Here is a 56,613-nt window from a genome sequence, read left to right on the forward strand (position 1 = left end):
AATTCGCGCAAGCGAATGATCAGACGGAAAGGGCGCCCCGCGGGGCGCCCTTTTTGTTAGGATTCAAATGCCATGCTTGCCTCGATTTCGAGATAGCACGCCAATACGCCAAGCTTGCGTTGAACGGCGACCCTCGACAAAATTGCAGTCAGAAATGTCCTGTAGGGGAGGATGGTGGGATGACCAAGCATGTTGAAATCGGCCGGACTGGAGTCAGGCTGCCGCAAATAGGGTTCGGTTCAACAGGCCTGGGAAGCATACCTCAGATATATGGGTACGAGGTAGACGAAGTCCGTGCGCTGGACACAATATGGGCAATTCTCCAGCGCCCGGATGGCTTCATTGACACAGCGCGTGGGTACGCGATGGGTCGAAGTGAAGAGCGTATCGGGCAAGTCATTCGTGAACTGGGGGGGTGGCCTGAAGGCCGGGTTCTGTCCACGAAACTGGACCGGGACATGGAGAGCAACAGGTTTGATGCGACACAAGCGCGAAGGTCACTTGAAGCAAGTCTTCAGGCCCTCGGGGTGGAACAGGTGGATATTCTCCATCTACATGACCCCGAATACGCTGCAGATATTTCGGAGGTGACCGGCACCGGCGGTGCACTTGATGAGCTGTTCCGGATCAAGGAAGAAGGTCTGGCGAGGGCAGTGGGGCTTGCAGGCGGCCGGATTGACGTCCTGATGCCGATGCTGCGTGATCGTGAGTTTGACGTCCTTCTGACACACAACAGGCATACGGTGGTCAACGTGAATTCCGCTCCAATGATCGAGCTTGCGCGGTCCAAAGGTGTGGCGGTTCTGAATGCGGCGCCCTATTCCGGAGGAATTTTGGCCAAGGGAAGTTCTGCTCATCATTATTACGTCTATCAGCAGGCGACCGAAGCCGTTCTGGGCCCGGTTCGTGCAGTTGAGAGTATCTGTTCTCGTTACGATGTACCGTTGGGGGCGCTTGCGTTGCAGTTCTCAGTCAAGAACGCAGACATTGCTTCAACAATCTGCGGGGCGACATGGCCGCAACATGTGGACCAAACATTCGAATGGGCCAACTGGGCTATTCCGGATGCGGTTTGGAGCGAGTTGGCGGAACTGGGTCAATCCCAAAACGATCCTGAAACTGGGTAGGGTATATCGATTTTTTTACGTTGCGCGGTGGCTCATCACCCATTTTACAAGCTGTATTGGGGTCCTTGTCGCATTTCGCCCCCTGCCAAGTCCTGCGAACCTCACCAATACACGCGGGTTCTCAACAAGAACGTCAAGGTGGGATGTTTCCCGCCAATTGGGTTTGATGAAGGTTGGTGATGCGCGTCTGTCATCCTCTCAACCGCAAAGTCAAGGAAACGGGCAGAGCGCCTTATTTGGGCGCGTTCCGCGCGGACTGGAGTCCTTGCTTGACAAGGGCTGTGATCCATACCGGCGGCTGACAGTCTTGCTAACAGCCGCCGGTGATTGCAAATCAGGACAGCGCTGATTCAGCAGCTGCCCGGACGGCACGGATGTTGTCTCCGTAGATCTGTGGGGTTGAAACCGATCCGCCCTTGAACACCGCGGAACCGGCCACCAGCACATCCGCACCTGCCGCTGCCACAAGCGGAGCGGTTTTCGGGTCGACGCCACCATCAATCTCGATATGCACCGGACGATCACCGATCATCTGACGCAGTTTTTTGACCTTGCCGGTCATGTCGATGAATTTCTGGCCCCCAAAGCCGGGGTTCACGGTCATCACGCAAACCAGATCCGTGAGGTCCAGCAGATGCTCGACTGCTTCGGCTGGGGTGCCGGGGTTCAGGGCAACGCCGGCTTTCATTCCGGCGCCGCGAATGGCCTGCAAGGTGCGATGGGTATGAGGGCCAGCCTCGACATGTGCGGTCAGAATGTCCGCTCCGGCATCGGCATAGGCCTGGATGTAGGGATCGACCGGCGTGATCATCAGGTGAACGTCCATCACCGTTTTCACATGCGGGCGAAAGGCTTTCACGGCTGGAGGGCCAAAGGTCAGGTTTGGAACGAAATGGCCATCCATCACGTCAACATGAACCCAGTCGGCGCCCTGCGCTTCGATGGCCTGAATTTCCAGCCCGAAATTGGCGAAATCGGCGGACAGGATAGACGGCGCGATCTTGATGGTGCGGTCAAAGCTCATGGTGGCCTCGTATCAGCTGAAGAGTCGCGGATGCGTATACCCGTGAGCCGGTGGGATGGATAGCCCCCGCAAACGCCGTGTTGCCACAAAACTCTCACCGCGCGGCATCTGACCCAATGGGCTGAGACTTGGGACCGGCGGTCGGAAGCGGCTGAGAACCCTAGTTCGCTTATGCCTCGTTCAGGGTCAGCGTTACACGCTCACCCGCGAAAACCGTGCGGCCGTACTCGACTGGCCGTCCATCCGGGTCGGCATTGACGCCGACCGAGAAGAGAACAGGAGCGCCTTCTGACAATTGAAGTTGCAGCGCCTGCGTTGCGGTCGCCCCGCGCGCGGTCAGGCGAGTCGACACGCGGACGTAATCCGTGACGCCGCAGGCTTGCAGCGCCTTGGTGACGGATTGGGTTTCGGCCAATGTCTGCAAGATATCCGGAAATCGTACCGCGGGGAAAACGCTTTGAAACAGGGCTATGGGCTGCCCGTCTGCCAGGGACAATCCGTCATAGACATGCACTGGATCACCCTCGTTCAGACCCAGAGCTTCGGCTTCGGCTTCATCGGCGATGCGCGTGGTCAAAGCCAGGATTCTCTTGCCCGGTATCTTGCCGCTGGCCGAGATGTTCTTGTGATAGCGCACCCTTTTGCCGATCGGATAATCCGTTGGCCGTGCCGCAACAAAAACGCCCGCACCGCGCCGGGCGTGAACCAGACCCTGATCAGACATGACAGCCAAAGCGCGCCGTACCGTGTGGCGGTTGACGCCATAGGTGGCGGCCAGCTGGGCTTCGGTGGGCAGGCGATCTCCGGTTTGATAGCGCCCCTCGGCGATGTCCGAGGTCAGGCGCAGGGCAATACTTTTCCAGATCGGCGTTTTGCTCATTTCACCAAACCTTCAAACGGTCGCAGATTGCGTTTTGGCAACCTGTCGGTTAATATTTGTCTAGTTGTATAGTTCATGTAGACAACCTGTCCAAGAGGCTTTGATGGCAAACCAGACGGAAATCGGGATCAAGGCCCGGAAGGAATGGATGGGTCTGCTGGCGCGCGCGCCGGACGCCGCCCTGATGACGCTGTGGGACGGCATTCAGGACTGCCCGAGTTTCGAATGGCTGCGCAGGCCCGAGGTGGGTGGTGTCATGGTGCGTGGCCGCATCGGAGGAACCGGCGCTTTGTTCAACCTGGGCGAAATGACCGTTACGCGCTGCTCGGTCGTGTTGCAGGATGGTGCGGTCGGTCACGGATATGTTCAGGGCAGGTCGAAATCCAAGGCAGAAGCGGCGGCATTGATTGATGCGATGATGCAGACGGCCGCTGCGGATGATTTGCAGGAACGGCTGCTTGATCCGCTGAGGCTGCAAATGCAGTCGATCAAGACAGCGCGCACCGCAAAGGCAGCGGCCACCAAGGTCGAGTTTTTCACGCTGGCTCGGGGGGAAGACTGATGCCGGATCAAATGCGGTTCTCGGGGGGCTTTCAAGACGCACCTGTCGACGCGGCATATGCATTCCGCGCGGCCATGACCGTCATGGCGCGTCCGGGTGAAATCCGCGCCCTGACTGGCTGTGAACCACCTGCGCCCCTGTCCGTTGCGGCCGGCACGCTGCTTCTGACGCTTTGCGACGCCGAGACAAACGTTCATCTGGCGGGTGAAGCCGACACCGATTTGGTGCGCGAATGGCTGACCTTTCACACGGGTGCACCGATAGTGGCGGCGGAAGATGCTGATTTTGTCCTTGGTACGTGGGATGCACTGGCGCCGCTCAACACCTATCGTATCGGGACGCCGGAATACCCGGACCGGTCCGCCACGCTTGTTGTGGAATGCAGGCGCCTGGAGCAGAACGGCGCGGTTCTGAGCGGCCCCGGCATCCGGGACACGGCGCGGCTTTCTCTGCCGGATGTTCCGGCTCTTCAGAACAATGCGCGGCTTTACCCTTTGGGGTGTGATTTTTTCTTCACCTGCGGTGAGGCGGTCGCGGCCCTGCCGCGTAGCACGCAAATCAGGTCGAAAGGGTAAGCCATGTATGTCGCTGTCAAAGGGGGCGAAAAAGCCATCGAAAACGCCCATGCGTGGCTTGCCGAAGAACGCCGTGGTGCGACAGATGTCGCGGAACTGAGCCTCGCGCAGATCCGCGAACAGTTGAGCCTTGCGGTGAACCGGGTCATGGCCGAGGGGTCGTTATACGATCCCGACCTTGCTGCGCTGGCGATCAAACAGGCGCGCGGTGACCTGATCGAGGCGATTTTCCTCGTCCGCGCTTACCGCACGACCCTGCCTCGTTTCGGCCATTCCAACCCCGTCAAAACCGGCGATATGGCCTGTGATCGCCGGATCTCGGCCACGTTCAAAGATGCCCCCGGTGGTCAGGTTCTGGGGCCAACCTTCGACTACACCCACCGATTGCTGGATTTCAAGCTGGCGGCCGAGGGCGAAATTCCAAAGGCGCCTGAAGGCCCTGCGCAAGTGGAACCGACGCCACATATTACCGCATTCCTGAAGGACGAGGGTATCATTCAGGATGAACCGGCCCGCGATGACGTTCCGGGCGATCTGACCCGTGAACCGATGGAGTTCCCGTCCACCCGCCCGGTGCGCCTTCAGTCGCTGACCCGCGGGGATGAGGGATTTGTGCTGGGCATGGCTTATTCGACCCAGCGCGGTTACGCCCGCAACCACGCCTTTGTCGGAGAATTGCGTATCGGCAAGGTCGTGGTTGAGCTGGACATCCCCGAGCTGGGCTTTGCCATCGACATCGGCGAGGTCGAGCTGACCGAATGTGAAACGGTGAACCAGTTCACCGGTTCGAAAACGGAACCGCCGCAGTTCACGCGGGGCTATGGGCTGGTCTTTGGCCAGTCTGAACGGAAGTCCATTGCGATGGCGCTGGTCGATCGGGCCTTGCGGTGGGAAGAGTTGGGTGAAGACAACATGGGCGCGCCCGCGCAGGATGAAGAATTTGTCCTGAGCCATGCGGACAACATTCAGGCCACCGGCTTTCTCGAACATATCAAGCTGCCGCATTACGTTGATTTCCAGTCCGAGCTGGAACTGGTCCGCAAACTGCGCCGAAAGACCCAAGAGCGCATGTCAGAGGAGGCCGTGGAATGAAAGCCGTCGTTTTTGATATCGGAAACGTGTTGGTCAAATGGGATCCGCATCTGGCATGGCTGGAGGAGATGGGCAGCCGCGAGGCGGTGGCAGAGTTCCTGACGCGCATCAATTTCCCCGAACGCAACCTTAGGGCCGATGGAGGAGAGATGTTCGCCGATCTGGCCGCTGAACTGGAAAATGCGGAAGATCGGCAGCGCCTCAGTGTTTACGTTGAACGTTATGCCAGAACCGTTCCGCAAAAGATCGAGGGAAGCTGGCGCCTGCTTTACCGCCTGAAAGAGCAGGGCACTCCGGTTCACGCGATCACCAATTGGTCAGCGGAAACCTGGCCTGTCGGCGTGGGGGCACATCCCGAATTGGGCGAAGTGTTTGGTGTCACCGTCGTGTCGGGGCAGGAGAAGCTTTTGAAGCCTCAGCCAGAGATTTTCCATTTGCTGTGCAGGCGGGCCGGGCTTTCACCCGAGAACTGCATTTTCATCGATGACGGGCTGCACAATGTCGAAGGCGCGCGTGCGGTGGGCATGGATGGGATCCACTTCACCGCGCCGCAAGCGTTGGAACATGCCCTCATCGAAAGAAGCTGCCTATGAGCGCGTACAATTTCGCCTATCTGGACGAACAAACCAAGCGGATGATCCGCCGGGCGATCCTCAAAGGCCTGGCCATACCGGGGTATCAGGTGCCGTTTGCCAGCCGCGAGATGCCGATGCCCTATGGCTGGGGTACCGGCGGCGTACAGGTTTCAGCCGCGACGTTGACGCCCGAGGATACGTTCAAGGTGATCGATCAGGGCGCAGACGACACGACCAACGCCGTATCCATCCGCAAGTTCTTTGAAAACACCGCAGGGGTCGCCACCACGGAAAAGACGGAACAGGCCACGATCATTCAGACCCGCCACCGCATCCCCGAGGCGAAACTGCGCGAAGACCAGATCATCGTCTATCAGGTGCCGATTCCCGAACCTCTGCGCTTTCTGGAACCGCGCGAGACCGAGACACGCAAGATGCACAGTCTTGAGGAATACGGGCTGATGCATGTGAAACTGTACGAGGATATCAGCCAGCACGGGGCGATTTCGACCGCTTATGCCTATCCGGTGAACGTGGCTGGACGCTATGTCATGGACCCGTCCCCAATTCCGAAATTCGACAATCCAAAGCTTGAGATGGACGCGATCCAGCTGTTTGGTGCCGGGCGCGAGCAGCGGATTTACGCGGTGCCTCCGCATACCAAAGTCGTGAGCCTCGATTTCGAGGACTACCCGTTCGAGGCCAGCAAGGCCGATCATCCCTGCGACCTGTGCGGGGCCGAAGACAGCTATCTGGACGAGGTTATCACGGATGACGCGGGCAACCGGATGTTTGTCTGTTCCGACACGGATTACTGCCGGTCACGCCGCAAGGCGGGCCATGCAGGCCAACTGGCCGAAGGGAACGCGCAATGACCCCTCTGTTGCAAGTCAAAGGCATTGAAAAAAGCTATGGCCGCCGGATCGGATGCGCGGATGTGAATTTTGATCTCTTCCCCGGAGAAGTGATGGGAATCGTTGGTGAAAGTGGGTCGGGCAAGTCGACCTTGCTCAACTGTATGGCCGGCCTTCTGAAGCCGGATGCCGGGCAAGCGATCTTTGATACCCGTGCAGACGGCCCGGTCGATACGGTCACAATGTCCGAGCCAGAGCGCCGGATGCTGAGCCGCACCGACTGGGCCTTTGTCCACCAACACGCGCGCGACGGGTTGCGGATGTCTGTCAGCGCCGGTGGCAACATTGGCGAGCGGCTGATGGCTGTCGGCGGGCGCCACTATGGCAGCATTCGGGGCAAGGCCATTGACTGGCTGGCCCGGGTCGAAATTGACGAGAGCCGCGTCGATGACCGCCCCAGCGCGTTTTCGGGCGGGATGCAGCAGCGTTTGCAGATCGCGCGCAATCTGGTGACAGGTCCTCGGCTGGTGTTCATGGACGAACCGACCGGTGGTCTGGATGTGTCGGTGCAGGCGCGTTTGCTGGATTTGTTGCGCGGACTCGTGCGTGAGATGAGGTTGAGTGCGATCATCGTTACCCATGATCTTGCCGTGGTGCGTCTGCTGGCGGATCGGTTGATGGTGATGAAAAGCGGTCGCGTGGTCGAGGCCGGGTTGACGGATCAGGTGCTGGACGACCCGCAACATGCCTATACGCAGTTGCTGGTGTCCAGCGTTTTGCAGGTTTGAGGCTTTGGAGAAAGATGAAGCGATGATTGAACTTGTTGACGTCAGCAAAAGCTTCACCCTGCACAATCAGGGCGGCGCCACGATCCCGGTGGTGAAAGGCGCGTCTCTGAAAGTGGAACCGGGTGAGTGCGTCGCCCTGACCGGGCCGTCGGGTGCAGGCAAATCCACGCTGATGCGTGTGATCTACGGCAACTATCTGGCGGCCTCTGGTCAGGTGCTGGTCGCAGGGTTGGACGTGGCCCGGGCTGAACCGCGGCAGATCCTGTTGCTGCGTCGTGACACCTTGGGCTATGTCAGCCAGTTCCTGCGGGTCGTGCCTCGGGTGCCGACGCTGGACGTTGTGGCAGAGCCGCTGCTGGCCGTGGGCTGTGACAGGCAAGTGGCAATGGACAGGGCAGCCGGGTTGCTGAAACAGCTGAATATTCCCGAACGTCTGTGGACCCTCAGCCCGACGACCTTCTCGGGCGGCGAAAAGCAGAGAGTGAACATTGCGCGGGGCTTTGCGCATGAATATCCGGCAATGCTGTTGGATGAACCGACCGCAAGCCTGGATGCGCAGAACCGGGAAACCGTTTTGTCCCTGATCGAAGTGGCCAAGAACAAGGGCGTTACGATTGTCGGGATTTTTCACGATCTCGACGCACGCGAACGGGTCTGTGACCGCGAGGTCGATGTCTCGGACTTCACGCCGGGGATGGCTGCATGACGCTTGCTCCGGTCATAGCGGTCGTGGGTCCTTCGGGGGTCGGAAAGGACAGCGTAATAAACGCGCTGGTGGCCCGGGCGTCGGGTGTTCAGCGGCTGCGGCGGGTGATTACCCGCCCCGAAGGCGAAGACGGCGAAGATTTCGACCGGGTCTCGGTCGATACATTTCAGCGGATGGAACGGGATGGCGCGTTTGCGCTGAGTTGGCATGCGCATGGGCTGTATTACGGTGTGCCGAAGACGATCACGCGGCAGCGGCAGGTGGCCGAGGCCGTTCTGGTCAACCTGTCACGAACCGTGTTGCTTGAGGCGCAGGAGGTGTTTGGTGACCTGATCGTGATTTCCCTGACGGCAAAGCCCGAGGTTCTGTCCGAGCGCCTGTCCTCAAGAGGGCGGGAAAGCAAGGCGGAACAGACGCGGCGTCTGGACCGGGCCCAAACGTCTTTGCCCGATGGTTTGAACCAGGTCCTGGAAATCGACAACTCCGGTGCGATGGAAGATACGGTTGCCGAAATCCTGTCGCACCTTCAACCGGAAAGCCCGTAGCGATGGATAAGGTAGAAGCGCCCGTCCTCAGCCTCGCCCGTAAGGGCCAGATCCGTGATCTGGAAGGGCTGCGGCAGCAATGGGGCCAGATGGGTTTGCAGCGCGTTCCGAGTTGCTCTCAGGGTCGGTTTGTCCAGCTTGCCGCTCAGCGTGATGTGAAAGCGGAACGCGTCCAGTACGTAAGGATAGCCCCACTGAGCCAGGTTGGCGTCTTGCTCTGGGGTCAACCCGGCGGCGCGGCGGCGGGTCAGTTCGGCCCCAGAGGTGGGCGCACGAAAACCATCCAATTCCCGAACACAGGCCGCGGCAAGCGCATTCAGCGCCTGGGTCTCACCCAACGGACGCAGGGCCAGAAAACGCCCAAACTGCGCGATCTCGAGGCCATCCAGAGACACAGGAGGTTGGCGAGAGGCGAGCGAGCTGCAAGCCTCTTGCAGGGCTTCGAACGTTTTGCCGTCGCGCAGTCTGAACGGTGGCTTCAGTGTCGCGTGCAGCCCGTACTTGCGCGGCACCTCTGTGATGGCTGCAACGTCGATGCCTTCGACAATCGGATGGGCGACCGGCTTTCCCGCCTCCATGTCCCAACCCAGCCAGCTTGTTGCAAATTTCGCCCATTCCGCGCCCGCAGGTGGCGCAAAATAGATCGCGTATCGCGTGAATGTCATATCGGCCTCCTTTTGCGTGGCCTTCCTCGGTCTCAACATGCGTGAAGTTCAGATGACAGAAGACTTGATCCTTGCCAATGCCACGCTTGTATTGCCGAATGAAACCGTAACCGGCAGTGTCCGGATTGTGGGTGAGGCCATCGCTGAAATCGACACCGGAAACGGGGTTCCCGCGGGCGCGATCGATTGCGAAGGCGACTATGTCAGCCCCGGCCTTGTCGAGTTGCACACGGACAACCTTGAACGTCACATTCAACCGCGTCCACAGGTGAACTGGCCCCATGCCGCCGCAATTCTTGCACATGATGCGGAATTGGCCAGCGCCGGGATCACGACAGTGTTCGATGCCATGCGGATTGGATCGATCCCTTCGGGCGCGCGGCGGTATGGGAAATACGCCCGTGGCCTGTCGCAGGAGTTGTGGGATCTGCGCGAACAGGATGCGCTCAAGATCAGCCACTTTCTGCACTTGCGGGCCGAGGTGTGTTCGGAAACTCTGGTTGAAGAGCTGAGCGAATTTGGACAGGAAGACAGGGTTGGCATTGTGTCCATAATGGATCACACGCCCGGTCAGCGTCAGTTTCGCGACATGGGCAAGCTGGAGACCTTTCTGAAGGGCAAATATGCCATGGACGATGACACGTTCTTTCAGCACGTGGCGCAATTGAAAGGGCTTCGAGATCGCAATGGCGCACTGCACGAGGTCGAAGCTGTCAAAGCTGCCCGCCGTTTCGGAGCAGTATTGGCCAGCCATGACGACACGACTGAAGATCAGGTGAAAGTGTCCGCAGGTCACGGCATCCGTCTGGCCGAATTCCCCACAACCGTCGAAGCGGCACGCGCCTGCCACAAGAACGACATTCGGGTCATGATGGGCGCGCCGAACATAATCCGCGGGGGGTCGCATTCAGGCAATGTTGCTGCCTACGAGCTGGCCCAGCTTGGGTATCTGGACATCCTGTCTTCGGATTATGTGCCGTCGGCCTTGTTGCTGTCGGCGGTTAGGCTGGGCGAGATCTGGGGCGACCTGGCGCGGGGGATGAAGACAGTAACGCTGGCCCCGGCTCGGGCGGCAGGGTTGGAGGAGCGGGGCGAGTTGCGCGCCGACGCCCGCGCCGATGTCATCCGCTTCCGGATGCGCGCGGGCGTACCCGTCCCGAGTTCGGTCTGGGTGCGCGGTCGACGCGTGGCGTGATCAGGCCGTGTAGAACAGGTAACGGTCCGGGGCGATTGTCTTGGGCCCCTGGATCTGGGCAAAGCCGACTAGGGGCTGACCTGAAATCAACAACCCTCCGGGCTGCATGACTTTCGCGATCAGCGGGCTGAGACGCTCTGCTTCGGCGACGTCCTCGTGCTTGATGCCGCGTCCGAAATCGTAATGCGCCAGCGCGATCCTATGCCCGTCGGCCGCCAGTCTGAGCAGCATCGGTTCAGCCTCACCTTGCAGGAAATCCTCGGCCGGGGGGGTGCTGTCCGGATGGCATTGCAGGATCCGGTCCATCACCCAGATCCGGCGCTCTGGCAGGATTTCACGCAGGTGGTCATAGGTGCGGCCATTGCCCAGGCCCATATCCAGCACATCCCCCGGCTGGCCGCTGATCCGCTCGGCCGCCCAGTTCAATCCGTCGCGTTGGGCCGTCAGTCGGCGCAGCATGGAATCCAATCGGCTCATGGTGATGTCCTCATTCGTTCTCTGGCGCGACCCAGGCTGTGGCGGGCCCGCTCAGCAATTTGCGCAGCAGGGCCTCGGTAAAGGCCCAGATGTCCTGATCATGGACCAGATGATGGGTCAATATGCCGAAGGGCTCGGTGTTGTCTGAACGGCCTTCGCGTCGGTCTCGCAGAAGACCAGCAGTCTGTGCGATCAGGGCGTCGGCTGAGATCAAGCCACGCGACCCGCGCCAGTCGATCGGATCAAGATGGGTATTGATCTGCTCAAGCCCCGGTGCGGCCAGACGTGATTTGCGGGGCGTTGCGGTGGACAGGATGCGGTATCCCAGCTTTGGCAACTGTTTGACCATCTTGGGTGCAATGCGATTCCAGGGGGGCACGAACATCTGTCGCATATTGTCACCAAACAGGGACCGAAGACGCGCCATCCCGGCCTGCGCATCCGTCACCATCACGTCCAGCGGACGGTCGAGCCGAAACTCGGCCTTCTTTTCGCCGTGGGGCGCATGGTTTGTATGCGCCCACCCGTGTACGACCGGAACAAGAGACACGCGCGCGGCAACGTATTCCGCCAGCGCGGGCGTCGCGTCGCGTGGAATGACGGCCAGATGCACGGGCAGGCCCAGTTTGTCGGCCAGCTCGGAAAGGCGGTCCAATTGCGGTGTTGGCGCAATGGCATCATCATCGCGCCACCACACAGGCAAGGGCAAGCTTTCGGCACGCCAATGGTTCAACTCGACGTCAAGTGGGCGCCAGTCGGGGTTCATGTGCGCTGCTCCAGCAGGCGCTTGGCGATGTGGACGGATTGGATGGCCCCGTCAAAACCGAAATCCTGTTGTACACGGGGGCCGTCGGCCACGACACGCTCCACCGCCCGAGCCAATGTCGCCCCGCTCAACGCTCTGCTTTCCAGAACTTCGATTGCGGGCAGATCGGACAGGCTTTGCCCGCGCAGCCCTTGTTCCACCTCTTTGCCGTCGTCGAAAGGCACAAACACGGCGGGGGTGCCACTTTGAAGGATATCCATGGCAGTGTTGTAGCCGCACATGCTTACCGATGCCGCTGCCAGGGGCAGCATCTGGCGGAAATCCGGCCGCACCGGTTCCAGAACAACCGAAGCACCTTCGGCCATCCGGGACAATTCCGCGATCCGTGCCTTTGCATCCGTTCCACCGATCAGCAGGCGCCAGCGCCTGTTGGGCATCTTTCTGGCGGCCTCGATGGCCGCGCGAAAGATCGGTTGCCCGACGGATCCGCCGCCAGCGCTGACCAGGATTTCATCCTGGCCCGCCGCGTCGGGGTGAGGTTGGGGCAATGCAGGCGCCACAAAGCCGGTGTAGTAAAGTCGCTTGGCCAATCGGTCCGACACCGGCCAGCTGACCGACAGGGGCGTAACGCTTTCGGTCGAATGAACCAGAATGCCGTCATAATACCGAGACACGATTTCATCCGCGCGCTCGGCCTTGGCGGGTTTGGAGGGCGGAGCCAGAATGTCGCGGACCGATCCGAGAATGACGGGACGCTCAGGCAACGCGCTTGCCGCATTCAGGGCCGCATCGAACTCGGCCGACAGTGTTCGGCGACCAAAGGGGTAAAGCTCGGTGATCAGGATCTGCGGCTGGAAGCTGTTAACCGCCTGCACCAGGGCGGCCTCGCGCTTGGCGTGATAGGCCGCGTCAGCCTCGTCGCCGGCTTCGGTCAGCAAACGGGTGAAGTTGGTTCCGTCTGACCTGAGTGGCGGCAAGCCGAACAGGGTCATGCCCGTGCTGTCCAATTGCGGCGCGGGCATGCCACCCGTCACGACCATGACGTCGTGGCCATCATCCCGAAAGGCCCGCCCCAATGTCAGCGCCCGGCTGAGATGCCCGGTGCCCAACAGGTGCGTGACGATGATCATCACCTTCATTGCGGGGCCTCGTATTTGATCAGGCGAACGGGGTCGGCGTCGGCGGTCATGGTCTTCATGTCGACGATATACAGCCGATTGCGTTTGATCTTAAAGGGGGCGGGTCCTTCGAAATTCCAACCCCATGCCCAAGCCAGAATGACCCGCATGATACCGATATGACAGACCGCGACCGTATCCTGCCGCAGTGCGGACAGCCAGGGGCGAAGCCTGTCCCGAACCTCGGCCGGGCTTTCCCCGTTTGGTGGGCGGAAATCCCAGCCCCAATGCTCGATATGACGATATCCGCTGGATGCGTCCGCGATCAGGTCGACACCGCGCTGACCTTCCCAATCGCCCCAGTTCATCTCGGTCAACGCGTCCGAGGTGTTCGGGTTGCGACCGGTCACGATTTGCGCCGTCTCACTGGCGCGGTGCAGGGGGCTGGACCAGATGTCAGCCTCGGCCCAGTCCTGTGGCAATCCATAGCCCGCCAATTCGGCTCGGGCGTCATCGTCCAGTGGTATGTCGCTGCGCCCCTGGATCCGTCCGGCGCGGTTCCAATGGGTGTGCCCGTGGCGGAGAAGTGCAAGCCGGGTCATGATACGTCCTTCAGCAGGGGGCGGAGGTTTGCCCACAAGCGCTCGGTCGCCTGTGGCATCAGGTGGCGCTCTGCCACGTAGTTGCGTGCCGCAGCGCCCAGAGTGTGGCGCAGCGTGGAATCCGACAAAAGGGCCTGCATGCCATCCGCAAATCCCCTGGCGCCACTTTCGACGGATGGATAGGCCGCCGGGGACAGAACATCGCGTACGCCGGGCCGATCCTGAGCAACCACAGGCAATCCGGCGGCCTGCGCCTCGAGGTAAATCATGCCGTAAGCCTCGTTCACTCCGGGCCATGCAAGCAGCGATGATTGTTGATAGACGCGTTGCAGTTCTTCCCGGTCAAGCTGACCCAGAAAACGCACCCGCTGTCCGAACGGCGCCATCAGCGCCTCAACCTGCCTGCGCGCCGGGCCGTCTCCTGCGATGTTCAGGTGCCAGTCCCCGGTCAAATGCGCCAGGGCCTCGGACAATATCTGATAGGACGCCAGCTTGTCCCCATGCCGCATCATGCCGACGGTCAACATGGGTGCACCACCTGTGGCGGCCGGAGGCAGTTCCGAGATGGGCAGGAACGGAGGCAATTCGACCAAAGCCTGATCGCCAAAGCGATCCCGTTGCAAAGTGATCAGGTCGTTGGCCGTATGATAAAAGATCACATCCGCTGCATCGCAGGCCTGATGCGCCGCCTTGGCGAACTCAGCCCACGGTCCGTTTAACCGACTGGATGCGCGGGTGCTTTCCAGTTGCACATAGGGAATGCCACGCGCCTTGCAAACCCGAGGGCCCAGCAGGTCAGGTGCCTTGTAATAATTGTGGTAGGTCACCCACAGATCGGTATCTGAAGGCATGTCAGAGACAAGTCGTTTCGCTTCATCTTCTGCCGCGCACCTCAGGGCATGTTGCAGGTCTTCGTCGCCGCTTTTGTCATAAATGCGCAAGTCGGTCGCCAGATCGACCGTATCACCCTCAGCCGTCAGCGCCTGCATCAGATTCCGGGCCATTTCACGGTCGCCCGAAGGTTTCGGGCTGTCAGGAGACTTCATCGGGGCATAAAACGCGACCCGCGCCATTAAGCGTTTTCCATGCACATGGAATTGAGGCGTTCCGACAGCCGTGCGATGCCGGGGGCCATCCGGAACTCAGCGATCAGGCGGTCATAGGCCGCATGCGCCATCTGTGACGCTTGCTGCGGATTGGCTGACAAACGTTCCACGGCTTCTGCAAGTGCAGAGGGGGCGTCACCGGACAAAACCCCATGTGTTCCGGTTTCGATAAACTCGGGGATCGCCGAGACCGGTGTCGACAGGATTGGCAACAACTGAGACGCGGCCTCCATCAACACATTCGGCAACCCGTCGCGGTCTCCGTCCTTCGCGATGCGGCTGGGCAGCACGAACAGGTCGGCATCCCGCATTGCTGCGATGACCTCGGGCTGGTCGCAAGCCCCTTTCCAGGTGATCCGGTTCGCAATGCCGGCTGCGTTCACCTGTGCCCGCAAAACGTCACCCAATGCGCCGCCGCCGATATGGGTCCAGTGCCAGTTCAGGTCTTCGGGCAGCAATGCAAAAGCCGCGATCAGACGGTCGAAGCCTTTCTTCTCGACCAGCCGCCCGACGGAAATCATGTGAAAAGGATCATCCACAGCACGCAGCTTTCGCGTCGGAGGCTTGGGAAAGCGAGACAGGTCCAAACCGTGATAGATCAGGTCCACGCGCTTGGGGTCATCGGCCAGGCTGCGCAGATGCTCGGCTCCGATGGCTGTGCAGGTGGCGCCAAACGTCGCCCCGTAGGATGCGGCTTGCAGCTTTTCACGTTTTTCCCAATCCGGCGACGTCCAGATATCCTTGGCATGAGCCGAAAAGCTCCACGGCAATCCGCGCATGATGGCGGCGTAACGGGCAACGGATGACGGCGTGTGCATGAAATGAGCGTACAACCCTTGCGTCCGGGCAGGCAATTCCGCGGCCAGAACGCAGGCTTGCCCAAACCGTCTGATGCGATTGGGTGTCGGGTCGCGCTTCAAGTCCTGACGCCAGATCCGATAGGCCCTGTCGTAACCGGGAAGCGTTTGGGCAAGGGCCCGTGCCGCCCAGACCCGTTTGGGTTCGTCATGAAGATACTCGGGCAGGTATCGGACCCGTCCTGTGAACCGGTCGTGCAAGGGATGGCGTTTCGTATCGGTCGGGTGCCGCAAAGACCAGATGTCAAAGCGATGCCCGGCCTCCTGCAAGGCGACAAGTTCCTGCGCAATGAACGTTTCGGACAGTCGTGGCCAGCCTTTGACCACAACCGCCAATCGAGGAGAATCTGAGGTCATCCGGTGGCTCGTTCCTGTTCCCAGGTCAGCAGGCTCTCGATACGGTCGGTGACATAGTCCAGCCCGTCCAGCAATCCGCTTTGTATCGCCTGCGACGGCAGGGATTGGTGCGGCAATTCCCGAATGGCGCGGATCATCGCGTCCGGCGTCAGGCCATCCCGGTTTTCATCCAGCATTCGGACAAGGCCCAGCCCTTCTGCGCGCGAGGCCCGTATCCACTGTTCCAGACGGGGCGTGGTGCGCGGGACGATGACAGCGCGTTTGTCAAAGGAAAGAACCTCGCAGAACGTGTTGTAGCCGCCCATGCAGACGACGCCTTCGGCCCCTGCGAACAACGTTTCGATCTGGGATTCGAACCCAACGGCGGTGACGCGACCGTTCAATGCGGCAACGCGTGTTTCGAAATCTTCGCGCAACTCACCGGACAAGAAGGGGCCATAGACCAAAACCGCGCGCGGCGACAGGTTTGGATCTTTTTCATAGGCAGACAGGACCAGGTTGACCATCGCCTTGCCGTCGCCGCCGCCGCCGGGCGTGATCAGGATATAGGGTTGTTGAGGAGGCTCGCCGACCGGACCAAGATCGCGGCGCAGATATCCCGTCCAGTGGATGCGGGACTGTGCCGCGGCGCTCAGCGGCAACCCCTTTGTCGGGTCGTAAATCGACTGCAAGCCGTAAACCCAGATTTCGTGATAAAACCGTTCGGTGGCTTCAACCGCTTCCTTGCGCGCCCACTCGGCAGCCAGGACTTCGGGTTCATCCAGAACATCGCGCAACCCAAGCACCATTTTGGTTCCGCAGTTCTGTTGCAGGTGGTTCAGTGTCGGCAGCAGCTCACCCCGGAAACCCGTCGGTTCCTTGTCGACGATCAGAACATCAGGGTCGAACTGCTGAACAGCGGTTTGAATCAGACCCGACCGCAACTCGGTCACTTCTTCGATGCCCATCCCGATCGTGCGTGCAGCATAAGACCCGTCTGCGCGTTTGGTGACACCGGGCAGGCGCACGTGGTCAACGCGACGGGGAAAGGTAAACCGTCCGGCCACGGGTGATCCCGTCAGGATCAGCGCGGATGCGCTTTGGTCCGCCTGCGTGATCGCGGCCGCCAAAGCCCGAGACCGGCGAAGATGGCCCAGCCCGAACGTGTCGTGACTGTAAAACAGGATACGCGGTGCGCGGCCCGGTTTGGAATTGGTTTTGCCTAGGCTCATAGTGTTGCCTGTCTTCTTGATCCCGGTTCGAAATCCGCGCGTTTGCAAGCGTTACTGTACATATCCCCGTCACGCTTGCCAAAGGAGGAATTGCTCTTCCGCAAATGTTCCAAGCATTGCGATTTGGCAACAGCATATTGACGGTTTCGCGTCATGTCGCACCAAGGCTTGAGAGGGATCGCAAAAGAACCGGTGAACTGGCAAAGGGGCAGGGCCTACAGATCCCGTTCATATTCAATTTTCGCCAAATTGAAAACATCCGGAATCAGGCAGTGCGCCAAGAACACGCCCGGACACGATATTGAGCAGGGTGCGCCCCAGCGTTTGAACTGTCTGAAACCCTTCTGTAATCTGACCGCTATCGGAAAAACTGGATGCAAAACCCCATGAAACATACCTTTCTGGCCGCTACACTTCTGGCTTTGTGGGCTTTTGTACTGGCGCTTCCGTTCAGCGTTTCAGCGCAAACATCCTTGATTCCGGGATACAACGCGGACAGTTCGTCTGCGTCCTCGCCGGAAAGCGATCTGGCTGCCGCAATTCGCGCCGCCAGCGAAGCCGGGGCCAGTGTGATTGTCATCGACAGCGCCGGGCAGGTTGTGACAACAGCCGGCGGCACGGGTGCGGGCGCGGATGATGCAGCGGGCGATTCGAACAATCCCATGGGTGAGGGATCGCAGCTGATGAAGGCGCAGGAGCGGTTCTCGAAATTCCGTGAGTCCATGCAATCACGGCTTGAGGCGCTGCCGTATTCGGTGTTCGAAGTGAAGTATATCCTGCGCCAGACCAGTCCGGACGGTCGCATTCAGACCTATGTGGAAGTTCTGGGCTGGAACATTCTGTTCCTGTTGTTGGGCCGCTGGCTGTCTATCGAGATATACGGGAAACGCATCGCGCGCCGCTGGGTCGTGGCGCGGATCAAGGATGAACCGCAGGGTTACCGAGAAAAGATGCCCTTCCTTCTATTCCGGTTCCTGATGGGGATCGGAGCGACGATATTTGCCATGCTCATGGCCCTGATCGTCGGATACCTGTTTTTTGGCGAAGCGGGCGATATCTCGATCCAGTTCACGGTCACGGCGATCTTCACGGCGTTCTTCCTGTCGCGCACGGTGTCCGATCTGTGGCGGATGGTTCTGTCACCTTACCTGAGCCAATACCGGCTGCCACCGTTCTCGGACCGGGACGCCAAGCGGCTGTATCTGTGGGCTTCGGCACTCGCGACCTATGACATCACGGTTGTTCTGTTTTCGACTTGGGTTGCGGATTTCGGGCTGAACTACAACGTCTACGCCATGGTCTATGGCTGTCTGACAATGGTGGGCGCTTTCGGCAATATTCTGATGATCCTGTTCAATGCCCGGGCCATTTCAAATGCGATTCGGGGTGGAAGAGCGCCGGATCAGGTCTCGTGGTTGTTGCGGTTCGTATCCTTCGGCTGGGCGCCTGCACTGATCGTCTATGTCGTGTTCAGCTGGTTCCGTCTGGCGGTTGATCTTGCACTGGAGAACCCAACGCCGCTGCCGCTGATCGCAAGCAGCTATATGATCTTCATGTCCGTCGTCGTTGCCTATGGCGCGATGAACTACGTGCTGGAGCGGTATTTTGACCGGTCACGCAAGATCAACGAGATAAACGAAGAAACCGCCGCTGCCGAAGCGGATGCCGAGCCCGTGGAAACGCCCGAGGCAGAACAGCGCAAACAGTATCTTCTGACCTATGAAGATCTGGCGCGCCGGGTGGCCGGAATTCTGGCCTTTGTGATTGGTGTCTATGCCCTTGTGGTGATTTGGTACCCCGATGCGGACTGGAGCGAGGACCTGCCGGTTGCACGCGTGCTGGATGTAATGGTCATCATTTTCATCGGCTACATCCTGTTTCATTTCTTTCGCATCTGGATCGACAGCAAGATAGCGGAAGAAGTCGATGATGGCACCGAGGCCGAACTGGGCGATGAGGGCGGGGAAGGCGGGCAAAGCCGGCTGGCGACGCTGCTGCCATTGTTCCGCGGCGCAATTCTGGCCGTTGTGGTCGTGACCATCATGCTGATCGTTCTCATGGAACTTGGTATCAATGTCAGCCCGCTTTTTGCCGGTGCCGGTGTGGTTGGTCTGGCTGTCGGTTTCGGATCTCAAACACTGGTACGAGACATCTTTTCCGGGGCGTTTTTCCTGATGGATGATGCCTTTCGGAAGGGTGAGTATATCGACATCGGAGACGTCAAGGGAACGGTCGAGAAGATCTCGGTCCGGTCCTTCCAGCTGCGTCACCATCTTGGCGCGCTGAACACGATTCCTTTTGGCGAAATCAAGGTTCTGACGAACTATTCCCGTGACTGGGTGATCATGAAACTGCCGCTGCGCGTGACCTATGACACTGACGTGGAAAAGGTGCGAAAGCTGATCAAGAAGCTGGGGCAGGAGTTGCTGAGCGATCCTGTGATCGGCGAAAACTTCATACAGCCGCTGAAGTCCCAAGGCGTGATCGAGATGCAGGATTCAGCGATGATCATCCGGGTCAAGTTCATGACCAAACCGGGCGATCAGTGGTTGGTGCGCAAGAAGGTCTATCAGGAAATTCGCGAATTGTTCGCGCGGGAAGGCATCAAATTCGCGCATCGCGAAGTCACCGTGAGGTTGGCGGACGGCAAAGAGGCCGATGACTTGACGCCGAAACAGCGTGAGGCGGTAACAGGCGCGGTGCAGGCGGCGATCGATGAGGATTACCTGGACGATATCGGCCCTGGGGGCGATGATCGATAGGGGCGCGGCTGCGTACCGGATGGTCAGTTGGCGTCGAGCGGCCAGACAGGTTCTGAACTGCCCAGTTTCGACGCAGGCAAATCCCAGCGCATCGTCGCTTCGCCGACCCTCAGCGCAGGGTTGAGGCGATGGCCCGGCCCCCAGCCGGACGCCTCCGTCGCCGTGCCGTAATCCGTTGTTGCCGGGGTGATGGGCGCGGATTGTGCTTCGTCTTTGCCGAGCACGGCCAGAAGTTCGGCGGTGCGCGCCAGAGAGAGATGCGCGTGCATGATGGAATTGCCTGATGCGGCCTCGGCCAGTGCGGATAGGACGGCAGCCGCCATCAGATAGCCGGTCGCGTGGTCCAGAGCTTGAACCGGCAACGGGGTCGGCTTGTCCGCGTTCGCCCACTCCATCCCGGCATGGGCGATACCCGCGCTCATCTGGACAAGGCTGTCAAACCCGCGCCGGGTCGACCATGGACCTTGCCAGCCATAGGCATCCAGCGTGACTTCGATCCGGTTCGGAGCCAGCTCGTCACGTTTGGCCCGGGTCAGACCCAGTGCCTCCAGCGCGCCGGGTCGATACCCGTGTACGAACACATCCGCCTGAGTCAGCAACCCATGCAATCGTTCAAGGCCGGTTTCGGATTTTAGGTCAAGATAGGCGCAGCGCTTTCCCAGCGATATGTCGGGGATCACCCCGGGTTCATCCCAGCCAGGTGGGTCGATGCGCAAGACCTCGGCTCCGAACCCTGCAAGCGTTCGGGTAGAAACCGGGCCGGCCAGAACGCGCGTCAGATCCAGCACCCGTAACCCGGCCAGAGGCCGATCAGCGGTGGCCCGAGGTCTGTCGCGCAGATTGACATAGCGCGGTCCCTGCCATCCGATCAAAGGGTCGCGCGACACGGCGCGGCCTTGTGGGTGATCAAGCCATTCCGTCCGGCTGCGCATGGCAGCGGCCACCCCACCTTCGGCAACAACCGCCGTTTCCAGATCCGACATCGCCCAAGACCTGACAGCTTTTGCCACGGCTTCACGCTCTGGCCGGGTGCCAAGGACTTTCAACGCGGCAGAGCGATGGCGGGGCAGGTTTGTGTGCAGCCTGATCCAGCCATCCGCGGCTTTGTAGTCGCCCGCGACCGTATCCCACAAACTGGGCATGTCCCAACCTTCCGGTTTGAAGGAATAGCCGAACCACAGAGATGCCAGCCGATGATCGATCGAGACTTCGGGTGCCTTCGTGGACAGGTTGATCGCCTGGATCAGCCGGGCCATTTCCCGCCCCACGGCTGCGAAACTGGCGGTGGCCAGTTCGGAAACGGCGAAGGCGCTTGGCAGAACACCGGCACCGACCCTGTGATAGCTGCCGGCAGCGGGAAGCGTGGCCAGCAGACTCATTGCTGATAGGGGTCGAGACTGTCGCGCAGCCCGTCACCAAGGAAGTTGAACGCCAACACCACGACAATGATCGGCAGCATCGGAATTGCCGTCCAGGGATAGATCTCGATCGACGCGAGGTTCTGTGCGTCATTCAGCATCACGCCCCAACTGACTGCGGGTGCGCGCAGGCCGAGGCCAAGAAAACTGAGCGCCGTTTCCCCCAGGATCATGGCCGGGATCGACAGTGTGGCCGATGCAATCAGGTGCGACATGAAGTTGGGCAGCAGGTGCTTGCGGATCACACGGCCCGAACTTGCGCCCATCATCTCGGCGGCTCTGACATATTCCTCTTCCCGCAAAGACAGGAACTTCGCCCGAACCGAGCGTGCCAAACCCGGCCAGTCGAGGATGCCCAGAATGATCGAAATGATGAAGAACACCGCGACCGGGCTCCAGTTCGAAGGCACGGCGGCGGAAAGGGCCAGCCACAGCGGCAGTTCCGGCAACGAACGCAGGATTTCGATGACGCGGTTGATGGTCCAGTCGATACGCCCGCCGAAATAGCCGGCCATCGAACCGAACAGGATGCCAAGAAAGAAAGACACCGAGATACCGATCAGACCCACCGTCAAAGACAGCTGCGCGCCATAGAGAATTCGGCTGAAGATGTCTCGGCCCAGACGGTCGGATCCCCACAGGAACAGCGTTGTCCCCTCTGGCGGGCAGAACAGGTGTTTGTCCGACGGTATGAAACCGGCCAGCTTGTATTCAGAGCCTTCGCAGAAGAACCGGATCGGGCGCGGGTCTTCGGTGTCGGGGACAAACTTCCATTGGAAGGTTTCAAGATCCGCCTCGGCGACGATCGGATAGACATGTGGGCCGATGAACTCACCCTCGTGAAACCAGTTTACCGATTGTGGTGGCGCGTACAGGTGCTCTCCGTTTCGGTCATTTGGCCCGTAAGGCGCAACAAACCCGGCAAAGGGCAGCATCAGATAGCAAAACAGCAGGAAGATGCCCGAGATCAGGCCCAGCTTGTGGGTTTTGAACTTGCGCCAGACCAGAACCCAGTTGGGGGCATCCAGATCGGCGCGTTCCAGCTGCTGAATCGAGGCCTGCGGATCAAACGGCGCGTCATCGACATAGCGGTTGTCAGGACGATCAGTCATGCCTCGCGCCCCTCATACCGAATGCGCGGATCCAGCATCACCAGCAGGATATCAGAAATCATCGTGCCGATCAGCGTCAGCAGGGCGACGAACATCAGGATGAACGCGGACAGGAACTGATCCTGCGTCTTCAAGGCAGTCAGCAGTGTAGGTCCGATGGTTTGCAGGCCCAGAACGACCGATACCAGAACCGAGCCGGACACCATCGACGGCAGCAAGTTGCCGATATCCGCGACAAATGGGTTGAAGGCCACCCGCAGCGGATACTTGGTCAGCATCCGTGACGGGGCCATGCCCTTTGCGATGGCGGTTTCCACATAGGGCTTGCCGAGTTCGTCCAGCATGTTCGCGCGCAGACGCTGCATCATCGCCGATGCGCCTGAAGTGCCGATGACGAAGGTCGGTACGATCAGGTGGATGAGGATGGATTTCAGCTTCTCCCAACTCATCGGCTGGCCTTCGAAACTGGGATCCATCAAGCCTCCGATCGGCAGGTTGAAATACTGGTGGCCATAGTAGAACAGGATCAGCGCCAGCAAAAAGTTCGGCGTTGCCAGCCCCAGATACCCCACGAAGGCCGAGGTATAGTCGATCCATGTCCGGGACCGCGCGGCGGCGATAACGCCCAGCGGCAATGCGACGGCATAGACAAACAGGATCGCAGCCAGATTGACCACAACCGTCAACCAAAGCGTGTCGCCGACGATTTCGGAAACGGGACGGTCGAATTCAAAGGACCACCCGTAATTGCCCTGGATCAACCCCGAAAACCCGTGCGGTCCGGGCCAGAATCCCATCCAGATCAGGTATTGTTCCCACATCGGACGGTCCAGAGCGTATTCAGCGCGCAGGAACTCTGCCTTTGCGACACCTGCCGACTGGCCCGAGGCCTGAAGTTCAGCGATCTGGTTGCTCAGATAGTCACCAGGCGGAAGGTTGATGATTATAAAAACCAGAACCGAGACCACCAACAAAGTCAGCAGCATCGTGAAAAAGCGATACACCACGTAGCGCAGCATGATCATCTAGCTGCTCCTGCTCAATCGGCGAAAAAGAATTCGTCCGGGCGGTGAATGCCGAAATGTGCACCGGGTTCCCAGGCCCACATAGCCTGTTGCGGTACATTGCGCAGGCGGTTTGACACCACAATGGGCTGGGGGGCGCCGTTCAGGATGCCGATGGCATAGACCTGATCGGCATGGATCTTCAACATCTCGACCCAGACAGCTGCGCGTTCTTCATCGGTCGTGGCGATTTGCCATTCATGGGCCAATTCCATCAGGCGCTGCGCCTCTGGCATATCAGGGGCCTCACCCGCTTCGCCACCGGTCTGGTAGTATTGTCCCCATTTTGGCCAGGCCAGGAACACCTGATCTGTCGGGGCCAGATAAGCCGGGGACGTATGCGCCTGCGGAATACCGTCATCCCAACCGAACCAGACGGACGCCATCGAATTGCCCGCGAACACACGGTTGCGCAGGATGTCCCTGTCCAGCGGGCGCATGACCAGTTTGACACCGATTTCACGCCAAGTATCGGTCACGATCTGAAGCGCGTTTTCGACCTCCTGCCGCTCACCTGCGGTTTCGATCACCAGCTCCATCGGACGACCGTCAGGCAACAGGCGAATGCCGTTCTTGTCGCGCTGATCCAGACCAGCCTCATCCAAAAGCGCATTGGCCTGATCCACATCGTATTGCGCCCAGGCCGCAGCGTTTTCTTCACTGTAGAAGGGCGAGGCGGGAAGAACCGAGTTCGCGGCGGGGTGTGCGAGTTTGAAGTAAAGCGCCTGGTTGATGGTCTGCCGGTCGATGGCCAACGACAAGGCGCGCCGCACGCGAACGTCCCTCAGTACATCGCGCCAGACATCATCAGAAAAGTTCAGGTTCGGGTAGATCGCGATCTGCGAGGCCACGCCGGTTTTCCACAACAGCGTTTTGTATCCGCCTTGTGCTTCGCCTTTCTTGAGGATCGACGCGTCTCGGAAGGCAAGGCCACGGCCTTGCAGGTCGCTTTCACCGGCGTTGGTCTTGGCGGCAACAAGACCGGGGGCGACGATCTCCATCTCGACCACGTCAATATAGGGAAGTTGCACCCCCTTGCTGTCGATCCGGTGATAATAGGGGTTGCGCACAAAGTTGTGACGGATTTTCTTGCCCGAACTGGCGTTCAGCCATGGCTGCAACGTGGGAAGTTCGTGGTTGTCGAACTTGTAAAGATTATCCAGCTTGTTGTGCAGCGCCGCCCAGCTTTTGACCCGGGCATCTTCAACCTGAAAGGCAAGCTCTTCCGCGTCCGCGTATTTCTCGTGATACTGTTTCAGAAACGCGGCCGGCCGGTAAATAAACGGCGGTCGTGCTTGTGCCAGAGATTGCAGGAAGTTCGGGTTCGGGTCGTCCCATTCGAAGATCACGGTGGTCTCATCGGGAAACGTGACCGTGGGCAATTTACCTTCGACGATCAGAAAATCGGGTGGGCCTGACGGGCTGAGCAACTCGTTGTTGGCGACGTCTTCCCACCAATAGCGGAAGTCTTCCGAGGTAAAGGGTGAGCCGTCCGACCACTTGTGCCCTTCGCGCAGTTTCAGGGTGAATTTGCGATTGCCCTCGTTTTCATACGAGGCCAGCAGGTCGGGTACCAATTCGTAATCTTGGTTGAACCCGACCAGCCTTGCATAGCCGTAGACAACCATCTGCCGGATGTCTTTGGATCGCGTGACCATGGTGCGCAGAGTGCCACCCGGTTTCCCGAATTCTCTTCCTTTTGCGGCCAGATCCACAATCAGAGGGTCCTTGGGCAAACGCTCCTGCACTGGCGGAAGATTGCCGCTTTCAACCTCTGCGCTCCAGAAGGCGCTTTCCTGAGGTGTTGGGATTGTATCTGCCGCCGCGGGCAGGATCCCTGAAAACGCCAGCATAGCAGCCAGCAGCAGAGGGCGAATGGTATTAAACATGGCAACGTACCTTATGGCCCGGTTCCAATTCCACCAGTGAGGGTATCACGGTGTCCGAGAAACGAAAGGCTTCATCCCAACTGTCCGGCGCGCCGGCACCCAGAGAAACCAATTGAAGGTCAATCGGGCGATTGATGTCGGGTTCGGGTTGAGCGGCAATCAGCGCCTTGGTGTATGGATGGCGCGGATTGTAGAAAAGAGTTTCGGGCGGTGCCTGTTCGACGATCAGACCCCGCCTCATGACAGCAACTTCGTCAGCGATCCGTGCGACAACGGCCAGATCATGTGAGATGAACAGGTAGGACAGGTTCAGGCTGTCTTGCAGGTTTTCCAGCAAGGTCAGGATTTGTTCCTGAACAGACACGTCCAATGCCGAGGTCGGTTCGTCGCACACGATCAACTGCGGGTCCAGCATCATGGCCCGCGCCACTGAAAGGCGCTGTCGCTGCCCTCCGGAAAACGCGTGCGGATAGCGTTTGAGCATATCACCCGTCAGGCCGACGCGCTGCAACATCTCGGCGGCCTTGTCACGCTGTTCGGCTGTTGTGCCGATGCGATGGATTTCCAGTGGTTCGGTCATGGCGTCCTGAATGCGCATCCGGGGGCTGAGCGAACTGTAAGGGTCCTGAAAAACCATCTGTGCCTTGCGCTGAAACGCTGTGCGCTGGGCTCGGGTCATGTTGTGCACCGTGATCGGGTCGGCATCGGGGGCGGTACGAAACAGGACTTCACCACCGGGGTCGGGCAATTCAGCCCCCAAGGCGATGCGGGCCGCCGTTGTCTTTCCCGATCCGCTTTCACCGACAATTGCCAAAGTCTTGCCGCGCGCCAGGTTCAGGTCGACTCCTCGGCAGGCATAGATTGCTTTGTCGGATTGCCATCCTTTGCTGGACCGCATTGTGTAGGTCTTGGACACATCCTTCATCTGCAGGATCAGATCTGTGTCGGGCATCGGTATACCCACCGCGTCCTGATCCGGTATTTCCGGCGCGGCATCAAACAGCTGCTTGGTATACGGGTGTGCGGGCGCGGTCAGGATCGGGGCGGCGGGGCCGGCCTCCATGATACGTCCCTTGTGCATGACGACGACCTGCTCGGCCATGTTGGCGACGACACCCAGATCATGAGTCACCAGAATGAGCGCCATGCCGGTTTCACGCTGCAATTCCTTGATCAGGCCCAGAACCTGCGCCTGCGTGGTCACATCCAGTGCGGTGGTCGGTTCGTCCGCGATCAGCAATTCGGGTTTGGACACCATGGCCATGGCGATCATGGCGCGTTGGCGCATACCGCCGGACAACTCGAAAGGGTAGGAGTCATAGGCACGCTGTGGATCAGGGAACCCGACGCGTTCGAACTGCGTCAGGACCTTTTTGCGTGCCGCGGACTCGGACAGCCCACGATGTAGCCACAAAACCTCGCTGACCTGATTGCCAATCTTGTGCAGCGGGGACAGCGATCTCATGGGCTCCTGAAAGATCATTGAAACCCGATTGCCGCGGATGTCGCGCAGCTCACGTTCGGAAACCGTGGTGAGCTCGCACATGCCTTTGGAATCGTTCAAGGTAATCGTGCCGCTTCGAATCTGCGCCGTGCGGGGCAAGATACGTAAGGCGGCGCGGCATGTGATTGTTTTTCCCGATCCCGATTCACCGACCAGGGCCAGCGTCTGTCCGGCTTCGACATCAAAGTTCACATCCGTGACCACGGAATTGCCCGTACCAAAGCCGATGCTGAGGTCTCTTACGGACAACAACGCGCTCATGCGGGTTTTCCACCCGTTTGACCGTTCGATGACATCGGTTACTTCAACTCCCCGTGATTTTTTGTTCAGTGTCGCGCGGTTCCGCCCGTCTAGTCAAACCCGTTCTTGGGCCGAAATGTCGCGAAATCGTGAAACTATGGGCTTCGTCGCTACACAAAGTCTTGAGATTTTGCCATCAAGGACGGCATCGGGCGCATTTATGCTCTCGATTGGTGTCAAGGAGATATTTTCTGGTGTCCGAGAATCAAAGCCGTCTGGATCTGTTCATCGATCGCATGGTGTCACAGCGCGCTTGTCTGGATTACGCAATCCGGCACACTGCGGGCATGACAGGTCCGGTTTTCGAATTGGGTTTGGGCAACGGGCGTACGTATCACCATCTTGTGCAGCACATGGATGGCCGACCAGTCTATGTGTTCGAGCGCGCGGTGGCTTCGCACCCCGACTCGACCCCGCCCGAAGATCACGTGATTCTGGGCGACGTGCGGGATACCCTGCCTGCATCGGTTGAACGGTTCGGCGCGTCAGCCAGCCTGATCCACGCGGATCTTGGCGGGCACAATCGCGAAAAGAATGACAAATTCGCGCGGTTTGTATCTCCGCTCATCGAGCCTTTGCTTGCTCCGGGCGGGCTGATGGTATCGAGTGATCGGATGTATTTCGAAGGGCTGACCGAGATGCCGTTGCCCGAAGGCGCCGTCGAAGGGCGCTGTTTCATATATCGCCGCTGACCAAAAAGGAGTAACGCCATGATTTTTTACGATTGCTCCACTGCTCCAAACCCCCGTCGTGCGCGGATGTTCATTGCCGAAAAAGGATTGGATATCGAAACGCGTGAGGTCTCGATTGCGAAAGATGAACAATTGAGCGAAGCCTTTCGCGCTGTGAACCCACGGGCCACGATCCCGGTTCTGGTAACGGATGACGGAACCGTTCTGACAGAAAACCTGGGCATTGCGGCATTTCTGGAGGCACAGTTTCCCGAACCGCCTTTGATGGGCCGAACCCCTGAGGAAAAAGGATTGGTTCTGACGTGGAACGCGATCGTCGAACATCAGGGCGGGGCACCGATTGCCGAGGCTTTGCGCAATGGACATCCCGCCTTCAAGGATCGCGCCATCCCGGGCCCCTCCAATCATGCGCAGATTCCCGAACTTGCACAGCGCGGGCGCGAGCGTGTGGCATCCTTCTTTGAAATGCTGGAATCACGTCTGACGGAAAGCCCGTTTGTGGCCGGTGACGTGTTTTCCCTGGCGGATATCTCGGCATTCGTTTTTGTCGATTTCGCCCGCGTCATCAAGATGCGTATCCCGGAAGACAATGCGGCCACCCTGGCGTGGTTTCAAGCCATCCAATCTCGTCCAAGCGCAAGTCTGTAAACGGGCCGAACCGTGCCGGGTTGCGTTGTGACCAGCACTGTACAGAAATGTCTAGACAGATGTGAACAGTGCCACTAGCGTCTCCCCAGATTCTGTTCAGGGGAGGTCGGGATGAAATCCCAATATCGCGTCGTGGTCATCGGAGGAGGCGTTGTCGGGGCCTCGGTTCTGTATCACCTGGCCAAGTTTGGCTGGTCGGATGTCGTCATGTTGGAGCGGCGGCGGCTGGCGTCTGGGTCGTCCTGGCACGCGGCGGGAGGCATTCATGCTTTGAATGCCGATCCGAACATGGCGTCTTTGCAGGCCTATACGATTGATCTGCTCAGCGAGATCGAGAAGGAATCAGGCCAGAATATCGGCCTGCACATGACCGGTGGTCTGACGCTGGCGGGAACCCCCGAGCGGTGGGAGTGGTTGCAGGCCAATTACCGCATCTTCCAGTCCATCGGCATTGATGACTGTGAACTGCTGAGCCCTCAAGAGGCGCAGAAACGCTGCCCGATCATGTCCACCGACGGCATTCTGGGCGCGATGTGGGCCGACCGCGAAGGCTATATCGACACCACAGGCACCGTGCAGGCCTATGCCACCGCCGCGAAAAAGCGCGGGGCGGAATACTACGAGGAAACCAAGGTCGAGGAACTGATCCAGACGGCGGATGGCTGGCAGGTGGTGACCGACAGGGGCACAATCACCTGCGATCATGTGGTCAACGCCGCCGGCTTGTGGGCCAAGCAGGTGGGGCGCATGGCAGGGGTCGAACTGCCGGTTTCTCCGCTGAAACACCATTACCTGATCACCGACACGGTGCCCGAGGTCGCAGCGGCCGATTTCGAGATGCCGATGACCGTGGATCTTGAGGGCTTCACCTATATGCGGCAGGACCAGAAGGGCGTTCTGGTCGGCATTTATGAGGTCGATCACGAACACTGGGCCATGGACGGCGCGCCGTGGAATTATGGCGAAGAGCTGTTCCAGGAGCAGCTGGATCGTATCGAAAACGAGCTGACGCTGGGGTTCGAACGCTATCCGGCGATCCAAAACGTGGGCATCAAGACATGGGTGAACGGTGCGTTCACCTTCTCGCCCGACGGCAACCCTCTGGTCGGTCCGGTGCCGGGCAAGCGCGGCTATTGGACCGCCTGCGCGGTGATGGCCGGGTTCCTGCAGGGTGGTGGCGTCGGCAAGACGCTGGCCGAATGGATGATCCATGGCGAGCCCGAGGCAGATGCCTGGCCGATGGATGTGGCGCGCTATGGCGACTATGCCCAGAACAAACGCTATATCCGCGAGACGACCGGGCAGTTCTATTCCCGCCGCTTCGTGATGACCTATCCGAACGAGCAACTGCCCGCCGGACGGCCGCTGAAAATGGCACCGGCGCATGATGCGATGACCGAGGCAGGGTGCAAATGGGGCGTCAGCTGGGATCTCGAAGTACCGCTTTATTTCGCGCCGAAAGGGTTCGAGGAAACGCCGACGCTCAAGCGTTCGAACGCGCATGACATCGTGGCCGAGGAATGCAAAGTGATCCGCGAAGGTGCGGGCTTGCTGGATATTTCGGGCTTTTCTCGGTTCGAGGTTTCCGGTCCGAACGCAGAAGCCTGGCTGGATATGGTAATGGCCTCCAAGCTCCCCGGCCCGGGTCGTGCGAAACTGGCCCCGATGTTGGGTGAGGATGGGCGGCTGAAGGGCGATCTGACGGTGCTGAACTGGGGCGACGGGACCTGGTGGATCATGGGCAGCTATTACCTGCGGGCCTGGCATATGCGCTGGTTCGACGATCACATGATGGATGGCGTCAATATCTGTGATTTGGGCGAGGAATATTGCGGCTTTGCCGTGGTCGGGCCGAAGTCACAGGTGGTTGTGGAAAAACTGGCGGAACAGGATATCTCGGGCTTGAAGTTCATGGGGTGCGGCGATTTCGATATCGGCCTCGTGCGCGCCCGCGTCGCCCGTATGTCGGTGACCGGAGAAAAAGGGTACGAGATCAACTGCCGCTATGGTGACCATATCAAGCTGCGCCGCATCCTGTTGGAAGCAGGGGCCGAGGAAGGCATCCGCGAATGCGGCTTCAACGCGATGCTGTCAACACGGCTTGAGAAAAGCTTTGGCATCTGGTCGGCGGAATTCACGCAAGCCTATACACCGGGCATGACCGGAATGGATCGCTGGATCGACTGGGACAAGGACTTTGTTGGAAAGGTGGGCGCGCTTGCCGAACGTGACGGCAACGGCCCCGCGCAAATTCAGGCGACATTGGAAATTGATGCTCTGGACGCAGATGCCAGCGGATACGAACCGGTCTGGGCCAATGGCGAACGCGTTGGGTTCGTAACCTCGGGCGGCTACGGGCACTACACCGGCAAGTCACTGGCGATGGCCCTGATCGATCGGGACAAGGCGGAACCGGGCACGGAACTGTCCGTTCACGTGGTGGGGGTTGAACGTCCGGCGCGTGTGATCGCGCCGTCACCTTATGACCCCGAAGGCAAAGCGATGCGAGGCTGATCATGACTGCTGCAGAGCGCGGGCGCCGACGGCGGGGGCGGGGGGCTGAAGCCGCCCCGCAGCCCGGTCGCGATGTGAACTATCGCCAGCTCAGGAACCCTTTCCCACAGATGGAAGTGTTCCCGGCCGATCAGATCGCGGATATGCATGACACCGCCTTGCGGACACTGGAAGAGTTGGGGGTAAAGACCCTGCTGCCCGAGGCGCGGAAACTGTTCAAACAGGGCGGCGCGCGGGTAGATGAAGACACTGAGATGGTGTTTATCGGGCGTGAGATGGTTGAAGCCGCAGTCGCGTCAGCGCCCAAATCCATCGCCTGTCGCGCCGGCTCGCGGCGTCGCGATTTTACGCTCGAACTGGGCGCGCTGGTGTTTCAACCCGGAGCCGGCGCGCCGAACGCAACCGATCTTGAACGTGGTCGGCGCCCGGCGACAGGTCAGGATTATCTGGAGTTTCTGAAGCTCACCCATCATTTCGACGTGTTCCAGATGATCTCGCCGCAGGTCGAGCCGCAGGATGTGCCGACCCATCTGCGCCATTACTTCACGACTCGGGCCCAGATGGAACTGACGGACAAGTTTCCGTTCTTCTTTTCGCGTGGAACCCCGCAGGTGATGGACTGTTTTGAGATGCTGACCACGGCACGCGGTCTTTCGGATGATGCGTTCCGGGGCCATGCGCATTGCTATACGATCATCAACACTAACAGCCCGCGCACATTGGATATCCCCATGGCGCAAGGTCTGATCGACTTCGCCCGCCACGGTCAGATGTCGATCATCACACCCTTTACCCTGATGGGCGCGATGGCACCGATTACCGTGGCCGGGGCGATCACCTTGTCCCATGCCGAGGCCCTTGCCGCGCTGACTTTGACCCAACTTGCCAATCCTGGTGCTCCAGTCTGTTATGGCACGTTCACCAGTAACGTGGACATGAAGTCCGGCGCGCCCGCCTTTGGGACACCGTCGCACTTTCAGGCATCACTGGCTGCGGGCCAACTGGCGCGGCATCTTGGTTTGCCTTGGCGGTCGGCTGCCGGATCGGCGTCAAACACCAACGACGTGCAGGCCGCAAACGAGAATCAGTTTGGCCTTTGGGGATGCCTTATGGCCGGCGCAACGGTGATCATCCACTCCGCAGGCTGGTTGGAAGGCGGGTTGACGGTTTCCTTCGAAAAGCTGGTCTGCGATGCGGAAGTGCTGAATATGGTCGCCGAACTGTGCGCGGGCGTTCAGGCAGGGCCGTCCGAGATCGGGTTTGAAACTGCATTGAGTGAGGTTGAACCCAGTGACCACTTCTTTGCATCAAGCCAGACGATGGAGCGCTATAATACCGAGTTCTATCAACCGCATGTCCATGACTACGCCAATTTCGGCACCTGGGCCGAACGCGGGTCTGTGGACGCAAACCATCGGGCAACGGATGTTTGGAAAGGCATTCTGAACGACTTCCAGGCGCCCGCTGTCGACAATGATCGGACAGGTGATTTACATGACTTCATTGCCCGTCGTACCGCCGAGGGCGGGGCACCGCCGGAGAGTTGAATGAGCCCGAAACCGATCCTTCATCGCGATGACCCCGAGGCCGAACCATTGATCGGCAACATCAAGGTCACGCGCGACGACTGGCTGAACGTGGCGATGGATGTGCTGATTTCGGACGGGGTGGACCAGATCAAGGTCCTGAACCTGGCCGAACGGATGGCAGTATCGCGGTCGTCGTTCTATTGGTACTTCAAATCCCGGCAAGAGTTGCTGGATGCATTGCTGGCGCGTTGGCAGGCCACCAACACAGCCGCTTTGGTCGCGCAGGCCGAAGCACCGGCCGAGACGATAACGGCGGCCGTCTGCAACGTTCATCGGTGCGTGGTGAACACCGATTTGTTCGATACGGCGCTGGATTTTGCGGTACGTGACTGGGCGCGAAAATCAGGCAAGGTGCGGCGTATGCTGGACCAGTCGGACGCCCGCAGGCTGGAAGCGCTGCACGCCATGTTCGCCCGCTACGGCTATTCCGAGATCGAAGCCGAAACCCGGGCGCGCGTGCTGTATTACATGCAGATCGGTTATGATCTGGCGCAATTGAACGAACCTATCGAGATGCGGCTGTCGATGGTGCCGCATTACCTCTACGCCTTCACAGGCGTCGAGCCGAAACCCGAGGAAGTTGAAGAATTCAGCGCGTATTCCCTGCGCTTTTGGAAAGGAAACCAGACATGAGCCAACCAGACGCAATCATCATTGGAACTGGCGTGATCGGCGCGGCCATTGCGTTCGAGATGTCCAAGGCGGGATGGAAAACACTGTCGTTGGACCGGAATTCTCAGGTCGGGCACGGTTCTACCGCCGGGTCGTGCGCAATTATCCGGATGCATTATTCCACATTCGATGGAACCGCGTTTGCCTGGGAAGGCTACCACTACTGGCGCGACTGGGCCGAGTATCTTGGCTTGCCGGAAGACGCCAACCTTGCGCAGTTCCGCGAAACCGGCTGTCTGGTCATGAAAACCGAGGCGAACGGGATGCTGGAAAAGCACATGCGCAATTCGTCCGAGCTGGATTGCCCGTTCGAGGAATGGTCAGATGAAAAAGTGCTGGAACGCTTGCCGGTCTATTCGCTGGACAGCTTTGCCCCCGCGCGCCGTATGGACGATCCTGAATTCGGCCAACCCAACGGGCGCAAAATGACGGGCGGGGTGTACTGGCCTCAAGCGGGTTATGTCACCGACCCGGCCCTGTCGGCCCAGAACCTTATGGATGCCGCGAAACTGCATGGGGCCGAGGTGCGCACCGGCGCTGAAGTCACGGAAATCCTGACCGAGGGCGGGCGCGTTTCCGGCGTCAAGCTGGCTTCGGGCGAGGAAATCCACGCCAAGGTTGTGGTCAATGTGGCAGGACCTGGTTCGTCCATCATCAACAAGATGGCCGGCGTTCTGGACGATATGACCATCAAAACCCGGCCCTTGCGGCAAGAGGTCGTGCACGTTCCAGCCCCTGAAGGGTTCGATTTTGAACACGACGGAACCATCGTTTCGGACAGTGACATTGCCTGCTATTGCCGCCCGGAACACGGCAATCACATCCTTGTCGGATCTGAGGATCCGGAATGTGATCCGCATCAGTGGTGCGAGGACGATGTGAACTACAATCGTGAATTCACCGATCAATGGACCACGCAGGCCATGCGGTATGCGCAGCGTGTGCCCAGCCTTGGCATTCCATCAAAAACGCGGGGTGTGGTTGACCTGTATGATGCTTCGACCGACTGGATTCCGATCTATGACAAATCCAGCCTGCCGGGGTTCTACATGGCCTGTGGTTCAAGCGGAAACCAATACAAGAATGCGCCGATTGCGGGCAAGATGATGGCGGCACTGATCGACTACTGTGAAGGTGGCGCCGATCACGACGCGAAACCGTTGCAGTTCGAATTGCCATACATCAAGCGGACAATCGACGTGGGCTTCTACTCGCGCAAACGCCCGATCAATGAGGAAAGCAGTTTCTCGGTTCTGGGCTAGTCGCGTTTCGCAAACGGTCTATGTCGTGTGGGGCTGTCAACAAGCCCGGCCCTGACATGACCGACCGAAAGACAACCGTATTGATCCTTGGCAGCGCCCCATCGGCGCTGGAGGCGCGGGCATGGTCGCGCGCGCCTTTCACGCATATCGTCGCCATCAACAACGCATGGCGCATCCGAGAAGACTGGGACTACCTGATCCACCCCGAAGACTTCCCGGCAGAGCGCCGCCCTGGAAAAGTTCTTAGCACTCAACACATAGTCACTGCCGACGAATACGTCCCAAGACAGAATGACTATGGCGGGTTCGTCTATGCTGGCGGAACGATGGCTTTCACGGCAGGTTATTGGGCTTTGTCAGCCCTGAAGCCGGATGTTCTGGCTTTTTCCGGTTGCGACATGATGTATTCAGGATCGGGGCGAACACATTTTTACGGAAGTGGCACGGCGGACCCTTTGCGAGAGGACGTGACACTGCGTTCGCTTGAAGCGAAGGCCGCTCGACTGGGTCTTTTTGCAGCCGCTCAGGGGTGCAGAACCGTACGGTTGTCCAGCGCGCCAAGCCGGCTGGTGTTTCCATCCGTCAACATATCTGACCTGACGGCCGCGCCGCTTCCCGATATTGCAGCCATGCACAATGTGCAGCGAATGGAAGATGATCTTGGATATTATGTAGCCTCGGGTCGGTATTGGGAAGTTGAACACCGGTTCGACCCTGCTGCGATTGACGCATTGGATCGGATGTGGCTAAGGGCCTATCGGCATGCCGTATCGGAGAACGCGGCCTGACACCGTCAAGCGGCGGCGAAGGTAACCCAGGCCCAAACCATCGCAACATAAGTTAGGTTGTGCATCAACTGATCCAAACCTGCGGCGCGCCAAAAAGCGGGTTGCGTTGGCTCGAGTCGCTTTTTGTCTGAATAGCTGGCCTTGATGAAATCGATATTGAAATGGATGAACCATTCCAGCGCCCCGACAATCAGAATAAAAGACAACGGCGCGCCGAACACCAAAAAAACGACGACAGAACCCACAACATGCACAGCGGCATGTTGCGCGCGTCCCAAGTGAAAATACTCACCCCGACCGGAAAGCATCTTCGGTGTCTGGAGGTAGTAGTCAGCGAACATATGCTTGATCAACAAAAGACAAAGCATAAGAAACACTGCGCCAATACTGGCAGTCAAAAGAACCCTCCCGATATCGTTCTGCCGCCAACATTAGGCAATAAAACGGGCACGCGTAAATGAACTAGTTCACATTCGGTCAAGAAATTTTCCAAAAGGGAAAAATTTGCTTATCCTGTCTGGATGATATTTGATTCATGCTGTTGAAATTGCATGCATTGCGTTTAATCCACGTCGAAGGTCAGCAGCAGGGGCAGGTTCCATAGAACGCACAATTTTCCGCTTTATCTGGAAATACTCCAAGCGCGAACAGCTGATCCTGCTGGCCGTGACGGCGACGCTGTTTCCTTTGCTGTACCTCACGCTTGAGTTGCCAAAACGAATAATCAATGACGCGATCGGTTCGTCCACCTCTGAGGTGACGATCTGGGGCTATTCCATGTCGCAGACCAATTTTCTGGTCGTTCTGTGCTTTGCCTTTCTGGCGGCCGTGCTGTGCCATGGCCTGATGAAAATGCGCATCAACACCATGAAGGGCGTGCTGAGTGAACGGATGCTGCGGCGCTTTCGCTATCAGTTGATCAGCCGGGCGCTGCGCTTTCCTCAACCCTATTTCGAGCGTGTAAGCCAAGGTGAAATGGTGTCAATGATCACCGCCGAAAGCGAGCCGATGGGCGGCCTGATGGGCGATGCGATCAGCCAGCCGGTTCTTCAGGCCGGCCAAATGATCACCATACTTTCCTTCCTGTTCCTGCAAAGCGTCTGGTTCGGGCTGGCCGCGGTGGCGCTGATACCCTTGCAGGCCTGGTTGATCCCCAAGCTGCAACGCCAGATCAACCTGCTGAACAAAAAACGCATTCAGGAGGTTCGGGTTCTGGCGGCGCAGATCGGCGAGAACGCAGCGGGCGCGTCCACCCTGCGGACCAATGGCGGCTGGCGTTTTCGCCGGTCGATGATCTCAGAGCAATTGGGACGCCTGTTCGGCATCCGTTTCGAGATCTATCAAAAGAAGTTTTTCATGAAATTCCTGAACAACTTCATCTCGCAGCTTACACCGTTCATGTTCTATCTGGTTGGTGGTCTGTTGGTGCTTCAGGGCTCGGTTTCGCTGGGGGCGCTGGTTGCCGCATTAGCTGCGTACAAGGATCTCAGTTCACCTTGGAAGGAACTGCTGACCTATTACAACCAGACCCAGGACATGTCGCTGCGCTGGGATGTGGTTCTTGACCGTTTTGCCCCGGCCGGAATGCATGATGAAACCTTGTTCGAAGGTGAACCTTCCGAGTGGCCGCACCTGAACGGCGACATCGTGCTGGATCACGTTTCGGTGCGCGACATGGATGGCAATCAGGTGCTTGATGATCTAGACCTCAGTTTTCCTGCCGGAAAGACAATTGGGATCGCCGCTCCCAGCGAGGAAGATCGACGCGCCATCGGCGAATTGCTGACACGGGAAATACGTCCCAGTGCTGGCCAGGTTCGGATCGGAGACCTGAAACTGGCCGAGTTGCATCAGGCGGTTGTCGCCGCGCGTATCGGGTATGTCACATCACGCCCTGTCATGTTTCAGGGTACGCTGGGCGACAACGTGATGATGCCGATGCGGTTCAAACCGCTGACTGACCAGCCGGACGATCCGGATTTTCTTGAAACTCTGAGGGCGGGCAACAGTGCCGATCCGTTCAGGGCGGAATGGCTGGACCCAACTCTTGCCGGCTTTCAGGACGCCGCAGAACTGCGTGCCTGGTGGTTGCAGTTGATTGATGGAATGGGGTTCGGCGCAGCGCTGTTCCAACGAGGCGCCGAACAAAGTTTCGATGCGGACGAGCATTGTGAACTGGCAAAGAAACTGATCGAGCTGCGCCCGGTCGTGCAGCAGGCCGTTCGGGAGGCCGGGCTGGAACAACAGGCGCTCGTCTTCGACCGGAACACCTATAACGCGGCTCTGCCTGTGGCTGAAAACCTGCTGTTCGCAACGCCACGTGTTCCTGTGACACAAGCTTTGCTTGCGCAGCAAAAGGTCTTTCTTGGACAGTTGCGTGAACTGGGGCTGGACGAGACATTGGTTGCGTTGACCCGCGATGTGATCGACATGCTGCGCCAGATCTTCGGGATCGATGGAACCGACCACCCGTTGTTCCAAAAGCTTGGTCTTGATGCAAAAACCTATGAAATTGCGGTGGATCTGGTGGACCAGACCCGCAAAGAAGGATCGGACGGGCTGGATGACGAACAGCTTGCCAACATGTTGGCGGTGCCATTTGTGATCTCTGCCGAACAGATCGGACCTGCGTTCACGGATGAACTGAAGGATCGCATCCTTGAACTCCGGCACAGCCATTCCGAGAAACTGATGGAGCGTTTGCAAGACGTCTTCGTTCCATTGGATACGAACGTCTTTGCGCCCGGATTGACGGTCATGGAAAATGCGCTGTTCGGAAAAGTCAGCCAGATTGGCGGTTCCCGTTCGGACGAAGCCCGCAAGGTGATTGTCGATGTGTTGGCTGAAAACGGCGCGCGCCCATTGGTCACAGAGCTGATCTATGATGTGCAGGTTGCTTTGGGCGGTCAGAATCTTCCGGCGGTATTTGCCGAACCCTTGGCCTTTACCCGTGCGACGATCAAGAAACCTGACATCCTGATTCTGGAAAATGCGCTGGCCAGCTACGACATGAAAACGCAGGTTGCTGTCTATAAACGGCTTCGTGAACTGCTGCCGGACACCACTGTTGTCTATCTGAATGATCAGTTCGAAAACCCCGGTGCATTCGACATGTATGTGGAAATCCGGCAAGGTCGTGTGGTCTCGGACGGAGGGCCTGTAGAGGTGGAGGAAGACAGTGCGGCATCGGCGGATTTGACGCGGAAACTGCGCGCTCTGGAACAAACCCCGTTGTTTTCGGGCCTGGATCGGCGGCAGCTGCGCCTGCTGGCCTTTGGTGCGCGCTGGTTTGATGCCGAGCCGGGGCAGGTGGTGTTCTTGAAAGATGACCAACCCACCGACGGTGCCTATGTTGTGCTGGAGGGCGAAGCAGGTTTGTATCTGCCGCAAGAACAGGGGCCTGACCAATTGATCACCAAAGTCGGGCCTGGTGCTTTGGTCGGAGAGTTGGGCCTGATCAGAAAAGAACCGCGTGCGCTGAGCATGGTGGCGGAAACCAAGCTTTCCTGCTTGCGGATAGGTGAAGAAGAATTCCTTGCCGTTGTGGAAAACGACGCGGCGACCGCATTCAAGCTGTTGCAGGTGATCGCCGGCTATGTGTCCAATTAGCGATCAGCAGTCCGTGTTGCAGAACAAATCATAAAGCAGACTGATCACTTTTTCCGTGGCGCCGTCGCGCAATGAATAATAGATCGTTTTGCCTTCCCGACGCGTCGAGACCAACTCTTCCTCGCGCAGGCGCGCAAGCATTTGGCTGACTGCGGCCTGCCGCAGCTGAAGCAGCTCTTCAAGTTGGCCAACGGATTTTTCACCACCACCAAGATGGCACAAGATCATCAGGCGCCCCTCATGCGCCAGTGTTTTAAGAAATGCTGCCGCGCGTGCAGCATTGTCTTTCATGTCTGGCAGAGCGTCTGTTGGGTGTGCCTGAGGTTCGGTTTCGTTGAGTGCCACTTTCTGACCGTCATATCGCGTTTCGTGATGCCAATATGCATCAAGGCCATTGATATTGTCACCCCTCGGTTGCCGGGGCGCCCCCTTGAAAAGCGTTGCCTTCAACGTAATCGCATGGGTCTTCCTGCATTTGCAGATGCAAACCGTCTCCGTCATATGGGTGCGCGCGGGCCAGGTCTTCATCGACATCGATCCCAAGGCCCGGAGCATCCGGGGCGGCGACAAAGCCATTCTCGACCCGGATCGAGCCCTTGATCAGTTGATCGTGGAACGGTGTTTCGATGGTTTCCAGAAGCAGCAGGTTGGGAATGGACGCCGCCAGATGAATATTGGCGGCCCATTCCACCGGGCCGGCATACAGGTGCGGAGCCATCTGCGCGTTGAAGACCTCGGCTATGGCAGCGACTTTCTTCATCTCCCAGATTCCGCCTGCGCGTCCCAGGGCCGGTTGCAGGATTTCGGCGGCTCCGGCGCGCAGGACGGCTCCGAATTCGGCCTTTGTGGTCATCCGTTCTCCGGTTGCAACCGGAATGCGTACATTGCGCGCGACGCGGGCCATGTCTTCGATATTGTCCGGCGGCGTAGGTTCTTCGAACCACAGGGGTTGGTATGGTTCCAACGCCTGCCCCAGCCGAATTGCACCGGCTGTGTTGAACTGGCCATGGGTACCGAACAGCAGATCGGCCCTGTCCCCCACGGCCTCGCGGATCGCTTTGCAGAAGGCGACGGACATGGAAATGTCGTTCATCGCGGGCATGTGCCCGCCGCGGATCGTATAGGGGCCAGCCGGGTCGAATTTCACGGCGGTGTAGCCACGTTTTACCATTTCCGCCGCCGTTTCACCGGCCTGTTCGGCAGAGGTCCAGAAATCGTTCAGGTTGTGCTGGGGCAGGGGGTACAGGTAAGTATAGGCCCGGATCCGGTCATTCATCCTGCCGCCCAGCAGCGCATGGACCGGCCTGTCGCGATCTTTGCCCAGAATGTCCCAGCAGGCGATTTCCAACCCCGAAAATGCGCCCATCACCGTCAGGTCCGGGCGCTGCGTAAAGCCGCTGGAATAGGCGCGGCGGAACATGAGTTCAATGTTTTCGGGGTTTTCTCCCAACATATGCCGGTCGAACACGTCCTGAATGACATGACGCATCGCTTCGGGGCCCACGGACGAGGCATAACATTCACCCCATCCCGTGATGCCGGTATCGGTCGTCACTTTGACAAGTATCCAGTATCGCCCCCCCCAGCCAGGAGCGGGCGGGGCGGTGACGATGACGTCGAGATCCTGAAGTTTCATCCCAAATCCTTTCGGTGGGTCAGGTCCTGTCGAACAGGATCACATTTCGCTTGGCCGATCCGGTTTTGGTGTCGGCAATGGCCTCGTTGATCTGATCCAGTGACCAGCGGCCCGAGATCAGCTCGTCCAGTTTCAGCCGCCCCTGTTTATACAGGTCCACCATCCAGGGTATGTCGCGCTGAATGACCACGTCGCCCATTTTCGACCCGACGACACCCTGACCCAGGGCTGCCAATACAACGGGTTCATAGCTGGCCATGTCACCGGAATGTGGCATCCCGATCATGATCGCCTTGCCGCCGCGCCCAAGATAGCGCGGGGCCTGATCATAAGCGGGAACCGCGCCGACAGTGATCAGAACGGCATCGGCACCGCGCCCCCCCAGCGCCCTGTATGCGGCTTTCCATGGTTGATCCAAGCTGGCCAGGACGCCGTGGGTTGCGCCGAACTCTTTGGCGATCTCAAGTTTTTCTTCGGTCATGTCCACGGCCACGATCCGCCGCGCGCCTGCAATCCGCGCGCCTTGAATTGCGTTCAGGCCGACACCACCCGCCCCAATGACCACCACGTCCTGACCGGGCCGCACGCCCGCCGCATTCACCGCAGCGCCGACCCCGGTGATCACACCGCAGGACAGCAGGCTGGCCAGTTCCTTGGGCAGGTCATCCGGGATTTTGACGATCTGGCGGTGGCTTACCACGACCTTTTCGGCAAAGGCCCCGCATGCCATCGCCTGTTCGAGCGGGCCGCCATCGCCTGTTTTCAATGGACCTTTGACAGTATCGTAGGGCGTTTCGCAAATTGTCGGTTGTCCGCCTGCGCAGGCAGGGCAAGACCCGCAGGCGCGGATCAGGGTCACCACCACAGGGTCGCCGACCTTGAAATCCCCGGCCGCCTCTCCGACCGCGCTGATCACGCCTGCGGCTTCGTGCCCGTAAACGGCTGGCAGGAACCCTCCCCATGCGCCGTCGGCATAGGAAATGTCCGAATGGCAGATGGCCACGGCATCCAGTGTCACCTCGACCTCGCCCGTGCCGGGGGGTGCCAGATGAACGTCTTCGATCACCAGTGGCTCGCCAAATGCCCGGCAGACTGCGGCTTTGATTTTTTGCATATTGTCCCTCACTCCCGTTGGGTTCACGGTGGCGCGGGAAAAGGCGGCTCGCAAGGCAGAAACCGCCATTTGCGTGTCGTTGTTACGCTACGACAGGCCGGGACCGTCTAAACAGAAGGAACCCTGCCAGCATCAACAAGAGTGCCAGCAGAAAAGGGGCGCCGGGCAGGTAGAGCGGGGTGTCAGGTCGAATGAACTGCGCGAATACGCTGGTCATCACCAACGGTGAGATCACCATCGAAAGCGCATGCAACGCAGTCAGGACACCCTGCAATTCACCTTGCTGCGAATCTGGTGTGGCCCGTGACATCATCGCCTGAAGGGCGGGCGTGATGACCGCCCCAATGGCGGTAATCGGGATGAGAAGCAGTGCAATCAGGCCGTTGGTCAGAAAGGCCAGAATGGCGAAGCTTATGATTTCAAAAATCATGCCATAGATGATTGTTGCCCGCTCGCCCAAAAGCCGGATGGCCGGGCGGATCAGACCGCCTTGCACGACGGCCATGCCGATACCATAGATTCCAAGCGACAGGCCGATCATCTGCGCGGACCAACCGAAGCGCTCGGTCGTGAAATAGGACCAGATGGCCGGATAGACGTAGATTGAAACCGAATACAGGAAATAGACCCACAGCATCGGCCGGATGCCGGGCAATGATGCTATGGCGCGAAGCGAGTTCACCGGATTTGCGCGTCGCAGGTTGAAGGCACGCCTGTTTTCATCGGTCACGGTTTCGGGCATCACGAAATATCCGATGCAGAAGGTCAGCGCCGCCAAACCCGCAGCAGCCCAGAACGGTGCACGGGTTCCAAATTCGCTCAGCAATCCGCCGATTACCGGACCCAGAACGAACCCCACGCCAAATGCCGCGCCCAGAAGGCCGAAATTTGCGGCCTTGTCTTTTGGATCGGACACATCGGCCATGAAAGCCGCCGCTGTCGAATGGGTGGCCGCCGTGATGCCGCCGACGATACGTCCGACCAGCAAAAGCCAGATGCTGCCCGCCATGGCCATGACGACATAGTCCAGCGCCATGACGAACAAAGACACCAGCAATACCGTTCTGCGCCCGTAAGCATCGGACAGATTTCCCAGAATGGGGCCGAAGATGAATTGCATCGCGGCAAACGCAGTACTCAGCACGCCGCCCCAGATCGCGGCATTGGCCAGGGTGCCGCCCTGAACCTCGACAATCAGTTGCGGCATGATCGGCATCACAAGACCAATGCCCATAGCATCGATCATGACGATGCCGAGGATGAATAAAAACGGCAGACGCATCGGACCTGAACACATGAGTTGTGAGCGGCACCCTAGTCACGCCCGACGAATGAGGGAAGAGACAGTTCCGCCGGACACCCCATGTCGTTGCGGCAGGTTGCTAAAGTTTGCCTGCCAGTTCGCACAGAAGCTCGGCCAATTCCTGCGGATGTGAAAAAAACGGCGAATGCGAGCCGTCGATTGTACGTCGAAGGTTTTCGGGGACGCAGGCGCTCATGTCTGCCTGGTACTCGGTCGGTATCGTGTGGTCGTCGGTTGTTCGGATATAGGCCTTGGGGACCTTGGCAAAGCGTGGGCCGACAGGTAGCGGTGTTTCTTGTGGCAGGATGGCTTGCGGACACAGACGCGCGTATGCGTATGGCAGGACGTCGTCCGGGCAATCGTGATAAAACAGCTGTGGGATCGCATCCACGGACACGGTATAGGAAAGCCCGTCCGCAGATTTTTCCACTGCGTGCGCAATGGTTTGCCGTGGCCCGCGCCTGCGCATTTCCGCCATCGAAAGACCATCCCGAGGGACATAGGCACACAGGTAAATCAAGGCACGCATCGCATCCGGGCGGGCCTCGGCCGCGGCGCTGATCGGAAAGCCGGCCCAGGAATGGCCGACGACGATCGTATCGGGTGTACAGGCGTTCAAAATGGCATCGCGGCAACTGTCCAGCGTGACGTCGGCCACCGGCGTGGGGTCTGCACCATGGCTGGGCATGTCGATGGCGCGAGCGGTATGGCCCAGGGTTTCCAAAGCGGGGATCAGGTCGCGCCAGCACCAGGCACCGTGACACGAGCCATGGACCAACAGGAAGGACGCCATTGTCATTCTCCTTCAGACATGTCCGATCTCGGCCAGAAATCCGGTCAGGGTTTCTGCGTATTCCGCGGGCTTCTCAACGCAAGGCAAATGTCCTGCGCGGCGGATCAGCCGAAATCGGGATCCGGGAACAAGATCAATCGTTTCCCGCACCAGATCGGGCGGGGTCGATCCGTCTTCGCTGCCCGCAATCCCAAGCGTGGGCAGGCGCAGGCCGCTTGTGGGGGTATAAAAGTCGGTACCGGCAATGGCGGCACAGCTGCCCAGATACCCTTCGACTGGTTGGCTGACCATCATATCGCGCCAGGGCAGGTGATTTTGCGCGCGGCGGTATTCGCGCGAGAACCAGCGCTCCATCGTGGCATCGGCCAGAGCCTCGATCCCGCCCTTTCGCACCGCCTGAATACGCTCTTGCCAGATCGAAGGCGTGGCGATCTTGGCAGCGGTGTTCGACAGCACCAGCGCACGAATCTGGTCCATGCGTTTGACTGCCAGCCCCTGCGCGATCATCCCGCCAATCGAGAGGCCGACAAAGACGCAATCGCGAACCTGCAGGTGATCCAGCAGCGCCTCGGCATCCCGCACCAAAGCGCCCATCGAATAAGGTGCAGGCGGCACCGAGGATTGCCCGTGCCCACGTTTGTCATACCGGATGACGCGCAGCCCGTCGGGCATGTATGGCAGCACCGCATCCCAAAGATGCAGGTCGGTTCCCAGGGAATTGGCAAACACAATGGGTGCACCGTCCGTGGGGCCGTCGATGCGATAATTCAGTTTCACGTCGCCCAGATCAGCGATCATCATGACAAAGGTCCTTGTCGTCATGCGGTCCTGATGCAATTTGCACAGCTTTCGCACCCATGTCAGGTCAGGAATTCCAACGCCTTAGCAAATATTCCAGGATCGACATTCCCGCCCGATGTGACGACGATCACGTCGTCGCCTTCGATCTCGTCGCCCCGGAAAAGGGCCGCGGCCAGGGCTACGGCGCCGCCGGGTTCCAACACGATTTTGAGGCGCAGAAAGGCATATGCCATCGCCTGCAATGCCTCGTCTTCGGTGACAGAGAGTCCGGGGCCGCAAAGACGATGAAGGATCGGAAAGGTGATATCGCCGGGCTGCGGTGTCAGGATCGCATCGCATATGTTACCCGACGCCGCATTGTTGTGTTGAATGCGACCTGACGCCAAGGATCGTTTGACGTCGTCGAACCCTTCCGGCTCGCAGGGGCGCGCCCGCAAATTTGGCGCGTTTTTCTCCAGCGCCAGCGCAATGCCCGAGGTCAAACCTCCGCCGCCGCAACAGATCAGAACATCCGCCTGCGAAACCCCAATTTCCGCTGCCTGCCTGGCGATTTCCAGCCCGGTTGTGCCTTGCCCCGCGATGACCTGCGGTTCGTCATAGGGGCGGATCAGGGTCAGACCCCGTTCGGCCGCGATGGCTTCGCCTATTTCCTCTCGTTTTTCATTCGCACGATCGTACAAAACGACTTCGCCGCCCAGCGCGCGGGTGTTGTCGATCTTGAGTTGCGGCGCGTCCGACGGCATGACAATGACCGAGGCAATCCCGTGCTTCGCGGCGGCCATCGCAACGCCTTGCGCATGGTTGCCTGATGAATATGCGATCACACCACGCTGGCGTATGCCCTCATCCAGCGCCGAAATGGCCGACCACGCGCCGCGAAACTTGAAACTGCCGGTATGTTGCAGGCATTCCGGTTTGACCCAAATCCGGCGGCCCGCAAGCGTGTCGAGAAAGGGCGACGACAGGATCGGCGTTTCGCGAACGTGTCCTTTCAGCCGCTCTGCGGCGGCTTCGATCATCTCAAATGTGCTCATGCGGCGTTCTTCAATACCTTCTGTATCAGGTCCAGTGATTGGGGTTCGTTCAGGAAAGGAACATGCCCACGATCCGGTACCACGACCGAGATCAGGCCCGGGTGTCGGTGCCGCATCTCGGCCAGAGTGGCCACGCCCAGAACATCGGAATTCGCGCCCCGGATCACACCGGTGGGAATGTCGCGCAAGGCTTCGAAGAACACCCATAGATCAGGGGCTGCCCCGCTTGCAGCTTGTTCAAGAAGCGCCTTGCGCAAGGCTGGATCATATCGCAGCTTCAGCCCGTCTTCGTGCATTTCATACTGAAATTCTGCCTGTTTGCGCCAGGTTTTCAGTGGAACACCGGGAAATTGCGGCTCCAATACGTGTTTCAATGCGGCGGCGGCTTCATCATAGGTTTTGGCCGTGGGCTGCGCCCCCACGTAGGCCATGATCTTGGCGACGCCCGACGGCTCGATAACCGGCCCCACGTCATTCAGAATTACGGCGGCCAGACGTTCGGAGTGGCTTGCGGCCAGCGCCATGGCGATCAGCCCGCCGCGCGATGTGCCCAGAATGACTGCTTTAGCGATCCCCAGATGATCGAGCAGCTCAATCGCGTCATGGGATTCGCGGAAGATATTGTAGTTCATGAAATCGGGGTCGTATTCCGAACGTCCGCGCCCCCTGTAATCCATGGCGATCATGCGCAGGCCCGAGGCATGTGGCGCAAAAAACGAAAAGTCGCGGCTGTTTCGGGTCAGACCGGCCAGACACAAAAGCGGCGTGCCGGTGCCGGACTCTTTGAAATAGATGCGCCTGCCGTCCGTTGTCATGAATTCTGACATCAGAGACCGGCCAGCTTGGGAATCGAGGTCAGATCGGACAGCACATGCGCAGGTGTCCAGGGAAGGCGATCCATGGGTTCACCAATCCGATTGACCCATGCGGTCACAAAACCGTACCCGCTGGCCCCGGCAGCGTCCCAGCCGTTCGAACTGACGAACAAGACCTCATCGCGTGCGCAGCCAAACCTGTCTTGCACCAGATCATAGACACGGGCGTGGGGTTTGAAGATGCCGACGCTTTCGACCGACAGAACATCATCCAATACATCGCCGATTCCGGCGGACTTTACGGCTCCGTCCAGCATGGGGGGCGACCCGTTGGACAGGATCGCCGTGTGCAGCCCACCATCCTTGAGGGCTTTCAGCATGGCCGGAACTTCGGGATAGGCCTGCAATTCCCAATAGAGATCAAGCAGACGTTGTCGCAGTTCCGGGTTGCCTTGCAGGCCTGTGGCCTCCAGAGCCCAATCCAGCCCGTCCTGGGTGACGTCCCAGAAATCCGCATGCGCATCCGCCACGGCGCGCAGCCACGTGTATTGCAGTTGTTTCAGACGCCAATGCCCCGCAACGGTGGTCCATTTGTCTTTCAGGGCTTCGAAACCCGGCTCGTCTGCCGCCTGTCGGGCAGCCGCGGCGACATCGAACAATGTTCCGTAGGCGTCGAACACACAGGTCGTGATCGGCATATGGTCCTCCTTAGATTGCGCGCAGGTTTGCACATCGGCGCAGGGGGTGAAAGAGCCGAGGGTTTACAACATTGTGTCAACCTATAGGGTTGGCCGCTTAACCCCTTGGAACGGCCGGAGGCCACGATGACCGAAATCAAACAAGGCGACACGGTTCGCATCCACTACACCGGGACGTTGCTGGACGGCAAAGTCTTTGACAGCTCGGACGGGCGTGATCCGTTGGAATTCGTGGTCGGGTCGGGCCAGATCATCCCGGGTCTGGACCGTGCCATGCCGGGTCTGTCCACCGGGGACAAGACGCGGGTCGAGATTGCCTGCACCGACGCCTACGGCCCGATCAACCCTGCGATGCGTCAGGAAATTCCTCGTGAAGGCATTCCAGACGACATCCCCTTGGATCCCGGGACACAGTTGCAGATGCAAACGCCAGAAGGTCAGGCCGTGCCTGTAACGGTTGTCGATTCAAACGACGCCACCGTTACCCTGGATGCAAATCATCCGCTGGCAGGGCAGGATCTGGTTTTCGAGATCGAAGTCGTTTCAGTCAACTGAAACATGGTTCGGGCCGGATGTCCGGCCCGGATCTCACCCTATCAGAGCGTGAAACGCGGCCCGCACCTGTGGCTGCGTAAAGAAGACAAATACCAGCAACAGCGAAGTCAACGTAAGCAATAGCACCCTGGCCCGTTGGCTGAGAAAGCCGGATTTTCGCCGACTTTGCGTCACGCGTGCATTATTTGCAATGATTTGGTCAAGTTTGCTCATATCGATTACCTGCCGCTTAATGATGGTAAAATCTGGGCAGCGGCAGGGAAAGATATGGTCACATGGATTCGGGTTGAGGCATGCCCAGAACGTGGAAACCACCGTCAACGCGGATGATCTCACCCGTCGTGCAGGCACCGGCATCTGACGTCAGGTACACAGCCGTTCCGCCGACAGCTTCAAGTGTGGCGTTGGAGCGCATCGGTGCATTTTGATCGCAGAATTTGTAGGTCTTGCGTGCGCCGCCGATGGCTGCACCGGCCAGTGTTCTCATCGGCCCTGGGGAAATCGCATTCACGCGGATGCCATCGGGGCCAAGATCGTTGGCCAGATAGCGCGTTGCTGATTCCAGCGCAGCCTTTGCGACACCCATCACGTTGTAGTTGGGCACAACCCGGTTGGAACCCTGATAAGTCAGGGTCAACAGGGAACCGCCATTGTCTTTCATCATCGGATAGGCGCGACGCGCGACCTCGATGAAGGAATAGGCCGAAACATCCATCGAATGCTTGAAATTCGCCCGTGTGGTATTCAAGAACCGACCTGTCAATTCGGACTTATCCGAATAGGCGATAGCATGGACCAGGAAATCTATGGTGGGCCAACGTTCGGCCAACTCGCCAAAAGCGCGATCCAGAGACTCGTCGTCGGTGACATCCGCATCGACCATGAAATCGCTGCCCAGGCTCTGAGCCAGCGGCTCCAGCCGCTTTCCGAATGCCTCGCCCTGATAGGTGAATGCCAGTTCGGCGCCAGCCTCGTGCATGGCCTTGGCAATGCCCCACGCAATCGAGCGGTCATTGGCCACGCCCATGATCAGGCCGCGTTTACCTTTGAGAAGATCCGACATTACTTTCACCCGTTATACTTTGAAAGAACCATGGACCCGTTTGTGCCGCCAAAGCCGAAGCTGTTGGTCATGACACTGTCCAGTCCTGCGTTTTCAACCACTTGAGTTGCAATTTCACCGGGCTGAATGCCTTCGGCAAGCGTGTCGACATTGATCGATGGTGTAATGAAATCATTTTCCAGCATCAGCAGGCAGAAAATAGTTTCAAGCGCGCCCGCCGCGCCCTGAGCGTGGCCTGTCATCGACTTGGTCGAGGAGATGGGGGGTACATTGCCTTCGCCAAAGATGCGGCGCACCGCCTCTACCTCACCCACATCGCCGACGGGGGTCGAGGTGCCGTGGGCATTGATATAGCCGACCTTGCGCCCCTCGGGCAGGGTACTCAGAGCAAGTCGCATCGCGCGCTCACCGCCCTCACCTGATGGGGCCACCATGTCGTGGCCGTCTGAAGTTGCGGCATAACCCGTAACTTCAGCATAAATTTTGGCGCCGCGGGCCAGGGCGTGGTCCAGCTCTTCCAGAACAACGATTCCACCGCCGCCCGAAATCACGAAACCATCGCGGTTTTCGTCGAACGCGCGCGAGGCTTTATCGGGTGTGTCATTATACTTCGACGACATCGCGCCCATTGCGTCGAACAGGCAGGAAAGCGTCCAGTCCAGTTCTTCTCCGCCGCCGGCGAACATCACGTCCTGCTTGCCCAGCATGATCTGTTCGGCCGCGTTGCCGATGCAATGCAGCGAGGTCGAGCAGGCCGACGTGATCGAATAGTTGATGCCCTTGATCTTGAACGCGGTCGCTAGGTTGGCCGAGATCGTCGAGCACATGCATTTCGGCACGGCAAACGGCCCGATCCGCTTGGTCGCGCCCGTCTTAAGAACGGTCTGATGCGCCGTCAGCATCGCGCTGGTCGAAGGTCCGCCAGAGCCCGCAACCAGTCCGGTGCGTGGATTGACGATCTGGTCTTCGGTCAGCCCGGAATCGGCAATCGCCTGGCTCATGGCGATATGTGCATAGGCGGCCCCGGGACCCATGAAGCGCAATGTGCGCTTGTCCACATGCTGGGCCACGTCGATCTTGAGCGTTCCCGCGATCTGGCTGCGAAAACCATGTTCCGCCATCTGTTCGCTGGCCACGATCCCGGATTTACCTGCTTTGAGCGAGGTCAGAACCTCTTCGGCATTGTTCCCGATCGAGGACACAACCCCCAGACCGGTGACGACTACTCGACGCATGTGCGCACTCCTTGTTTCAGACCGTTCAGGCTCAGGCCTCGGATAGAACGACCTTCATGTCCTTGACATCATAAATCATCTCGCCATCGGCTTCGACAATGCCATCTGCCACACCCATTGTCAGGCGGCGCGTTTGAATCGCTTTTTTGAAATCGATTTTATACGTCAGCATCTTACGGTCCGGGCGCACCATGCCGGTCAGCTTTACTTCGCCGACGCCAACGGCCATGCCGCGCCCTTGCCATCCACGCCAGCCAAGGTTGAAACCGGTCAGTTGCCAAAGCCCGTCCAGCCCCAGACAGCCCGGCATGATCGGGTTACCCGGAAAGTGGCACTCAAAAAACCAAAGGTCGGGTGTGATGTCGAATTCGGCCAACACATGGCCTTTGCCGTGCAGGCCGCCATCGGCAGAGATGTCGGTGATCCGGTCCATCATCAGCATCGGTGGGGCGGGCAATTGTGCGTTGCCGGGGCCAAATAACTCACCGCGAGCGCATTTCAGCAGATCATCTTTGTCAAAACTGCTAGGGAACTGGGCCATTCTGCCACCTTTCCTGCCGGGGGTCTGTCTTTACATCTGGCTTCGTCTAACACCCGTTTGCAAGGTCCTGCAAGAGCGGCGCGCCACATCATGTTGTGTTGGTTCTTATCTTGCGAATGAATTTCATTTGTAATTGCCGGTGATGCGCCCCTATATATAAAGGCAGTAATAATGGGTATCGGATCGATGACACCTCAGAGCCGCGAAATCGCAACGGGTTGGCTGGTGAATGCGGGCTTGCGACCGACTCGTCAGCGCGTGGCGCTGGCAGAACTTCTGGTGGGCGACGGCCGCCATCGCCATGTCACCGCAGAAAGCCTTTTTGAATCGGCAAAGGCGAATGGGGATGCGGTGTCTCTGGCAACGGTCTACAACACTCTGCGCGCTTTTTGCGATGCCGGTGTGCTGCAAGAAATCACAGTGGACGGATCGAAAAGCTATTTCGACACGAACACGCATGATCATCCCCATTTTTATTGGGAAGACGATGCAAGGCTAAGTGATGCGCCGTCGGATCAGCTGGTCATTCAGCGCCTTCCCGAGGCGCCGGAAGGTGTCGAAATCGCATCTGTCGATGTCGTCATTCGCTTGCGCAAAAAGTAAAAGACCTTAAACGCCTGTCAGCCCGGCCACCAAAGCTCGCTCGGCCTTTTCTATGACCGTGTCAGAGGGCCCTGTGCCGTGCCGTGCCAGAACGACGGATTCTGCTGTGTCCGGATTGGCAATCGGTACGCTGACCAGATGCTTGTTGTCATAGCTGAAGCTGCTGGGTGGGCTGGCATAGCTGATCCCGATTCCTTCACCATGGGCGGCAAGGCTGCGTTGAATCTCAAGGGATGCCGCCCGGTGCGCGACGGTAGGGCGCAGCCCGTTTTGCCGGAACAGGCCGAGAATGTGTTGGGCGGACAAACCTTCCGAAGACAGAATCAGCGGATAACCCTCCAGCGCTGCAAGGGTGACTTCCGTGGTTTTCGCCAATGGATGATCCGGGGACATCAACGCCTTCGGGCTGCTGTCGAACAGCTTTGTACGGGCGAACCCCGCATCCATGGTCAGGTCGTATGTGATTGCAATGTCAATCTGGCCATCCATCAATCCATTCAGCAGCCCTTCGAAGGACCCGGCCACATATGTAAGGTTGATATCGGTGAACCTGTCGCGGAGAAGTTGCAGGGCCGGGGCCAAAAGGAAGGGGGCCAGGTCCGTAAAGCAGCCCAATCTCAGCCTGGAGGTGCCCGGCGCAGAGGTAACGGACGTTTCGATTCGCGCAGCATTTTTCAGCAAGACCTCGGCTTGGTCTATGAACGTACGTCCCTGAGGTGTCAGTGCCATGGCTGCGCCTCGGCGGCGAACGAACAACGGATACCCCAAATGGGCTTCAACACGCGTCAGCGCAGTGGACAAGGCCGGTTGCGAAACATTGAGATGCTGGGCTGCCGCCGACAAACTGCCGTGACGCCCGACTGCACAGACATATTCATATTGGCGCAGCGAAATATATAACATGAGCTTAATAATAACTTCGAAAGATATAATTTGAACAGAATGCGTTTTTCCGGGCAAAAACAAAAAAACTTCAGGAGCTTCCGATGCCACACCCTCTTGTTTCTCAGCAGATGATCGGCACTTATCAGGCCGACGGCGTCGTACTGGTCAAAGGGCTGTTTGCGGATCACGTGGATCAACTGCGCGATGGTGTGGCCGCGAATATGGCCGATCCCGGTCCCTATGCCTCGGAAAACAAGAAGGCGGGTGAAACAGGTCGTTTCTTTGATGATTACTGCAATTGGACCCGGATTCCGCAGTTCCGCGACGTGATCGAGACGTCTCCCGCAGCAGAGGTTGCTGCGGATCTGATGCAATCGAAACGCGTTCAGATGTTTCACGATCACGTGCTGGTCAAGGAACCCGGTACGTCGATGGCGACACCGTGGCATCAGGACGGCCCATATTATTTCGTCGAGGGTCAGCAGACGATCAGCTTCTGGTCTCCGCTTGATCCGGTCAGGCAGGCGACGCTGCGGTGTGTCGCCGGGTCGCACCGATGGGAGAAAGAAGTTCTGCCGACCCGATGGGTTTCCGAGGACGGCTTTTTCCCGGATGAAGGTCAGTACATCCCTGTGCCGGATCCGGATGCCGAAGGTATGAAGATCGTCGAATTCGAGATGGAGCCCGGCGATGCCGTCGCTTTCAACTATCGCACGCTGCACGGTGCGCGCGGAAACCAGTCGGACAGCCGTCGCCGCGCCTTTTCACTGCGGCTGGTGGGCGACGATGCCCGGTATGTAGAGCGCCCCGGCCGAACCTCGCCCCCGTTTCCCGGTCATGACATGACGCCGGGACAGCGCCTGCGCGAGGACTGGTTTCCGATCTTGTTGCAGCGCCAGGCCGGCTCAGAACCACTGACCTGATTCGATCAGCCCGAGATCCAGCAGCTGGCGGGACTGCCATTCAAACGGCACCGAGTTGCGCCAGCGAAAGCTTCGGATGTCAAAGGTTGACCCCGCATTGGATTTCAGAGCCTTCGCGGCACGGAAGGAACAAATGGCTGCCGTCAGGTTGTGATGCCAGGGGCAGGAATAGGTATTGTATTCCGGTTCGTTGAAGGTGTGATCGGGTTTCAGCACCAGGTTTTTTTGCGCTTTGAACAATGCGATGCGGTCGATCCTGCGACGTTCGTAGGGAATGTGGTCCTCGAACCGCCATCGCAACCCACCGGAAAGATCCACCTGACGGTCCAGCGGTTGGCCGCTTGGGTCGTGGCGGGTATGGGAATAATAGCCAACACTGTCGAACATGGCCTGATCGGGGGCCACTCCATTGGGATGTGTGGTCAGATCCTCGGCGTACAGGTCAATGACATAGCTGAGCATCGCATTGCGACGCTCTTCACCATGAAAGACAAGCATCTCGCCCACGCTGCGCGTTTCGCAGTAGGGAAAGAACAGGTATTCGGCGTTGTAGCAATAATACATCCAGATGCCGGGTGCGGCCTGAATGATCCTGTTTATGGTTTCGAACACGACCAGCCGGGGAACACATTTCAAATTGACCCGATGCACCTTGGCGGACAGGTCCTCTGTCAGGTGAAACTCGTCCGGGGCAAAGACGATCACGGATTTGAAGCCGAGCCTTAGATGATGGTGCAGCGTGCTGGCCAGCTCCACGTCGTCCTCGGCAAAAATCAATGCTATGGGGCCTTTGGACAGTGCGGCCTGTCCCGATTTCAGGAAATGGTCGAGGGAATCGTACGTCATCGGGTTCTTTTTGGTCCGGCCTTGCTGGAAAGTCCTGCCAAATTCGGGTAATTGCGCCCGCATTGCAAGCGGCGTTCGAAGCGTATAGATGACGCCGATCCAGCGAATGCAAAGGCCCGTCCCATGTCCGAACCGAAGAAGCTGTTTATCAAGACTTATGGCTGTCAGATGAACGTCTATGACAGTGAACGCATGTCCGAGGCGCTGGGCGGGCAGGGCTATGTCGAAACCAAAACGCCTGACGATGCCGACATGATTCTGCTGAACACTTGTCACATCCGCGAAAAAGCGGCTGAGAAAGTGTATTCGGAACTCGGTCGCTTCAAGGGTCTGAAGGCCGAAAAGCCTGACCTGAAGATCGGTGTGGCAGGCTGTGTTGCGCAGGCCGAAGGTGAAGAAATCATGCGCCGCCAGCCGCTGGTCGATCTGGTCGTCGGTCCGCAAAGCTATCACCGTCTGCCCGAGATGGAGGCCAAGACCCGTGCGGGCGAAAAGGCGCTGGACACCGATTTCCCCGAGGAAGGCAAGTTCGAAAAACTGAAAAACCGTCCCAAGGCCAAACGCGGCCCGACGGCGTTTCTGACCGTTCAGGAAGGGTGCGACAAGTTCTGCGCCTTCTGCGTGGTGCCTTATACGCGTGGGGCCGAAGTCAGCCGCCCCGCGGATCGCATCATCCGCGAAGCCCATGATCTGGTTGAACGCGGCGTGCGCGAGATCACGCTGCTAGGTCAGAACGTGAACGCCTATCACGGGGCCGGCCTCGACGGAGACATGACCTTGGCCGGGCTGATCTGGGAACTGAACAAGGTTGACGGGCTGGAACGTATTCGTTTCACCACGTCGCACCCCAATGACATGGCCGACGACCTGATCGAGGCACATGGCAGCTGTGAGAAACTGATGCCGTATCTGCACCTGCCGGTTCAGTCGGGCTCGGACCGTATCCTCAAGCGAATGAATCGCAGCCACACGGCAGAAAGCTATCTGCGCCTGATCGAACGCATTCGTGCGGCGCGCCCGGATATCGTGATGTCAGGGGATTTCATCGTCGGCTTCCCCGAAGAAACCGAAGAGGATTTTCAGGCAACGATGGATTTGGTTGAAGAGGTCAAATACGGCTACGCCTATTCCTTCAAGTATTCCACACGCCCGGGAACACCGGCGGCCGAGCGGGCTCAGGTTGATCCGGCTGCGGCGGATGATCGATTGCAGCGCCTTCAGGCCCTTATCACAAGACACCAAAGGGAAATTCAGGACGGTATGGTCGGTCTTACAGTCCGCGTTTTGTTTGAAAAACCGGGCCGCCTGCCGGGCCAGATGGTCGGAAAATCCGAGTATCTGCATTCGGTGCACGTGAAGGGCACCGGGATTGCCGTTGGTGATCTGAAAGAGGTCCGGATCACCGACTCGGGCGCCAATTCTTTGGCGGGTGAGCTGCTCTGAGTCGGTAAGATTCCGCCGTTCAGACACCATAGTTGGTGTTTGTTTCGAAAATTTACCCTTGATTTATTGCTTGGAACTATGCTCGGAGAGGAGCCATGTTTTTTCAGGCGCCGTTTTTGCGTCAAAAAAACGATTATTCGCCGATCCCGAGATCGGAGTGATGGAGGTACGAGTGCCAATCTTGAACAGCTTCAGGACCCTGAGCCTAGTGAAAACCTTGCCTTTGGCCTCGGTTGTCACTTTTTTTGCCAGCGCGACGATTGCCGGAGACCTGAAGGGCACGACAACCGATCCTGTCGTTATCAGCCCCAAGAAGTTCAGCAGTGACGTCAGTGCATTTTACCTGGGGATTGCTGGCGGCTACGCCTCAGGCTGGGACGATCGATTTGGACTGAGAACGCCCGCCGGGCTGTTTGATATTGGCGACCTGAACGTATCCGGCGCATACGGCGGCTTTCGTGGTGGTTGGCGTGGTGTTCTGCCTTCAAGGTGGGGGCGTGATTTCGTCTATGGTTTTGAAGTCAGTTATGATTTCGGATCCTTGGACGATAGTGTCAGAACCCAGATCTCTGGTGCCGATGTTCAGGGTGGGACAGAGGTTTCTGACGTTTTGTCCCTCAGGTACCGAAGCGGCCTGACAAGTCGAAACGGTCGGGTTCTGTACTTTTTCAGTGTCGGTTACTTGTGGGGGGATGTGGAGACAACCAACAATATCGCAACGGGGACTTCGACACAGAATTTTGCGGTGTCGGATCGGCGGGGCGGGTATTCCGCAAGCATCGGTGCCGAACACAAGCTGACAGACAATTGGTCGGTCACTGGCGAATACGAATACGTCCAGTTCAAATCCGAAGACGTTCAATTCGGTTCGGGCTTTTCCACGAAGTCCACACCGAAATACGGCGGCTTGAGATTCGGGCTGAACTATACGTTCTGATGCGCGTCTGACAGGCTTTTTTCTTTTGTATGATCGGCGCTTTTGTCATCCGTGGGTTTATTTTTGAAACTGTGGCTTGCGCCCACCGAGATTTGTTGTCTACGCTCGGGGTGAACTGCCAAGACAGGAGAACGGATTGGCCATCGGTGCCCTGACCCCACCGCAAGACGAAATGCCCCAACGCGAGGCGTTTTTAGAGTTTCCCGACAACCGATTGTTGATTGACCTGTGCGGCGAATACGACCGCAATCTGACCGACATCGAAAGCAAGCTTTCCGTCCAGATCGTGCGCCGCGGCAATCAGCTTGTCGTGATGGGCGATGAAGACGCCCAGAAGCAGGCGATTGAGGTGCTGCAATCGCTTTACGCGCGATTGGAAGGCGGGCGCGAGGTCGAGGCCGCGGACGTGGACCGAGAACTGCGGATGGGTGGTTCGGAACAGGGGACCGGCAGCCGCGACGGCGATCAGTTGGAAATGTTCAA

55 protein-coding genes (1 of these 55 only partly in view) are annotated in these 56,613 nt (G+C 58.8%); 25 read left to right on the forward strand and 30 right to left on the reverse strand.

The window, feature by feature from the left end; genetic code table 11:
* The first annotated feature begins 179 nt into the window (after positions 1-179).
* Entirely contained in the window at positions 180-1,127 is a 948-nt protein-coding gene (locus tag GOW60_RS12200) for an aldo/keto reductase (RefSeq protein ID WP_171229501.1), read from the forward strand.
* Between the two features lie 334 nt (positions 1,128-1,461).
* On the opposite strand, the gene rpe is transcribed toward GOW60_RS12200, so the two are convergent.
* Positions 1,462-2,151 (reverse strand): ribulose-phosphate 3-epimerase, encoded by a 690-nt coding sequence (gene rpe / locus GOW60_RS12205; RefSeq protein ID WP_171229502.1) that lies wholly within the window; start codon positions 2,149-2,151, stop codon positions 1,462-1,464.
* A gap of 169 nt (positions 2,152-2,320) precedes the next feature.
* On the reverse strand, positions 2,321-3,031 hold the full coding sequence (gene phnF / locus GOW60_RS12210) for a phosphonate metabolism transcriptional regulator PhnF (protein ID WP_171229503.1): 711 nt from the start codon (positions 3,029-3,031) through the stop codon (positions 2,321-2,323).
* Positions 3,032-3,134: 103 nt separating this feature from the next.
* Between phnF and phnG the strand changes: the two genes are divergently transcribed.
* Genes phnG through phnN form a run of 8 tightly spaced genes read left to right on the forward strand, consistent with a single transcriptional unit; the run spans position 3,135 to position 8,728 of the window.
* Positions 3,135-3,593: a phosphonate C-P lyase system protein PhnG gene (gene phnG / locus GOW60_RS12215; protein WP_171229504.1), complete on the forward strand. Its 459-nt coding sequence runs from the start codon at positions 3,135-3,137 to the stop codon at positions 3,591-3,593.
* Complete coding sequence (gene phnH, locus GOW60_RS12220) at positions 3,593-4,168, forward strand: phosphonate C-P lyase system protein PhnH (RefSeq protein WP_171229505.1); 576 nt, start codon at positions 3,593-3,595, stop codon at positions 4,166-4,168. The genes phnG and phnH overlap by 1 nt, the downstream gene beginning before the upstream one ends.
* A gap of 3 nt (positions 4,169-4,171) precedes the next feature.
* Positions 4,172-5,260 carry a carbon-phosphorus lyase complex subunit PhnI gene (locus GOW60_RS12225; protein ID WP_171229506.1) on the forward strand — a complete coding sequence of 363 codons (1,089 nt, stop codon included), beginning with the start codon at positions 4,172-4,174 and terminating at the stop codon, positions 5,258-5,260.
* Positions 5,257-5,853, forward strand: a complete 597-nt coding sequence (locus GOW60_RS12230) for an HAD family phosphatase (RefSeq protein ID WP_171229507.1) — start codon at positions 5,257-5,259, stop codon at positions 5,851-5,853. The genes GOW60_RS12225 and GOW60_RS12230 overlap by 4 nt, the downstream gene beginning before the upstream one ends.
* Entirely contained in the window at positions 5,850-6,710 is an 861-nt protein-coding gene (locus tag GOW60_RS12235; RefSeq protein WP_171229508.1) for an alpha-D-ribose 1-methylphosphonate 5-phosphate C-P-lyase PhnJ, read from the forward strand. The genes GOW60_RS12230 and GOW60_RS12235 overlap by 4 nt, the downstream gene beginning before the upstream one ends.
* Complete coding sequence (gene phnK / locus GOW60_RS12240; RefSeq protein ID WP_171229509.1) at positions 6,707-7,477, forward strand: phosphonate C-P lyase system protein PhnK; 771 nt, start codon at positions 6,707-6,709, stop codon at positions 7,475-7,477. The genes GOW60_RS12235 and phnK overlap by 4 nt, the downstream gene beginning before the upstream one ends.
* A gap of 22 nt (positions 7,478-7,499) precedes the next feature.
* Entirely contained in the window at positions 7,500-8,183 is a 684-nt protein-coding gene (gene phnL, locus GOW60_RS12245) for a phosphonate C-P lyase system protein PhnL (protein ID WP_171229510.1), read from the forward strand.
* Entirely contained in the window at positions 8,180-8,728 is a 549-nt protein-coding gene (gene phnN / locus GOW60_RS12250) for a phosphonate metabolism protein/1,5-bisphosphokinase (PRPP-forming) PhnN (protein ID WP_171229511.1), read from the forward strand. The genes phnL and phnN overlap by 4 nt, the downstream gene beginning before the upstream one ends.
* On the opposite strand, the gene GOW60_RS12255 is transcribed toward phnN, so the two are convergent.
* A complete protein-coding gene (locus GOW60_RS12255) occupies positions 8,710-9,393 on the reverse strand; it encodes a DUF1045 domain-containing protein (RefSeq protein WP_171229512.1) in 684 nt (227 codons plus the stop codon). The genes phnN and GOW60_RS12255 overlap by 19 nt on opposite strands.
* A gap of 52 nt (positions 9,394-9,445) precedes the next feature.
* On the opposite strand from GOW60_RS12255, the gene GOW60_RS12260 reads away from it, so the two are divergent.
* Positions 9,446-10,588 (forward strand): alpha-D-ribose 1-methylphosphonate 5-triphosphate diphosphatase, encoded by a 1,143-nt coding sequence (locus GOW60_RS12260; protein ID WP_171229513.1) that lies wholly within the window; start codon positions 9,446-9,448, stop codon positions 10,586-10,588.
* Here the strand turns inward: GOW60_RS12260 and GOW60_RS12265 are convergent, their stop codons facing one another.
* From GOW60_RS12265 to GOW60_RS12295, 7 genes are read right to left on the reverse strand one after another with little or no spacing between them, the layout of a single operon-like run.
* Positions 10,589-11,065 (reverse strand): class I SAM-dependent methyltransferase, encoded by a 477-nt coding sequence (locus tag GOW60_RS12265; RefSeq protein WP_171229514.1) that lies wholly within the window; start codon positions 11,063-11,065, stop codon positions 10,589-10,591.
* A gap of 10 nt (positions 11,066-11,075) precedes the next feature.
* Complete coding sequence (locus GOW60_RS12270) at positions 11,076-11,831, reverse strand: polysaccharide deacetylase family protein (RefSeq protein WP_171229515.1); 756 nt, start codon at positions 11,829-11,831, stop codon at positions 11,076-11,078.
* The gene (locus GOW60_RS12275) at positions 11,828-12,970 is read right to left on the reverse strand and encodes a glycosyltransferase family protein (protein WP_171229516.1); all 1,143 of its coding nucleotides are present in this window, start codon (positions 12,968-12,970) and stop codon (positions 11,828-11,830) included. The genes GOW60_RS12270 and GOW60_RS12275 overlap by 4 nt, the downstream gene beginning before the upstream one ends.
* Positions 12,967-13,551: a histidine phosphatase family protein gene (locus GOW60_RS12280; protein WP_171229517.1), complete on the reverse strand. Its 585-nt coding sequence runs from the start codon at positions 13,549-13,551 to the stop codon at positions 12,967-12,969. The genes GOW60_RS12275 and GOW60_RS12280 overlap by 4 nt, the downstream gene beginning before the upstream one ends.
* On the reverse strand, positions 13,548-14,624 hold the full coding sequence (locus GOW60_RS12285; RefSeq protein WP_171229518.1) for a glycosyltransferase family 4 protein: 1,077 nt from the start codon (positions 14,622-14,624) through the stop codon (positions 13,548-13,550). Before GOW60_RS12285 ends, GOW60_RS12280 begins: the two co-directional genes overlap by 4 nt.
* Complete coding sequence (locus GOW60_RS12290) at positions 14,624-15,871, reverse strand: glycosyltransferase family 4 protein (protein ID WP_171229519.1); 1,248 nt, start codon at positions 15,869-15,871, stop codon at positions 14,624-14,626. Before GOW60_RS12290 ends, GOW60_RS12285 begins: the two co-directional genes overlap by 1 nt.
* Positions 15,868-17,082 carry a glycosyltransferase family protein gene (locus GOW60_RS12295; protein WP_171170974.1) on the reverse strand — a complete coding sequence of 405 codons (1,215 nt, stop codon included), beginning with the start codon at positions 17,080-17,082 and terminating at the stop codon, positions 15,868-15,870. The genes GOW60_RS12290 and GOW60_RS12295 overlap by 4 nt, the downstream gene beginning before the upstream one ends.
* Before the next feature lie 386 nt (positions 17,083-17,468).
* Between GOW60_RS12295 and GOW60_RS12300 the strand changes: the two genes are divergently transcribed.
* Complete coding sequence (locus GOW60_RS12300; protein WP_171229520.1) at positions 17,469-19,844, forward strand: mechanosensitive ion channel family protein; 2,376 nt, start codon at positions 17,469-17,471, stop codon at positions 19,842-19,844.
* A gap of 23 nt (positions 19,845-19,867) precedes the next feature.
* On the opposite strand, the gene GOW60_RS12305 is transcribed toward GOW60_RS12300, so the two are convergent.
* Genes GOW60_RS12305 through GOW60_RS12325 form a run of 5 tightly spaced genes read right to left on the reverse strand, consistent with a single transcriptional unit; the run spans position 19,868 to position 27,092 of the window.
* Positions 19,868-21,223: a CoA transferase gene (locus GOW60_RS12305; RefSeq protein WP_171229521.1), complete on the reverse strand. Its 1,356-nt coding sequence runs from the start codon at positions 21,221-21,223 to the stop codon at positions 19,868-19,870.
* Positions 21,220-22,374 (reverse strand): ABC transporter permease, encoded by a 1,155-nt coding sequence (locus GOW60_RS12310; protein ID WP_171229522.1) that lies wholly within the window; start codon positions 22,372-22,374, stop codon positions 21,220-21,222. Before GOW60_RS12310 ends, GOW60_RS12305 begins: the two co-directional genes overlap by 4 nt.
* Positions 22,371-23,399: an ABC transporter permease gene (locus tag GOW60_RS12315; protein ID WP_171229523.1), complete on the reverse strand. Its 1,029-nt coding sequence runs from the start codon at positions 23,397-23,399 to the stop codon at positions 22,371-22,373. Before GOW60_RS12315 ends, GOW60_RS12310 begins: the two co-directional genes overlap by 4 nt.
* Before the next feature lie 14 nt (positions 23,400-23,413).
* The gene (locus tag GOW60_RS12320) at positions 23,414-25,327 is read right to left on the reverse strand and encodes an ABC transporter substrate-binding protein (protein WP_171229524.1); all 1,914 of its coding nucleotides are present in this window, start codon (positions 25,325-25,327) and stop codon (positions 23,414-23,416) included.
* A complete protein-coding gene (locus tag GOW60_RS12325; protein ID WP_171229525.1) occupies positions 25,320-27,092 on the reverse strand; it encodes an ABC transporter ATP-binding protein in 1,773 nt (590 codons plus the stop codon). Before GOW60_RS12325 ends, GOW60_RS12320 begins: the two co-directional genes overlap by 8 nt.
* Before the next feature lie 233 nt (positions 27,093-27,325).
* Between GOW60_RS12325 and GOW60_RS12330 the strand changes: the two genes are divergently transcribed.
* The 7 genes from GOW60_RS12330 (at position 27,326) to GOW60_RS12360 (ending at position 35,296) form a co-directional block, all read left to right on the forward strand.
* Positions 27,326-27,823, forward strand: a complete 498-nt coding sequence (locus GOW60_RS12330; RefSeq protein WP_371813356.1) for a class I SAM-dependent methyltransferase — start codon at positions 27,326-27,328, stop codon at positions 27,821-27,823.
* A gap of 18 nt (positions 27,824-27,841) precedes the next feature.
* The gene (locus GOW60_RS12335) at positions 27,842-28,471 is read left to right on the forward strand and encodes a glutathione S-transferase family protein (protein WP_171229526.1); all 630 of its coding nucleotides are present in this window, start codon (positions 27,842-27,844) and stop codon (positions 28,469-28,471) included.
* Between the two features lie 111 nt (positions 28,472-28,582).
* Positions 28,583-30,985, forward strand: coding sequence for an FAD-dependent oxidoreductase (locus tag GOW60_RS12340; protein ID WP_171229527.1), 2,403 nt, complete (start codon positions 28,583-28,585; stop codon positions 30,983-30,985).
* A 2-nt stretch (positions 30,986-30,987) separates the two neighbouring features.
* Positions 30,988-32,532, forward strand: a complete 1,545-nt coding sequence (locus GOW60_RS12345) for a trimethylamine methyltransferase family protein (RefSeq protein WP_171229528.1) — start codon at positions 30,988-30,990, stop codon at positions 32,530-32,532.
* A complete protein-coding gene (locus GOW60_RS12350) occupies positions 32,533-33,207 on the forward strand; it encodes a TetR/AcrR family transcriptional regulator (RefSeq protein WP_152457143.1) in 675 nt (224 codons plus the stop codon).
* Positions 33,204-34,508, forward strand: a complete 1,305-nt coding sequence (locus GOW60_RS12355) for an FAD-binding oxidoreductase (protein WP_171229529.1) — start codon at positions 33,204-33,206, stop codon at positions 34,506-34,508. Before GOW60_RS12350 ends, GOW60_RS12355 begins: the two co-directional genes overlap by 4 nt.
* Before the next feature lie 56 nt (positions 34,509-34,564).
* Positions 34,565-35,296 (forward strand): hypothetical protein, encoded by a 732-nt coding sequence (locus GOW60_RS12360; protein ID WP_171229530.1) that lies wholly within the window; start codon positions 34,565-34,567, stop codon positions 35,294-35,296.
* A gap of 5 nt (positions 35,297-35,301) precedes the next feature.
* Here the strand turns inward: GOW60_RS12360 and GOW60_RS12365 are convergent, their stop codons facing one another.
* Entirely contained in the window at positions 35,302-35,664 is a 363-nt protein-coding gene (locus GOW60_RS12365; RefSeq protein WP_371419740.1) for a DUF3307 domain-containing protein, read from the reverse strand.
* A gap of 244 nt (positions 35,665-35,908) precedes the next feature.
* On the opposite strand from GOW60_RS12365, the gene GOW60_RS12370 reads away from it, so the two are divergent.
* Positions 35,909-38,905, forward strand: a complete 2,997-nt coding sequence (locus GOW60_RS12370) for a cyclic nucleotide-binding domain-containing protein (protein ID WP_171229701.1) — start codon at positions 35,909-35,911, stop codon at positions 38,903-38,905.
* Between the two features lie 3 nt (positions 38,906-38,908).
* On the opposite strand, the gene GOW60_RS12375 is transcribed toward GOW60_RS12370, so the two are convergent.
* The 9 genes from GOW60_RS12375 to GOW60_RS12415 form a co-directional block, all read right to left on the reverse strand.
* Positions 38,909-39,196: a helix-turn-helix transcriptional regulator gene (locus GOW60_RS12375; protein WP_171229702.1), complete on the reverse strand. Its 288-nt coding sequence runs from the start codon at positions 39,194-39,196 to the stop codon at positions 38,909-38,911.
* A 112-nt stretch (positions 39,197-39,308) separates the two neighbouring features.
* A complete protein-coding gene (locus GOW60_RS12380) occupies positions 39,309-40,541 on the reverse strand; it encodes a mandelate racemase/muconate lactonizing enzyme family protein (RefSeq protein WP_171229531.1) in 1,233 nt (410 codons plus the stop codon).
* A 19-nt stretch (positions 40,542-40,560) separates the two neighbouring features.
* On the reverse strand, positions 40,561-41,655 hold the full coding sequence (locus tag GOW60_RS12385; protein ID WP_171229532.1) for a Zn-dependent alcohol dehydrogenase: 1,095 nt from the start codon (positions 41,653-41,655) through the stop codon (positions 40,561-40,563).
* Positions 41,656-41,737: 82 nt separating this feature from the next.
* Positions 41,738-42,937, reverse strand: coding sequence for a TCR/Tet family MFS transporter (locus tag GOW60_RS12390; protein ID WP_171229533.1), 1,200 nt, complete (start codon positions 42,935-42,937; stop codon positions 41,738-41,740).
* 100 nt (positions 42,938-43,037) lie between these two features.
* The gene (locus GOW60_RS12395) at positions 43,038-43,751 is read right to left on the reverse strand and encodes an alpha/beta fold hydrolase (protein WP_171229534.1); all 714 of its coding nucleotides are present in this window, start codon (positions 43,749-43,751) and stop codon (positions 43,038-43,040) included.
* Between the two features lie 12 nt (positions 43,752-43,763).
* A complete protein-coding gene (gene pcaD / locus GOW60_RS12400; RefSeq protein WP_171229703.1) occupies positions 43,764-44,552 on the reverse strand; it encodes a 3-oxoadipate enol-lactonase in 789 nt (262 codons plus the stop codon).
* A gap of 59 nt (positions 44,553-44,611) precedes the next feature.
* On the reverse strand, positions 44,612-45,586 hold the full coding sequence (locus tag GOW60_RS12405; RefSeq protein WP_171229535.1) for a threonine/serine dehydratase: 975 nt from the start codon (positions 45,584-45,586) through the stop codon (positions 44,612-44,614).
* The gene (locus GOW60_RS12410; RefSeq protein WP_171229536.1) at positions 45,583-46,413 is read right to left on the reverse strand and encodes an alpha/beta fold hydrolase; all 831 of its coding nucleotides are present in this window, start codon (positions 46,411-46,413) and stop codon (positions 45,583-45,585) included. Before GOW60_RS12410 ends, GOW60_RS12405 begins: the two co-directional genes overlap by 4 nt.
* A complete protein-coding gene (locus GOW60_RS12415; protein WP_171229537.1) occupies positions 46,413-47,099 on the reverse strand; it encodes a haloacid dehalogenase type II in 687 nt (228 codons plus the stop codon). Before GOW60_RS12415 ends, GOW60_RS12410 begins: the two co-directional genes overlap by 1 nt.
* 126 nt (positions 47,100-47,225) lie before the next feature.
* On the opposite strand from GOW60_RS12415, the gene GOW60_RS12420 reads away from it, so the two are divergent.
* Complete coding sequence (locus GOW60_RS12420; RefSeq protein ID WP_171117363.1) at positions 47,226-47,654, forward strand: peptidylprolyl isomerase; 429 nt, start codon at positions 47,226-47,228, stop codon at positions 47,652-47,654.
* 271 nt (positions 47,655-47,925) lie between these two features.
* Here GOW60_RS12420 and GOW60_RS12425 read toward each other — a convergent pair whose 3' ends face one another.
* From GOW60_RS12425 to fabA, 3 genes are read right to left on the reverse strand one after another with little or no spacing between them, the layout of a single operon-like run.
* The gene (locus GOW60_RS12425) at positions 47,926-48,717 is read right to left on the reverse strand and encodes an enoyl-ACP reductase (protein WP_171117365.1); all 792 of its coding nucleotides are present in this window, start codon (positions 48,715-48,717) and stop codon (positions 47,926-47,928) included.
* 5 nt (positions 48,718-48,722) lie between these two features.
* Complete coding sequence (fabB, locus tag GOW60_RS12430) at positions 48,723-49,952, reverse strand: beta-ketoacyl-ACP synthase I (RefSeq protein ID WP_171117367.1); 1,230 nt, start codon at positions 49,950-49,952, stop codon at positions 48,723-48,725.
* Positions 49,953-49,983: 31 nt separating this feature from the next.
* Entirely contained in the window at positions 49,984-50,493 is a 510-nt protein-coding gene (fabA, locus tag GOW60_RS12435) for a bifunctional 3-hydroxydecanoyl-ACP dehydratase/trans-2-decenoyl-ACP isomerase (RefSeq protein ID WP_152457158.1), read from the reverse strand.
* A 186-nt stretch (positions 50,494-50,679) separates the two neighbouring features.
* On the opposite strand from fabA, the gene irrA reads away from it, so the two are divergent.
* Positions 50,680-51,096, forward strand: coding sequence for an iron response transcriptional regulator IrrA (gene irrA / locus GOW60_RS12440; RefSeq protein ID WP_170344907.1), 417 nt, complete (start codon positions 50,680-50,682; stop codon positions 51,094-51,096).
* Positions 51,097-51,102: 6 nt separating this feature from the next.
* Here the strand turns inward: irrA and GOW60_RS12445 are convergent, their stop codons facing one another.
* The gene (locus GOW60_RS12445) at positions 51,103-51,999 is read right to left on the reverse strand and encodes a LysR family transcriptional regulator (RefSeq protein ID WP_171229538.1); all 897 of its coding nucleotides are present in this window, start codon (positions 51,997-51,999) and stop codon (positions 51,103-51,105) included.
* Positions 52,000-52,082: 83 nt separating this feature from the next.
* Between GOW60_RS12445 and GOW60_RS12450 the strand changes: the two genes are divergently transcribed.
* Complete coding sequence (locus GOW60_RS12450; RefSeq protein WP_171229539.1) at positions 52,083-52,904, forward strand: phytanoyl-CoA dioxygenase family protein; 822 nt, start codon at positions 52,083-52,085, stop codon at positions 52,902-52,904.
* On the opposite strand, the gene GOW60_RS12455 is transcribed toward GOW60_RS12450, so the two are convergent.
* Positions 52,887-53,750: a hypothetical protein gene (locus GOW60_RS12455; protein WP_171229540.1), complete on the reverse strand. Its 864-nt coding sequence runs from the start codon at positions 53,748-53,750 to the stop codon at positions 52,887-52,889. The two genes, GOW60_RS12450 and GOW60_RS12455, sit on opposite strands and share 18 nt — an antisense overlap.
* A gap of 123 nt (positions 53,751-53,873) precedes the next feature.
* On the opposite strand from GOW60_RS12455, the gene miaB reads away from it, so the two are divergent.
* From miaB to GOW60_RS12470, 3 genes are all read left to right on the forward strand, one after another.
* Positions 53,874-55,193 carry a tRNA (N6-isopentenyl adenosine(37)-C2)-methylthiotransferase MiaB gene (gene miaB, locus GOW60_RS12460; protein WP_171229541.1) on the forward strand — a complete coding sequence of 440 codons (1,320 nt, stop codon included), beginning with the start codon at positions 53,874-53,876 and terminating at the stop codon, positions 55,191-55,193.
* A gap of 172 nt (positions 55,194-55,365) precedes the next feature.
* Positions 55,366-56,130: an outer membrane protein gene (locus GOW60_RS12465; protein ID WP_371813357.1), complete on the forward strand. Its 765-nt coding sequence runs from the start codon at positions 55,366-55,368 to the stop codon at positions 56,128-56,130.
* 136 nt (positions 56,131-56,266) lie between these two features.
* A protein-coding gene (locus GOW60_RS12470; RefSeq protein WP_171229543.1) for a PhoH family protein crosses the window boundary here: on the forward strand, positions 56,267-56,613 show its 5' portion. The gene runs 676 nt beyond the window's last position; the window shows 347 of its 1,023 coding nt (coding positions 1-347); it begins with the start codon at positions 56,267-56,269; its stop codon lies beyond the right edge, outside the window.

Source organism: Ruegeria sp. HKCCA4008, assembly GCF_013033125.1.
GTDB lineage: Bacteria > Pseudomonadota > Alphaproteobacteria > Rhodobacterales > Rhodobacteraceae > Ruegeria.

Bases quoted from the DNA above. Each gene is read 5' to 3' on its own strand.
- GOW60_RS12200 (WP_171229501.1), top strand. From the start codon at position 180: ATGACCAAGCATGTTGAAATCGGCCGGACTGGAGTCAGGCTGCCGCAA.
- rpe (WP_171229502.1), bottom strand. From the start codon at position 2,151: ATGAGCTTTGACCGCACCATCAAGATCGCGCCGTCTATCCTGTCCGCC.
- phnF (WP_171229503.1), bottom strand. From the start codon at position 3,031: ATGAGCAAAACGCCGATCTGGAAAAGTATTGCCCTGCGCCTGACCTCG.
- phnG (WP_171229504.1), top strand. From the start codon at position 3,135: ATGGCAAACCAGACGGAAATCGGGATCAAGGCCCGGAAGGAATGGATG.
- phnH (WP_171229505.1), top strand. From the start codon at position 3,593: ATGCCGGATCAAATGCGGTTCTCGGGGGGCTTTCAAGACGCACCTGTC.
- GOW60_RS12225 (WP_171229506.1), top strand. From the start codon at position 4,172: ATGTATGTCGCTGTCAAAGGGGGCGAAAAAGCCATCGAAAACGCCCAT.
- GOW60_RS12230 (WP_171229507.1), top strand. From the start codon at position 5,257: ATGAAAGCCGTCGTTTTTGATATCGGAAACGTGTTGGTCAAATGGGAT.
- GOW60_RS12235 (WP_171229508.1), top strand. From the start codon at position 5,850: ATGAGCGCGTACAATTTCGCCTATCTGGACGAACAAACCAAGCGGATG.
- phnK (WP_171229509.1), top strand. From the start codon at position 6,707: ATGACCCCTCTGTTGCAAGTCAAAGGCATTGAAAAAAGCTATGGCCGC.
- phnL (WP_171229510.1), top strand. From the start codon at position 7,500: ATGATTGAACTTGTTGACGTCAGCAAAAGCTTCACCCTGCACAATCAG.
- phnN (WP_171229511.1), top strand. From the start codon at position 8,180: ATGACGCTTGCTCCGGTCATAGCGGTCGTGGGTCCTTCGGGGGTCGGA.
- GOW60_RS12255 (WP_171229512.1), bottom strand. From the start codon at position 9,393: ATGACATTCACGCGATACGCGATCTATTTTGCGCCACCTGCGGGCGCG.
- GOW60_RS12260 (WP_171229513.1), top strand. From the start codon at position 9,446: ATGACAGAAGACTTGATCCTTGCCAATGCCACGCTTGTATTGCCGAAT.
- GOW60_RS12265 (WP_171229514.1), bottom strand. From the start codon at position 11,065: ATGAGCCGATTGGATTCCATGCTGCGCCGACTGACGGCCCAACGCGAC.
- GOW60_RS12270 (WP_171229515.1), bottom strand. From the start codon at position 11,831: ATGAACCCCGACTGGCGCCCACTTGACGTCGAGTTGAACCATTGGCGT.
- GOW60_RS12275 (WP_171229516.1), bottom strand. From the start codon at position 12,970: ATGAAGGTGATGATCATCGTCACGCACCTGTTGGGCACCGGGCATCTC.
- GOW60_RS12280 (WP_171229517.1), bottom strand. From the start codon at position 13,551: ATGACCCGGCTTGCACTTCTCCGCCACGGGCACACCCATTGGAACCGC.
- GOW60_RS12285 (WP_171229518.1), bottom strand. From the start codon at position 14,624: ATGGCGCGGGTCGCGTTTTATGCCCCGATGAAGTCTCCTGACAGCCCG.
- GOW60_RS12290 (WP_171229519.1), bottom strand. From the start codon at position 15,871: ATGACCTCAGATTCTCCTCGATTGGCGGTTGTGGTCAAAGGCTGGCCA.
- GOW60_RS12295 (WP_171170974.1), bottom strand. From the start codon at position 17,082: ATGAGCCTAGGCAAAACCAATTCCAAACCGGGCCGCGCACCGCGTATC.
- GOW60_RS12300 (WP_171229520.1), top strand. From the start codon at position 17,469: ATGAAACATACCTTTCTGGCCGCTACACTTCTGGCTTTGTGGGCTTTT.
- GOW60_RS12305 (WP_171229521.1), bottom strand. From the start codon at position 21,223: ATGAGTCTGCTGGCCACGCTTCCCGCTGCCGGCAGCTATCACAGGGTC.
- GOW60_RS12310 (WP_171229522.1), bottom strand. From the start codon at position 22,374: ATGACTGATCGTCCTGACAACCGCTATGTCGATGACGCGCCGTTTGAT.
- GOW60_RS12315 (WP_171229523.1), bottom strand. From the start codon at position 23,399: ATGATCATGCTGCGCTACGTGGTGTATCGCTTTTTCACGATGCTGCTG.
- GOW60_RS12320 (WP_171229524.1), bottom strand. From the start codon at position 25,327: ATGTTTAATACCATTCGCCCTCTGCTGCTGGCTGCTATGCTGGCGTTT.
- GOW60_RS12325 (WP_171229525.1), bottom strand. From the start codon at position 27,092: ATGAGCGCGTTGTTGTCCGTAAGAGACCTCAGCATCGGCTTTGGTACG.
- GOW60_RS12335 (WP_171229526.1), top strand. From the start codon at position 27,842: ATGATTTTTTACGATTGCTCCACTGCTCCAAACCCCCGTCGTGCGCGG.
- GOW60_RS12340 (WP_171229527.1), top strand. From the start codon at position 28,583: ATGAAATCCCAATATCGCGTCGTGGTCATCGGAGGAGGCGTTGTCGGG.
- GOW60_RS12345 (WP_171229528.1), top strand. From the start codon at position 30,988: ATGACTGCTGCAGAGCGCGGGCGCCGACGGCGGGGGCGGGGGGCTGAA.
- GOW60_RS12350 (WP_152457143.1), top strand. From the start codon at position 32,533: ATGAGCCCGAAACCGATCCTTCATCGCGATGACCCCGAGGCCGAACCA.
- GOW60_RS12355 (WP_171229529.1), top strand. From the start codon at position 33,204: ATGAGCCAACCAGACGCAATCATCATTGGAACTGGCGTGATCGGCGCG.
- GOW60_RS12360 (WP_171229530.1), top strand. From the start codon at position 34,565: ATGACCGACCGAAAGACAACCGTATTGATCCTTGGCAGCGCCCCATCG.
- GOW60_RS12365 (WP_371419740.1), bottom strand. From the start codon at position 35,664: ATGCTTTGTCTTTTGTTGATCAAGCATATGTTCGCTGACTACTACCTC.
- GOW60_RS12375 (WP_171229702.1), bottom strand. From the start codon at position 39,196: ATGAAAGACAATGCTGCACGCGCGGCAGCATTTCTTAAAACACTGGCG.
- GOW60_RS12380 (WP_171229531.1), bottom strand. From the start codon at position 40,541: ATGAAACTTCAGGATCTCGACGTCATCGTCACCGCCCCGCCCGCTCCT.
- GOW60_RS12385 (WP_171229532.1), bottom strand. From the start codon at position 41,655: ATGCAAAAAATCAAAGCCGCAGTCTGCCGGGCATTTGGCGAGCCACTG.
- GOW60_RS12390 (WP_171229533.1), bottom strand. From the start codon at position 42,937: ATGCGTCTGCCGTTTTTATTCATCCTCGGCATCGTCATGATCGATGCT.
- GOW60_RS12395 (WP_171229534.1), bottom strand. From the start codon at position 43,751: ATGGCGTCCTTCCTGTTGGTCCATGGCTCGTGTCACGGTGCCTGGTGC.
- pcaD (WP_171229703.1), bottom strand. From the start codon at position 44,552: ATGATGATCGCTGATCTGGGCGACGTGAAACTGAATTATCGCATCGAC.
- GOW60_RS12405 (WP_171229535.1), bottom strand. From the start codon at position 45,586: ATGAGCACATTTGAGATGATCGAAGCCGCCGCAGAGCGGCTGAAAGGA.
- GOW60_RS12410 (WP_171229536.1), bottom strand. From the start codon at position 46,413: ATGTCAGAATTCATGACAACGGACGGCAGGCGCATCTATTTCAAAGAG.
- GOW60_RS12415 (WP_171229537.1), bottom strand. From the start codon at position 47,099: ATGCCGATCACGACCTGTGTGTTCGACGCCTACGGAACATTGTTCGAT.
- GOW60_RS12420 (WP_171117363.1), top strand. From the start codon at position 47,226: ATGACCGAAATCAAACAAGGCGACACGGTTCGCATCCACTACACCGGG.
- GOW60_RS12425 (WP_171117365.1), bottom strand. From the start codon at position 48,717: ATGTCGGATCTTCTCAAAGGTAAACGCGGCCTGATCATGGGCGTGGCC.
- fabB (WP_171117367.1), bottom strand. From the start codon at position 49,952: ATGCGTCGAGTAGTCGTCACCGGTCTGGGGGTTGTGTCCTCGATCGGG.
- fabA (WP_152457158.1), bottom strand. From the start codon at position 50,493: ATGGCCCAGTTCCCTAGCAGTTTTGACAAAGATGATCTGCTGAAATGC.
- irrA (WP_170344907.1), top strand. From the start codon at position 50,680: ATGACACCTCAGAGCCGCGAAATCGCAACGGGTTGGCTGGTGAATGCG.
- GOW60_RS12445 (WP_171229538.1), bottom strand. From the start codon at position 51,999: ATGTTATATATTTCGCTGCGCCAATATGAATATGTCTGTGCAGTCGGG.
- GOW60_RS12450 (WP_171229539.1), top strand. From the start codon at position 52,083: ATGCCACACCCTCTTGTTTCTCAGCAGATGATCGGCACTTATCAGGCC.
- GOW60_RS12455 (WP_171229540.1), bottom strand. From the start codon at position 53,750: ATGACGTACGATTCCCTCGACCATTTCCTGAAATCGGGACAGGCCGCA.
- miaB (WP_171229541.1), top strand. From the start codon at position 53,874: ATGTCCGAACCGAAGAAGCTGTTTATCAAGACTTATGGCTGTCAGATG.